The organism is Pseudomonas sp. NFX15, assembly GCF_049132105.1.
Lineage (GTDB): Bacteria > Pseudomonadota > Gammaproteobacteria > Pseudomonadales > Pseudomonadaceae > Aquipseudomonas.
Window position 1 is genome coordinate 229337 of sequence record NZ_JAFMPV010000004.1, and the last position, 56470, is coordinate 285806.

Genomic DNA, 56470 nt, shown 5'->3' on the forward strand with positions numbered 1-56470 from the left:
GCCAGCGCCACGCGTTGCTTCTGTCCACCGGACAGCGCAGCCGGCCATTCGTTGGCACGATCCGCCAGGCCCACGGCGTCCAGTGCCTCCAGCGCTTGCGGCCGCCAGTTGCCCTTGAGGCCGAGACCGACGTTGTCGATGATCTTTTTCCACGGCAGCAACCGCGCTTCCTGGAACATCAGCCGGGTGTCTTCGCGCGCTTCGCTGAGCGAGGCGGCGCCGGCCAGCAATTCACCGCCCGTTGGTTGATCGAGGCCAGCGAGCAAGCGCAGCAAGGTACTTTTGCCGCAGCCGCTGCGACCGACCACGGCGACAAACTGGCCCGCCGGAATGTGCAGGTCGATCTCGCGCAGCACCTGCCGCGCGCCAAAGGTTTTTTGCAGCTTGCGCACCGCCAGCGGAATGCCGCGCAGCAAGCGTGGAGGTTGTTCTGCGATCATGCCGCACCTCCTTTCACAACCTGATACGCCGGGTGCCAGCGCAGCCAGACTCGCTCAAGCCCACGGGCCGCGAGGTCGGCCAGTTTGCCGAGTACCGCGTAGAGCAGAATCGCCAGCACCACCACGTCGGTCTGCAAAAACTCCCTGGCATTCATCGCCAGGTAGCCGATGCCGGAACTGGCGGAGATGGTTTCCGCGACGATCAGCGTCAACCACATGAAGCCCAGGGCGAAGCGCACGCCGACCAGGATCGAAGGCAGGGCCCCCGGCAGAATCACTTGCCAGAACAGGCTGAAACCGGACAAGCCATAACTGCGTGACATCTCCACCAAAGCCGGGTCGACGTTACGAATGCCGTGATAGGTGTTGAGGTAGATCGGGAACAACGTACCCAGTGCCACCAGGAAAATCTTCGCCGACTCGTCGATGCCGAACCACAGGATCACCAGCGGAATCAACGCCAGGTGCGGCACGTTGCGAACCATCTGCACCGAGCTGTCGAGCAGGCGCTCGCCCCACTTCGACAGGCCGGTGATGAAGCCCAACGCCAGGCCGATGCCGCCCCCGATGGTGAAACCCAGCGCAGCACGCCAGCCGCTGATGGCCAGGTGCGTCCAGATTTCGCCGCTGCGCACCAGGTTCACGCCGGCCTCGATCACGGCGACCGGTGCCGGCAGGATCCGTGTCGACAACCAGCCTGCCGACACCGACAACTGCCACACCGCCAGCAGCAATACCGGCAACGCCCAGGGCGCGAGGTTGTGGATGACTTTCTTCATGACCGCGCCTCAGCTCTGGGATGCGGCTTTGGGAAGAATGTCGTTGGCGACCATCTCGCCGAACGGGCTGACGTAGCCAGCGCTTTTCGGCAGTTCAGGACGCTCGACATCGAGGTGCGGGAAGAGCAACTCGGCCACCCGATACGACTCCTCCAGGTGTGGATAACCGGAGAAAATAAAGGTGTCGATGCCCAGGTCCGCGTACTCCTTCACGCGGGCCGCCACGGTCGGGCCATCGCCCACCAGCGCCGTGCCGGCACCGCCGCGCACCAGGCCGACACCAGCCCACAGGTTAGGGCTGACTTCCAGGTTGTCACGGTTGCCGCCGTGCAGGGCGGCCATGCGTTGCTGGCCGACCGAATCGAAGCGCGCCAGCGACGCCTGCGCACGGGCGATGGTCTCGTCGTCTAGATGCGAAATCAGCCGATCCGCGGCTTTCCACGCCTCATCATTGGTTTCGCGCACGATCACATGCAGGCGAATGCCGAAGCGCACGGTACGGCCGAGCTTGGCGGCTTTGGCACGTACCTGGGCGATTTTCTCGGCGACAGCGGCCGGTGGCTCGCCCCAGGTCAGGACCATCTCCACTTGCTCTGCCGCCAGGTCTTGCGCCGCGTCCGAAGAACCACCGAAGTACAGCGGTGGACGCGGTTGCTGGATCGGTGGGTAGAGCAACTTCGCGCCTTTCACGCTGATGTGCTGGCCGTCGTAATCGACGGTTTCGCCTTCCAGCACGCGGCGCCAGATGCGGGTGAATTCCACCGAAGCCTGATAGCGTTCTTCGTGGCTGAGGAACAGACCATCGCCGGCCAATTCTTCCGGATCACCGCCCGTCACCAGGTTGAACAGCGCACGACCGCCGGACAGTCGATCCAGGGTCGCCGCCTGACGCGCCGCCACCGTCGGGGAAATGATCCCGGGGCGCAGTGCGACAAGGAACTTCAGCCGCTGGGTCACCGGAATCAGCGACGCCGCCACCAACCACGAGTCTTCGCACGAACGCCCGGTGGGGATCAGCACCCCGCCAAAGCCCAGGCGATCCGCCGCTTGCGCGACTTGTTGCAGGTAACCGTGGTCAACGGCGCGTGCGCATTCGGCGGTGCCAAGGTAATGGCCGTCACCGTGGGTAGGCAGGAACCAGAAAATATTGAGGCTCATGGAGTGGTCTCCTTGGGGAATCGAGTTATTGGGCTTTGGCAACGGCTGCCGGCGGTGTCCAGATCACGTCTTTGATGCTCAGCGGCTTGGGAATCAATTTGAGTTGGTAGAAGCTGTCGGCGATTTTCTGCTGCGCCGCGACCACTTCCGGGGTGAGGAACAGCGCGCCGTAGCCCTGGCGTTTCACCGAGGTCAGGGTGATGTCTGCCGGCAAGCCGAGCAGTGGCGAAACCTGTGCCGTCACGTCTTGCGGGTTGGCCTTGGACCACTCGCCCACCGCGCGCACCTCTTCCACCAGAGTCTTGATCACCTCAGGATTTTTCTGCGCGTAAGGCTTGGTCGCCAGGTAGAACTGATGGTTGTCGACGATGCCTTGACCATCGCGCAGGGTGCGCGCTTGCAGCTGTTGTTCGGCGGCGGCCTGGTACGGGTCCCAGATCACCCAGGCGTCGACGCTGCCACGCTCGAACGCGGCGCGGGCATCGGCCGGTGGCAGGAACACGGTCTGGATGTCGGTGTATTTGAGGCCAGCGTCTTGCAGTGCACGCACCAGCAGGTAGTGCACGTTGGAGCCTTTGTTCAGGACGACTTTCTTGCCCTTGAGGTCGGCCACCGATTTGATCGCCGAGTCCTTCGGCACCAGGATCGCTTCGCTGTGGGGGGCTGGCGGTTCGTAGGCGACGTAGAGCAGATCGGCACCGGCCGCCTGGGCAAACACCGGCGGGGTTTCGCCCGTCACGCCAAAATCGATGGAGCCGACGTTCAGGCCTTCGAGCAGTTGCGGTCCGCCGGGGAATTCAGTCCATTGCACGTCCACGCCTTGGGCGGCGAGGCGTTTTTCCAGGGTGCCTTTGGCTTTGAGCAGCACCAGGGTGCCGTATTTTTGATAGCCGATTCGTAAGGTTTCAGCTTGAGCTTGAGTAATGGCGCCGAAGGTGACAGCCGCAGCAAACAGAGCGACCAGACCGCGACGCAAAATGACAGGGCGCATGGCGCTCTCCTTTTTGCAGTTGGGTTGTGGCTGCACCTGCTTGCCCGTTGGCGGGCGAGTAAGGCCAGTACTTCAATGTGTCGGTGAGGCTTAAATGCTCCAGCGAGCACTCAACAAACGTTCATTTAAAAGACTTGGGTCGAGCGGCCTGGGCCGTCGCGCCATGGCACCGGAAAACTGCTCCAGTGCTTCATACAATCGTTGTTCCAGCTCCGGCGCCAATTTTGCCAGGGCACTGCCTTCGCCGTAGGCGATCTGGCTGTCGACGGCGAAAATCCCTTGCAGCATTTCCTGGGCCTTCAATGCCGCCAGCACTGGCTTGAGCGCGTAATCCACCACCAGCATGTGGGCGATGCTCCCGCCCGTGGCCATCGGCAACACCACTTTGTGGCTCAGGGCGCGTTCAGGCAGCAGATCCAGCAACACCTTCAACGCTCCGGAGAACGACGCCTTGTAGACCGGTGTGGCGATCAGCAGGCCATCGGCGTTTTCAACCTGTTGCAGCAGGTCGATCACCTTGGGGCTGTCGAAGCGTGCATGCAGCAGGTCTTCGGCCGGGAAGTCCCGTACCTGATAACTCACCACTTCCACGCCCTGCGCTTGTAACCATTGCCGGGACCGATCCAGCAGCACCCCGGAACGCGAGCGCTGACTGGGACTGCCACCGATTGAGACGACCAACATTCAGACGATTCCTTTGCACGGTGTTGGCGATTCGCGGCAAGCGATCTCGCTTCGATGGAGTGACCTTAACAGCTGATTTATATATCTATAAATCATATTTATTCATTTGGTTATTCATTTTGGAGATATATAAAACTTTGTCTCAGGGGCAAAAAAACAGGCCGTCGAAACGGCCTGAAATCCCCTTGCTTTGTGGGTTCTGGGGTGTCTGATCTGGCGCCTTCGCCGGCAAGCCGGCTCCTACAAGGGATCGCGTCTACCTGTAGGAGCCGGCTTGCCGGCGAAGGCGGCATCAGCCACACCCTTTACCGATTCGGTTGCGGCGTCAGGCGCAGGTAAGGTTTAACGGCCCGATAGCCCTTGGGAAAACGCTGGTTGATTTCGTCCTCATCCTTGAGCGAAGGCACGATCACCACCTCATCCCCGTCCTGCCAGTTGGCCGGCGTGGCCACTTTGTAGTGGTCGGTGAGTTGCAATGAGTCAATGACCCGCAGGATTTCATTGAAGTTGCGACCGGTGCTCGCCGGGTAGGTAATGGTCAGCCGCACCTTTTTGTTCGGGTCGATCACGAACAGCGAGCGTACGGTGAGGGTGTCGTTGGCGTTGGGATGGATCAGGTCGTAGAGATCCGAGACCTTGCGGTCGGCGTCGTCCAGGATCGGAAAGTTAACCACGGTGTTCTGGGTTTCGTTGATGTCCTCGATCCACTTGTGGTGCGACTCGACAGGGTCCACGGACAGAGCGATGGCCTTCACGCCGCGTGCGGCGAATTCATCCTTGAGGCGGGCGGTGAAGCCCAGTTCCGTGGTGCATACCGGGGTGAAATCGGCCGGGTGGGAAAACAGCACGCCCCAGCTGTCGCCCAGCCACTGATGGAAACGAATGGTGCCGGCGCTGGAGTTCTGTTCGAAATCGGGGGCGATATCGCCAAGTCTGAGACCCATTGTGCTGCTCCTTGTGAGTGCTTGATGGGTTCAACTGTGCCTGTGTTTCTTATCTATTAAAAAGAATAAATATCGATTTATTTAGATCATAAAGAAATATTAAAGATCTCTTCACTGGACGCGCACGCGCCAGCCGCCGAACATCGGCCACAAGGTTCGAGAAGGCCTTGAGTTGCTGCAAAAGAGGGAAGTTCAAGACGGGATTACGGGGGTGAACCCGTCTTGAAAATGTAAAAGCCCCGCCGGGCGCAATACCGGCGGGGCTTTTTTTGCCTCGAATTTACGCGAGCGCTATTACAACAGCGGGATCGAGTAGCTGAGGATGACGCGGTTTTCGTCCTGCGAACGGGTGTTCGGCAGGTCGGTGCGCCAGGTAGCGTTTTTCCACGCCAGGCCGAGGTTCTTCAGCGGGCCTTCCTGCACGACATAGGCAACGCTCAGATCGCGCTCCCACTCGGAAGCGCCATTGGCCGCTTCGCCACCCTTGGCGTTGACGGTATCGATGTTGTCGCCATGCAGGTACACCAGGCCTGCCGTCAGGCCTGGTACGCCGACCTTGGCGAAGTCATACGCGTAGCGTGCTTGCCAGGTACGCTCGCCTGCACGGCCGAACTTCTGGATTTGCATGTCGGTGATGGTGTAGTTCGAGGAACCGTCGCCCTGGTTCAACCAAGGGAAGTCGCTGTCGCCATTGCTGACCTGGTAACCGCCACCGAAGGTGTGACCGGCAACGGAGTACAGGAACAGGCCGCTGTACAGATTGTTGTCGACCTTGCCCTTGCCGCTGATGGCACCGGTGTAGTTACCGTTGCTGTAGTACAGCGGGTTGCTGCCGTTGGCACCGTCGTCGGAGCTGTTGAAGTAACGCAAATCAGACTTCAACACACCAGGGCCGATCGCCCAGTTGTGCACCAGGCCCAGGAAGTGTTGCTTGTAGAAATCTTCCAGGTTGCCGTAGTAGTACTGGGCCGTCAGGTCCTTGGTGAGTTTGTAGTCTCCACCGGCGTAGTAGAACTTGTTGCTGTTGGCGATACGCGGGTTGGCGCCGCCGATGGCCAGGTTCTCGTTGTTGCTGGAGTTACGGCCCTTGACCGCTTCGATCTGACCACCGATCAGGGTCAGGTCCTTGATGTCGCTGGAGCTGATCTGGCCGCCCTGCCAGGTTTGCGGCAACAGGCGACCGTCGTTGGTCACGATCACCGGCAGTTTTGGCTGCAGGGTGCCCAGCTTCAGTTCGGTCTGGGAAATCTTTGCCTTGGCGGTCAGGCCCAGGCTGGAGAAGTCATCAACCGCTTCGCCGTTGGACTTGCTCGGGAATACGGTGCCGCCGTAGGACGTCGCGGTGGCGCCGTTGGTGCCGCCGCCCGAATCCAGCTTGACGCCCAGCAGGCCGATCGCGTCGATACCAAAACCGACGGTGCCCTGGGTGTAGCCGGAGATGAAGCGCAGGTCGAAGCCTTGGCCCCATTCTTCGTTTTTGTTGGCGCCCGGACCGTCACGGTTATCGGTGTTGATGTAGAAGTTGCGCAGCCCCAATGTTGCCTTGCTGTCTTCAATGAAGCCCGCGGCATTGGCCTGCTGGGCGATGACCCCGACGGCCACAGCGATGGCCAAGGTGGATTTGTTCATGTTTTGCTCCTCTCGTTTCTAATTCTTGTGGTCCCGAATCGATTGCCCGGGATCCTAAATGCATGAATTCGCGGCAAACCGCTTGGGCCGGCCGTTTGGCGGCCGGCAGGATACCTGCTCATAAAGCCAAAAAGAATTTATAAATTGTTTTTAATGCCACTTGGGAATATGACTTTCCGCGACAGATCCGAGGTATCGGCCGTGTGGCCAAATCCTTTACGTGAGTGATTGTCGAGGGGGACACTGACAAATCCGAGCTCAGGGCTGAGTGTCGGACGGACGCACTTTAAACGGTGTAGATGAAAACCAAAAAGAATAAAAAATGCTCAGTAAAGATCCATTAGGAATATAAAAAAACAAACGAAAAAAACCCCGCCAGCCGGCAGGGCTTTTTCTTGTGGCGGCTATTACATGAAGCTGTAGGTGTAGTTGAAGATCAGACGAGTCTGGTCTTGATCCAGCGTGCTGGTGTTGCCACGGTAGGTACCGTGACGCAGCGTGGTACCAAAGCCTTTGAGCAGGCCGGTCTGGATCACGTAGTCGATACGGGCGTCAGTCTCGTGCTCGCTCTGGTCCTTACCCACACCGCTGATCGGCTTGATGTCTTGACCATTCAGGTAGGCCAGCGAAGCTTTCAAGCCCGGGACGCCCAAAGAGGCGAAGTCGTAGGAGTACTGACCGAAGGTGGTATTTTCACCAGCACGGATGAAGCTGCCAACCGTGGCATCGGTAAACGAGTAGAAGCTGGTGCCACCGGCCCCTTCCTGACGACCCTGATCATCGACCAGGCTGCCCTGGTTCAGGAACACGAAACCGCCATCATCGTTGACACGCTGATGCCCGATCAGGAATGCGTTGCCACCCAGGGTGTAGGTGAACATGGCGCTCCAGGTTTTGTTATCAACAACCCCGGCTTCCTTGGCGTAGCCACCGTTGTTGTTGAAGCGGTAGCCGGCGTCGCCGTTCTTGCCGTCGGAGCTGCTATCGAAGTAACGAATGTCAGTCTTGAACGACTGGTTGGCCGCGATCGGGTAGACGTGTACCAGGCCAAGGAAGTTCTGTTTGTAGAAGTCTTCCAGGTTCGCATAGTAGTACTGCAGAGTGAGGTCTTTGGTGACCTTCCAGTCGGCACCGCCGTACATGAACTTGTTGCTGTCCTTGCTGGCGCCAGCCACCGACAGGCCCGTGGAGTTCGAAGAGGCGCGACCCGATGCGTGCTCCAGCTGACCCACGTTGAAGGTCACGTTGTCGATTTCTTTGGAGGTGATGGTGCCACCTTCAAAGGTCTGCGGCAGCAGGCGGCTGTCGTTCGCGACCAGGATTGGAAGGTTAGGTGCCAGGGCGCCACCGAGGTGGGCTTCGGTCTTCGAGAAGCGCGCCTTGACGTTGCCATCCAGACGGCTCCAATCGTCGGCCGCCTCATTGCCATCGCTAGGGAAGAATGAGTTGGCGTTACCGACCGGGTGATGGCCCTTGCCGCCATCCAGGTGGATACCTACCAGTGCCTGGGCGTCGATACCAAAACCTACGGTGCCCTGAGTGAAACCGGACAGGTAGTCGAACTTCAGACCTTCAGCGGTTTCGCGCTGGCGGTTGTTCGCAGTGCTCGCACCTTCGCGCATGTCGGCGTCGTAATACATGGTGCGAGAGCTGATGGAAGCCTTGCTGTCTTCCAGGAAACCGGCGGCGCCTGCCTGCTGCGCCAAAACCCCTACGGCCACGGCCAAAGCCAAGGTGGACTTGTTCATTGTGACGCTCCTCTTGATTCTAATTCTTGTATTCCTGGTCTCGAGTCGTCGCCCGAAATCCTAAGATGCGCGATTAGCGCCAGACCGTGACCCACAAGTCAATCGTAACCATGTGTGTCTACGACCATAGTCTAATCCCCAGTTTTTTGGTCCCTGCAGGTTCACGCGTTCGTCATAAACCTGAAAAGAATTACCCGATTCTTTTCTAATACCGTTTAGGCATTTAGCTCTCAAATCCAAAAAAACCCGTAATACAAGGACTTGGATACCAAGCTAATTCCTAAAAGGTATTTATTCCGTATCTTTTAGATCGGTTTTCTTCTGACACAATTCGGAAACAAATCCTTTACCGAACGGCGACCGCTAACCGACCAAACGCGCACTATCCGGACCAATTGTTACAGTTTATGTATCGCGTGCCTTTTTTTGGCACAAAACGGATTGACACCGAAATGCCTCGCGGCTGGCCAGCGGCATGGTCGGTTTTGGAGGGTAGGGAAATATTGCGAAGTTCGTGCAGCAGTGGCGCGAACTCTGTGGCGAGGTAGCTTGTTCCCGCTGGAGGCCGAAGGACCCCATTGGGGCCGCTACGCGACCCAGTGGGAGCAAGCGCCCCCGCCACAAAACGCTGGAACGTCAGAGGGGTTTTTCGAAGATCTTCGAGTTGCGCTGATAGTTGTACAGCGACGCCCGCGCTGCCGGCAGCCGGTCGACGCTGCTGGGTTCAAAACCCCGTTCGCGGAACCAGTGCGCGGTGCGCGTGGTGAGCACGAACAAGGTTTTCAGGCCCTGGGCTCGGGCGCGGTTTTCGATGCGTTCGAGCAGTTCATCGCCGCGACCGCCGTGGCGGTACTCCGGGTTCACCGCTAAACATGCCAGCTCACCCGCGTCCGAATCGGCGATCTGATACAGCGCCGCGCAGGCGATGATCATGCCTTCGCGCTCAACCACGCTGAACTGCTCGATTTCGCGCTCCAGCACCTCGCGGGAACGACGCACCAGGATGCCCTGCTCTTCCAGCGGACTGATCAAGTCCAGCAATCCGCCGACGTCTTCAATGGCCGCTTCGCGCACCACTTCGAACTGCTCCTGGGCCACCAGCGTACCGCCACCGTCGCGGGTGAACAGCTCGGTCAACAGCGCGCCGTCTTCGGCGTAACTGACGATATGACTGCGGGCCACGCCGCCACGGCACGCTTCGGCCGCCGCATCCAGCAATTCTGCCTGATAGTTGCTGCCCAACCGCTGCAAGTGCGCCGGCACCTGTTGCGGGCGCAACTCGCGCACCAAACGCCCCTGTTCATCGATCAGGCCCAGGTCAGCGCCGAACAGCAGCAGCTTGTCCGCACCGAGGTCGATGGCGGCGCGGGTGGCGACGTCTTCGCAGGCCAGGTTGAAAATTTCGCCGGTCGGCGAATAACCCAGCGGCGACAGCAACACGATGGAGCGCTCGTCCAGCAGACGGTTGATCCCCTTGCGGTCGACCCGGCGAACTTCGCCGGTGTGGTGATAGTCGACGCCTTCGAGCACGCCGATCGGCCGTGCCGTCACCAGGTTGCCGCTGGCCACCCGCAGGCGCGAGCCCTGCATCGGCGAGGAGGCCATGTCCATCGACAGGCGAGCTTCGATGGCGATGCGCAACTGGCCGACCGCGTCGATCACGCACTCCAGGGTCGCAGCATCGGTGATGCGCATGCCGTGGTGGTAATGCGGGGTCAGGCCACGGGCGGCGAGGCGCGCTTCGATTTGCGGGCGGGAACCGTGGACCAGCACCAGCCGCACGCCCAGGCTGTGCAACAGCACCAGGTCGTGGACGATATTGCCGAAGTTGGAATGCTCAACGCCGTCGCCGGGCAGCATGACGACAAAGGTGCAATCGCGGTGGGCGTTGATGTAAGGCGAAGCGTGACGAAGCCAATTGACGTATTCGGGCATGAACCTGGGCCTGTAATAAATAGCAGCCGAAAAAAAGGGCGAAACTGAAAAACGCACAGCGGGCTGATGGTTATCGTCGGAACAGGCTTGGCGACACGCGCGCTCTCCTCATGAATACGGGTTGGAACATCGGCAAGTTATACATGAAACCGGTAGGAGCCGGCTTGCTGGCGATGCAAGCGCTGCGGTCCACCAGATGAACCGCGTCATCGTTCATCGCCAGCAAGCCGGCTCCTACAGGTGTTGCGTTTAGGCCGGTGTCAGGCAGTAATGTTCGATCAGTTGTCTTAACAGATGCACCGTAGGCTGCAAACGTGACATGTCGAGGTATTCCCCCGGTTGGTGGGCGCAGGCGATATCACCCGGGCCGAGCACCAGCGTTTCGCAGCCAAGGCGCTGAAGATAAGGTGCTTCGGTGCCGAATGCCACTGCTTCGGCGCTGTGGCCAGTGAGCTTTTCGGCGATCCGCACCAACTGCGCATCTTCGGCCTGCTCGAACGGCGGCACGGCGGGGAACAGCGGTGCGTAATCGATCTTCACTTGATGACGCTCGGCAATCGGCTTGAGCTTCTGCAAGATCTCGGCGCGCAGGACTTGCGGGTCCATGCCCGGCAACGGCCGCAAATCGAATTCCAGCGAACACTGGCCGCAGATCCGGTTGGGGTTGTCGCCACCATGGATGCAGCCAAAATTCATCGTCGGCGTCGGCACGCCAAACTGCGGGTTGCGAAATTCGCGTTGCCACAACAGGCGCAGGCCACGCAGTTCGCCAATGGCATCGTGCATCGCCTCCAGGGCGCTGTGGCCCAGGCGCGGATCAGAGGAGTGGCCGCTCTGTCCGAGGATGTCGATGCGCTCCATCATGATGCCCTTGTGCATGCGGATCGGCTTGAGTCCGGTCGGCTCGCCGATCACCGCGGCCCTGCCCAATGGCCGCCCTGCCTCGGCCAGTGCGCGGGCGCCGGACATCGAACTCTCTTCATCGCACGTCGCAAGAATCAGCAATGGCTGCTTGAACGGTTGATCGAGCAGCGGCTTGACCGCCTCGATGGCCAGGGCGAAAAAGCCCTTCATGTCGCAACTGCCCAGGCCAACCCAGCGACCGTCGACTTCCGTCAGCTTCAGCGGATCGGTTTGCCACAACGCGCCATCGAACGGCACGGTGTCGCTGTGCCCGGCCAATACCAGGCCCCCGGGACCGGAACCGAAGCTGGCGAGCAGGTTGAATTTGCCGGGGCTGACCTGCTGGATGTCGCAGGCAAAACCCAGCTCACCGAGCCAGGTCGCCAACAGATCGATTACCGGGCGATTGGTTTGATCGAGACTGGGCTGGGTACAACTGACGGACGGTGCAGCGATCAGCGCAGCGAATTGTTCTTTCATCGACGGCAATGGCATCGCTGACTCCCGGCTCCCGAATTGAAGTCCATCATAGAGCCATCCGGTGACAGGAATAAACCGTCGCGGGGCGCAGGTTTGGCCAGTGCTGTACACTGCACGACCTTGGCAGCCACACATTCCCCCGGCTGCGCTCCCGATCCTGGATTTTCCGGCCATGCAGAAAGAAACCGAAATCAAACTCCGTGTCAGCCGCGAAACCCTCGCCGCCCTGCGCGAGCACCCGTTACTGAAAAAACGCAACAAAAGTGGCTGGGAACGCCGTGAGTTGATGAACCAATACTTCGACACCCCCGAGCGCGACCTGGCCCAGGCCAAAGTTGCCCTGCGCCTGCGCAAGGACGGCGACGAAGTGATCCAGACCCTCAAGACTCGTGGCCAGAGCATCGCCGGTTTGTCGGTACGTAACGAGTACGACTGGAACCTGCCAAAAGCCAAGCTCGACCTGAAGAAACTCGACGGCGAATGCTGGCCCGAGGCACTGGCCGAGCTGGACAAGAAAACCCTGAAGCCGATCTTCACCACCGATTTCGTCCGCGAGCGCGCCGAAATCGCCTGGGGCCGCGGCAAGACCAAAGTGGTCATCGAAGCTGCGCTGGACCTGGGCCACGTGGTGGTCGGCAAGCAGAAAGAAGAAATCTGCGAACTGGAACTCGAACTGCGCGAAGGCGAGCCGGCCGCCCTGCTGGAACTGGCCGCCGAGCTGGCCGAGAAACTGGCCCTGATGCCGTGTGACATCAGCAAGGCCGAGCGTGGCTATCGCCTGTACGACGCCCACAGCTATTCGCTGAGCCTGCCGGCGCCGCAGATCAGCGCCGAAACACCGCTGGACGACGCGTTCGCCGCGTTGAGCTGGCATTTGCTCGGCAGCAGCCAGCGCCTGGCCGAGCAGTATCGCTTCAACGGTCACTGGCGCCTGTTGCAGGACTGGGTCGAATGCCTCGCGGAAATGCGCGCGCTGATCAGCAGCCTTGGCCAGGCCGCGCCGCGTCAGTCGACCCACGACCTGCGTGTCGCCCTCGATGCCTTGCTGGAAGACTGGCGCCCGCTGGTCCAGGCCGGCCTCGAGGACGAGGACGTGCGCAAAGCCGCGCCGGAGCAGTTCCTGGAAGAACTCGAAGACCCGCGCTGGGGCCAGTTCTCCCTGACCACTTCGCGCTGGTTGCTGGCCCGCACCTGGGCCGCCGAACGCAACACCCGTGGCAATCGCCAGGGCGCTGCGCAATTGGGTAGCTGGTTGCCGCGCCTGCTGGGCGAGGAAGCCACTTCGCTGCAATTGCAGCGTTACCAACAACAGCCGGAAGACCTCGCCGAGCAACTGCCGCGCATCGAACGCATCCAGGTCTGGCTGCACCATGCGCGCAATGTGCTGGAGATCCCGGAAATGGATCGCCTGTACGGCGAGCTGAACAAACTGGCACTACTGGCCAACGAGTCGATCACCGACGAAGTCCTGGATGCGCGCAAGCAGCAGGCGATCGCGGTGTATCAGAACCGTGCCTGGAAAATGCTCCTGCGCCTGTAATACCGCCTTCGCTGGCAAGCCAGCGCCTACAGGAATTCATCGACTTCCTGTAGGCGTTGGCTTGCCAGCGAAGAGGCGGGCTGAAAAACCCCGAAACGCCTTTGTCGGGTAGTGGCCCAGCGGTCAGCGGGGCCACGGCTATCCTTTGCGCACTGTCGTTCAAAAGGAGCCCGCATGTCCGTACAACTCGCCTTTCAGGACCGCTGGCTGGACCTCAACGATGTGCTGCGAGAACTCGTCGCCCAAGGCCTGATCAGCCAGGACGCCGCCGAACACGCGCTCAATGTCCGCCGCCGCAATGCCGCCCATGGCCAACTGCATCCATTGGAGTTCATCGCCAGCCAACAACTGGACGACCTCAGCCGACCGGGCAAGCCCCTGGACCTGGAAAGCCTGACCCTATGGTTGTCCCGCCAGGCCGGCCAGCCCTACCTGCGCATTGACCCGCTGAAAATCAACGTCGCGGCCGTGACGCCACTGATGTCCTACGCCTTCGCCCAACGCCACAAGATCCTCGCGGTCGCGATCGACCGCGACGCGGTGACCGTGGCCAGCGCCCAACCTTATGTCAGCGGCTGGGAGGCGGACCTGACCCACGTGCTGAAATTGCCGATCAAGCGCGTGGTGGCTAACCCCGTGGACATCCAGCGCTTGAGCGTCGAGTTCTTCCGCCTGGCCAAGTCGGTTAGCGGGGCCAGCAGTGGCGACGCTCAGGTCAGTAGCCCCGGCAACTTCGAACAACTGCTCAACCTCGGTGCCAGCGACCAGGAGCCGGACGCCAATGACGCGCACATCGTCAACATCGTTGACTGGCTGTTCCAGTACGCCTTCCAGCAACGCGCCAGCGATATCCACATCGAGCCCCGGCGCGAGCAAGGCACGGTGCGCTTTCGCATCGACGGCGTGTTGCACGACGTCTATCAATTCCCGCCCCAGGTCACCATGGCGATTGTCAGCCGCCTCAAATCCCTGGGGCGGATGAACGTCGCGGAGAAGCGCAAACCCCAGGACGGCCGGGTGAAAACCAAGACCCCGGAGGGCGGTGAAGTCGAGTTGCGGCTGTCGACGCTGCCAACAGCCTTCGGCGAAAAAATGGTCATGCGTATCTTCGATCCGGACGTGCTGCTCAAGGACTTCGACCAGTTGGGTTTCTCCGCCGACGACCTGCGCCGCTGGCAGGACATGACCCGCCAGCCCCACGGCATCATCCTCGTCACCGGGCCGACCGGCTCGGGCAAGACCACCACGCTCTACACCACCCTGAAAAAACTGGCGACGCCGCAGGTCAACCTCTGCACCATCGAAGACCCGATTGAAATGGTCGAGCCCTCGTTCAACCAGATGCAGGTCCAGCACAACATCGACCTGAGCTTCGCCGCCGGTGTGCGAGCGCTGATGCGCCAAGACCCCGACATCATCATGATCGGCGAGATCCGTGATCTCGAAACCGCAGAAATGGCGATCCAGGCCGCGCTCACCGGGCACCTGGTGCTGTCGACCCTGCACACCAACGATGCGCCCAGCGCCATCAGCCGCCTGCTGGAGCTCGGCGTGCCGCACTACCTGATCAAGGCCACGGTACTCGGCGTCATGGCCCAGCGCCTGGTGCGGACCCTGTGCCCCCACTGCAAGGCGCCGTTACCGCTCGGTGAAGACGACTGGCAGACCCTGACCCGCCCCTGGCAGGCACCGCTGCCGGCAAATGCCCAACGCGCAGTCGGTTGCGTGGAATGCCGCGACACCGGTTATCACGGCCGCGCCGGGGTCTACGAAATCATGCAGCTCAGCGATGGCCTGAAAGCGTTGATCAGTCCGGATACCGACCTGCTGGCCGTGCGGCGCCAGGCCTTCAAGGAAGGCATGCGCAGCCTGCGGCTATCCGGTGCGCAGAAAGTCGCCGCCGGGCTGACGACGCTCGAGGAGGTGTTGCGCGTGACGCCGCAGAGCGAGCAGAACTGAAGCCGGCGTCACGGAACTCGATGAGGGCTTGGCAATCCAACCCCGCAATCAACCCAGTGGAGTTACCCTGTCATGCGTTTCAAACTTGCTATCGCAACCGCTGCGCTGCTGTCCCTGCCTGTCGGTTCGGCGATGGCCGATACTTTTTGGCGCAATGTCCTGTCGTCTGGCGCAACCACCGGTTCTTCGTACCTGACCTCTCGGGATCACAAGCTGATGGTCGCGGCCCAGGACGACGCCAGCAGCTTCGTCGCCAGCGACGGCAGCATCCGCGGCCCGTACCTGGAAGCGGCGATGCAAAAAGTCCGCGCCGAGAACCCGGGCCTGCAGGCCACGGACATGCAACTGGCCAACGCGATCCTGGCGAAAAACGCCGTGGCGCCGGAATAAGTGTTACGCACATGAAAATGCCGCTCACCTGAGCGGCATTTTTTTGCCTGCAAACACAAACCCCACATCCACTGAGATCCCTGTAGGAGCTGGCTTGCCAGCGAAGGCGTCGGCACAAGCAACATCAACGCTGGATGTTCCGGCCTCTTCGCGGGCAAGCCCGCTCCTACATTTTCAGCTGTGTTTACGGATTTTGGTTACCACTCGAACACTGTAGGAGCTGGCTTGCCAGCGAAGGCGTCAGCACAGAATGTCGGTGACGAGTGGCATGATGAAGACCGCTATTCCCACAAGGGGGCTTCAGCGGTAGTCGTCCACCGGCACACACGCGCAGAACAGATTGCGGTCGCCGTACACGTTGTCCACCCGGTTCACCACCGGCCAGTATTTGTGCGCCCGGGTGTGCGCGTCCGGCGTGACGGCTTGCTCGATGCTGTAGGGCCGATCCCACACGCCGGTGATATCTGCCAGGGTATGCGGCGCACCTTTCAAGGGGTTCTCTTCGGCCGGCCAGTTGCCGTTCTGCACCTCGTTGATTTCCGCGCGGATGCTCAACATCGCACCGATAAACCGGTCCAGTTCCACCTTCGATTCACTTTCGGTCGGTTCGACCATCAATGTCCCCGGCACCGGAAACGACATGGTCGGCGCGTGGAAGCCGTAGTCCATCAGCCGCTTGGCGACGTCTTCTTCGGTGATGCCGGTCAAGGCCTTGAGCGGTCGCAGGTCGAGGATGCATTCGTGGGCCACCCGTTCGTTGCGCCCGGTATAAAGCACCGGGAAGGCACCGGACAAATGCCGGGCCAGGTAATTCGCGGCAAGGATCGCCACTTCGCTGGCGTCCGCCAGTTGCGGTCCCATCATGGCGATGTACATCCAGCTGATCGGCAGAATGCTCGCGCTGCCCCACGGCGCCGCGCTGACAGCGCCGTTCTGTGGTTGCGGCCCGTCAATCGGCACCACCGGATGGTTGGCCACGAACGGTGCCAGATGCGCCCGCACCCCGATCGGCCCCATGCCCGGCCCACCGCCACCATGGGGAATGCAGAAGGTCTTGTGCAGGTTCATGTGCGAGACGTCGGCACCGATATCGGCCGGCCGCGCCAGCCCGACCTGGGCGTTGAGGTTGGCACCGTCCATGTACACCTGACCGCCATGCTGGTGGATCACTTCGCAGATTTCGCTGATGCCTTCTTCGTACACGCCATGGGTCGACGGATAGGTCGCCATCAGGCAGGCAAGCTTATCGCCGGCCTGAGCGGCTTTTTCCTTGAGGTCGTCGAGGTCGACGTTACCCGCCTCGTCACACTCGACGATCACCACGCGCATCCCGGCCATTTGCGCCGACGCCGGGTTAGTGCCGTGGGCCGACGATGGTATCAGGCAGATATCGCGGTCGCCCTGGTGCCGGGCTCTCGTGGTATTTACCGATCGCCAGCAGCCCGGCGTATTCACCCTGGGCGCCGGAGTTGGGCTGCATGCAGATCGCATCGAACCCGGTGATCGCGCACAACCAGCGCTCCAGTTCTTCGATCATCAGCGCATAACCGACGGCCTGTTCCTTGGGCACGAACGGGTGCAGATTGGCGAACTGCGGCCAGGTGATCGGGATCATCTCGCTGGTGGCATTGAGTTTCATGGTGCAGGAGCCGAGCGGGATCATCGATTGGTTGAGCGCCAGGTCCTTGTTTTCCAGTTGCTTGAGGTAACGCAGCATCTCGGTTTCGCTGTGATGGGCGCTGAACACCGGATGACGCAGATAAGGCGAGGTGCGTGCCAGCCCTTCGGGAATCCCGCCGGGCAAGGTTTCAGCGTCCAGGCCCTCGATGTTCAGCCCGTGATCGGCCCCCAAAAACACATCGAACAGCTTCGCCACGGTGCTTTCGTCGCAGGTTTCGTCGAAGCTCAGGCCCAGCCGTCCGCGCCCCAGAATGCGCAGGTTGATCTGCGCGGCCCGGGCACTGTCGATGATCGCGGTCTGGGCGCCGCCGACCTCCAGGGTCAGCGTGTCGAAGAAGTGCCGGTTGACCCGTTTGATGCCGTGGCGTTCAAGCCCGGCTGCGAGGATGCAGACCAGCCGATGGACTCTCTGGGCGATTCGCTTTAGCCCTTCCGGGCCGTGATAGACCGCGTAGAAACTGGCGATATTGGCCAGCAGCACCTGAGCCGTGCAGATGTTGGAGTTGGCCTTCTCCCGGCGAATGTGTTGCTCGCGGGTTTGCAGGGCCATGCGCAGTGCGGTGTTGCCCCGCGCATCTTTCGAAACACCGATGATCCGCCCGGGAATCGCCCGTTTGTACTCATCGCGGCTGGCAAAAAATGCTGCATGCGGCCCGCCGTAGCCCATTGGCACACCAAAACGCTGGGACGAGCCGAACACCACATCGGCGCCCAGTTCACCCGGCGGGGTCAGCAACAACAGGCTCAGCAGATCCGTAGCGACGCAGGCCAGGGCCTGTTGTGCGTGCAGATGATCGATCAGCGGCCGCAGGTCGTGGATCTCGCCGTGGGTGTCGGGGTATTGCAGCAACGCGCCGAACACCTGGTGCTGCTTCAAGTTGTCCACAGCGTCGATGATCAGTTCGAAGCCAAAACCTTCGGCGCGGGTCTGCACCACGGAAATGGTTTGCGGGTGGCAGTTCTGGTCGACAAAGAACAGGTTGCTCTTGGACTTGGCCACCCGTTTGGCCAGGGCCATGGCTTCCGCCGCCGCCGTGGCTTCATCGAGCAACGAGGCATTGGCCAGCTCCAGGCCGGTGAGGTCGATGGTCAACTGCTGGAAATTGAGCAGCGCTTCGAGTCGCCCTTGGGCGATCTCCGGTTGATAGGGCGTGTACGCGGTGTACCAGCCAGGATTTTCCAGCACATTACGCACAATGACCGCCGGTGTGAGGGTGCCGTGGTAGCCCATGCCGATCAGGCTGGTCCAGACCTGGTTCTGCTCGGCATAACCGCGCAGCTTGGCCAGCGCGCCTTCTTCATCAAGGGCCGGCGGCAGGTCCAGTGGCCGGTTGAGGCGGATGCCCGGCGGTACGGTCTGTTCGATCAATTCGACCCGGCTGCCTATGCCTAGGCTGTCGAGCATGGCCTGTTGCTCGGCGGCATCGGGTCCGAGGTGGCGGCGCAGGAAGGCATTGGGGTCGCGTAACTGGCTCAGGGACGGCAACTGGGACATGACGGGCTCTCTCTTGAGTGGCGCTCAGCGTCGATGCAACACGGTCAAACCAGCATAGCAGTCGATATCCGCGTGGAGGATGTGGCGCCAGAGGCCAAACCGGCTCATCATGCTCGGCGCCTGACTAATCTCCGCTGATCGGTGACCCTATCCATGAGCCAACTGCCATTCCTGCCGTTTTCCAAACCTACGATTGATGAAGCCACGATTGCCGCCGTCGGCGACGTATTGCGCTCGGGCTGGATTACCAGCGGGCCCAAGGTGCAGGCCTTCGAAGCGCAACTGTCGGAATATTTCGGCGGGCGCCCGGTGCGCACCTTCAATTCCGGCACCTGCACCATGGAAATCGCCTTGCGAATTGCCGGCATCGGGCCGGGCGATGAAGTGATCACCACACCGATTTCCTGGGTGGCCACTGCCAACGTCATCCTCGAAGTCGGCGCCACGCCGGTGTTTGCCGACATCGACCCGGTGACCCGCAATATCGATCTGGATCAACTGGAAGCGGCGATCACACCGCGCACCAAAGCGATCATCCCGGTGTACCTCGCCGGCTTGCCGGTGGACATGACGCGCCTGTACGCCCTGGCGAAGAAGCACAACCTGCGGATTGTCGAGGATGCGGCCCAAGCGTTGGGCTCCAGCTGGAACGACCAGCGCATCGGTTCGACGGGGGATTTTGTGTCCTTCAGCTTCCAGGCGAACAAAAACGTCACCTCTTCCGAGGGTGGTTGCCTGGTATTGAACACTGCCGAAGAAGTGCGATTGGCAGAGAAGTACCGCCTGCAAGGCGTGACCCGCAGCGGTTTCGATGGCCTGGACGTGGACGTGCTGGGCGGCAAATTCAACATGACCGACGTGGCGGCCGCCATTGGCTTGGGCCAATTCGCCCGAATCGATGCGATCACCGCGCACCGCCGCGAACTGGCCCGGCACTACTTCGCTTGCTTTGGCGAGGATTTCGAAGCGCAGTACGGCGCGCAATTGCCACCAGCAGATTTCACCCAGAGCAATTGGCACTTGTTCCAACTGGTATTGCCGGAGCGTGCCGATGGCAAACCGGCGCGGGCGACATTCATGGAGCAGATGCAGGCCCAGGGCGTCGGGATCGGCTATCACTACCCGCCGATTCACCTGTTGAGCCTGTACCGCGAACGCGGTTTCAAGGAAGGCATGTTCCCGGTTGCCGAGCGCGTCGGCCGACTGATTGTCTCGCTGCCGATGTTCACGGCGATGAGCAAGGCGGATGTCGAGCGTTCGGTAGCGGCGGTGAAGGCTGTGCTCAAGCGTTGAACCTGCCTGCCGGCGATGGCGTCTTCAAAATCGCCTTCGCCGGCAAGCCGGCTCCTACAGGAGCTAGCGGTTTCGCGGACGCCTTCGCCGGCAAGCCGGCTCCTACAAGGGCGAGGTTTACTCGCCGATGACAGTTTTGTAGCCGGCGGCGTCCAGCAGTTTTTCCAGATCGGCGGTGTTGCTTGGCTTGAGCTTGAAGATCCACGCGCCGTACGGATCGGAGTTGAGCAACTCAGGTGTACCGCTCAGTTCTTCGTTGACCGCGATCACTTCACCGGCAATCGGGGAGTAGATGTCGGAAGCGGCTTTGACCGATTCAACGACACCAGCCTGATCTTCAGCGGCAAACACGTTGCCAACTTCAGTCAGCTCAACAAACACCACATCACCCAGCGCTTCCTGCGCGTGATCGCTAATGCCCACGGTGACGGTGCCATCGGCTTCCAGACGTGCCCATTCGTGACTTTCGGCAAAACGCAGGTCGGCAGGGATATCGCTCATGTTCTGTGTCCTCAGGAAATGGGTCGGCGGACGTTGCCCGCCGGAAAAAGATTAGATCAAGGTTTTGCCGTGACGTACGAAGGTCGGTTTGACCACCCGGACCGGGTACCACTTGCCACGGATTTCCACTTCGGCGCGGTCGGCAGTTGCCATCGGCACGCGCGCCAGGGCAATCGACTTGCTTAGCGTAGGAGAGAAACTACCACTGGTGATCTCCCCTTCGCCAACATCGGCGATGCGGACCACTTGGTGAGCGCGCAAAACACCGCGTTCCTCAAGCACCAGACCGACCAGTTTGTGCTGCACACCGCCAGCCTGCTCGGCTTCCAGGGCCTTGCGCCCGATGAACTGCCGGGTGGCAGGTTCCCAGGCGATGGTCCAGGCCATGTTGGAGGCCAACGGTGAAATGTCTTGCTGGATGTCTTGGCCGTAGAGGTTCATGCCGGCCTCGACCCGCAGGGTATCGCGCGCCCCCAGGCCGATGGGGGAAATCCCGGCACCGACCAGGTCGTTGAAGAAACCGGGGGCCTGATCCGCTGGCAGAATGATTTCCAGCCCATCCTCGCCGGTGTAACCGGTGCGAGCGATGAACCAGTCACCGTCAGGCTGGCCTTCGAAAGGCTTGAGCAGCTGGATCAGGTTGCCGCGCGACTGGTTGACCAGTTCGGCGATCTTTTGACGGGCATGCGGGCCCTGGATGGCCAGCATCGCCAGTTCCGAGCGCTCGCGCAGCTGCACGTCGAAACCGTCGAGATGGGCCTGCATCCAGGCCATGTCCTGGTCGCGGGTGGATGCGTTGACCACCAGGCGATAACCCTCGTCGAGGCGGTAGACGATCATGTCGTCGACGATCCCACCCTGCTCGTTGAGCATGGTGCTGTACAACGCACGGCCGGGGCTGTGCAGGCGCTCGACATCGTTGGCCAGCAAATGCTGGAGCCAGGCTTTGGCCTGGGCGCCGCTAACATCAATTACGGTCATGTGAGACACATCGAAGACACCGCAATCGCGGCGCACCTGGTGGTGTTCCTCGACCTGCGATCCATAATGCAGAGGCATGTCCCAACCGCCAAAATCGACCATCTTCGCGCCGAGGGCGAGATGAAGGTCATACAGAGGCGTACGCTGTCCCATGGGTTTCTCCTTCCGGGCGTGGCGAAGGTGCGGGCAAGTGCTGCACGGACTGAATGCCTTGAAAAAAGGGCTCTTAGCCGATTTCAGCTACCTGGTCTGTCAGACGGACCGCACCGAATGCCGCGCATTGTAGCCGCAAGGTGTAGGACTGGCACCTAGCTGTTTCGATGCGCCGAACGCCGGATCAATCCGATGACCGGCAGCAGCCCCACCAGCACCAGCGTCAACGCCGGCAACGACGCCCTCGCCCACTCCCCTTCGCTGGTCATTTCGAAGATCCGCACCGCTAGCGTGTCCCAGCCAAACGGGCGCATCAGCAGGGTCGCGGGCATTTCCTTGAGCACATCGACGAACACCAGCAGTGCCGCGCTCAACGAACCGGGCAGCAACAGTGGCAGATACACTTTGAAAAACAGTCGTGGCCCACTGACGCCAAGGCTACGTGCCGCTTCGGGCAAAGATGGCCGTATACGCGCCAGGCTGCTTTCCAGCGGCCCGTAGGCCACCGCAATGAAACGCACCAGATACGCCAGCAGCAACGCCGACAGGCTGCCCAGCAGCAGCGGCTTGCCCGCGCCACCGAGCCAGCTTGAGAGCGGGATCACCCATTCGCGATCCAGGTAGCTGAACGCCAGCATGATCGACACCGCCAGCACCGAACCCGGCAAGGCGTAACCCAGATTGGCCAGGCTCACCCCCGAACGTATGGCCCGGGTCGGCGCCAGTCGTCGGGCAAACGCCAGCAACAAGGCGACGCTGACCGTGATCAACGCGGCCATCACGCCCAGGTACAGGGTATGGACGATCAGCCCGGCGTAGCGTTCGTCGAGATCGAAGCGCCCACGCTGCCAAAACCACACCGCCAATTGCAGCATCGGGATGACAAACGCGCAGGCCAATACCAGGCAGCACCAGGTCGTGGCCGCCAGCGCCTTGAACCCGTGCAGGTGATACAACGCCTTGACCCGCGGTCGTTCGTTGCTCGCCCGGTTGGCGCCGCGGGCACGCCGCTCGCCGTACAGCACGAGCATCACCACCAGCAGCAACAGGCTGGCCAGTTGTGCGGCGGACGACAGGCTGAAAAAGCCGTACCAGGTCTTGTAGATCGCCGTGGTAAAGGTGTCGAAGTTGAACACCGACACCGCGCCGAAATCCGCCAGGGTTTCCATCAGGGCCAAGGCCACGCCCGCACCGATGGCTGGCCGCGCCATCGGCAATGCCACTCGCCAGAACGCTTGCCAGGGCGATTGCCCCAACACTCTCGCTGCCTCCATCAGGCCTTTGCCCTGAGCCAGGAATGCGGTGCGGGCCAACAGGTAGACATAGGGATAGAAAACCAGCACCAGCACCACGATCACCCCGCCGGTGGAACGCACCCGCGGCAGCCGCAGCCCGCTGCCGAACCACTCGCGCAGCAGGGTTTGCACAGGGCCGGCGAAATCCAGCAGGCCGACAAACACGAACGCCAGCACATACGCTGGGATCGCGAAGGGCAGCATCAACGCCCAATCGAGCCAGCGCCGGCCGGGAAATTCGCAGAGGCTGGTCAACCAGGCAAGGCTGACACCCAACACGATGACCCCGACGCCAACGCCCAGCACCAGCGTCAGCGTGTTGCCCAACAGGCGCGGCATCTGCGTGTCCCACAGGTGCGACCAGATCTGGACGTCGAGGGTTTGCCAGGACAGCAGCAGGACACTCAGGGGCAACAGCACCAGCGCAGCAATAGCAAAGACGACGGGATACCAGCGACGTTGGGCGGGGTGGGTCAAGGAAAACTCTCTAGCGGATGATGAAGATGTAACGGCTGAAAACAATCCTGCAGGCGCTGGCTTGCCAGCGAAGACGGCCGAAAGATCGCTGCTCGACTCAAGGCCGCCTTCGCCGGCAAGCCGGCTCCTACAGGCTCGCTGTGCACCCAAGCAAAACGCCCCGCATTAGCGGGGCGCAGTGTACGGCCGGCTTAGTTCCAGCCAGCCTTGTCCATCAGGCGAATCGCCTCGGCCTGTCGCTTGCCGGCGATTTCCACTGGCAAGGTATCGGCGATGAACTTGCCCCAGGCGGCCACTTCGGCGGAAGGTTGAACGGCAGGGTTGGCCGGGAATTCCTGGTTCACGTCAGCGAAGATTTTCTGCGCCTCAGGGGTGGTCATCCATTCCACCAGTGCCTTGGCCGCTTCCGGGTGTGGCGCATGCTGGGTCAGGCCGATGCCCGACAAGTTGATGTGCACGCCACGATCGACCTGGTTCGGCCAGAACAGCTTCACCGGCAGGTCCGGCTTCTGCTTGTGCAGGCGGCCGTAGTAGTAAGTGTTGACGATGCCGACGTCGCACTGGCCAGCATTGATGGCTTCGAGTACGGCGGTGTCGTCGGAGAACACGTCGGTCGACAGGTTCTTGACCCAGCCCTTGAGGATTTCCTCGGTCTTGCTGGCGCCGTGCACTTCGATCATGGTCGCGGTCAGGGACTGGTTGTAGACCTTCTTCGCCGTACGCAGGCACAGGCGACCTTCCCATTGCTTGTCGGCCAGGGCTTCGTAGGTGGTCAGCTCACCCGGCTTCACCCGGGCCGTGGAATAGGCGATGGTCCGCGCCCGCAGGCTCAGCCCGGTCCAGGCGTGGGAGGCAGCGCGGTATTGCAGCGGAATGTTGCTGTCGATGGTTTTCGAGGTGAACGGCTGGAGGATGCCCATCTGCTCGGCTTGCCAGAGGTTGCCGGCATCGACCGTCAGCAGCAGGTCGGCCGGGGTGTTCGCGCCTTCTGCCTTGAGACGCTGCATCAGCGGGGCTTCCTTGTCAGTGATGAACTTCACTTTCACGCCGGTCTTGGCGGTGTAGGCATCGAAGACAGGCTTGATCAGCTCGTCGATGCGCGAGGAGTAGACCACCACCTCGTCAGCGGCCTGGGCGGCGGTGCTGCCGATCAGGGTCAGGGCCAGTGCGGTCAGTAGACGCTTGGGTGCCAACATGGAAGCGGTCGCTCGATTGAAAAATGAAGCCAAATGATAAGGACTCACATTTAGCTTCTCAATCGAACCCGCCAGTGGAGGAGTTACCGGATGTTGCACAGAGTCAGGTAACCATTGTGGCGAGGGGGCTTCAGGGTTTGGCGAGCGCCGGCAAATCCCCGGTCAGCCCCAGCGCTTCACGCACGAACAACGCCTTGGCCTCGGGCATCTTCTCGACCATTTTCAACCCGGTATTACGCAACCAGCGCACCGGCAGCGGATCGGCCTGGAACAGGCGCTCGAAGCCTTCCATCGCCGCCATCAACGCCAGGTTGTGGGGCATGCGCCGACGCTCGTAGCGGCTGAGGACTTTCACCTCCGCCAGGCGTTCGCCACGGGTTGCCGCTTGCAGCAGGACTTCGGCCAGCACGGCGGCATCGAGGAACCCGAGGTTCACGCCCTGCCCGGCCAGCGGGTGAATGGTGTGCGCGGCATCGCCAATCAGCGCCAGGCCTTCAGCTACATAGCGCTTGGCGTGGCGTTGGCGCAACGGCACGCACAATCGAGGATCGGCACCGAGCACCTCGCCGAGTCGCCCTTCAAAGGCCCGCTCCAGCTCCTTGCAAAAACCCTGCTCATCCAGCGCCATCAGCCGCTCGGCTTCACCGGGTGTGGTCGACCAGACGATCGAGCACCAATCCTGCTGGCCGTCGCGTTCCAGTGGCAGGAATGCCAACGGGCCGTGGTCGGTAAAACGTTGCCAGGCGGTCATCCGGTGCGGCTTGGCGCAACGCACGCTGGTGACGATGGCGTGGTGCAGATAATCCCATTCACGGGTCGCCACACCGGCCAGACGGCGCACCGCCGAGTTGGCCCCGTCCGCCGCGATCACCAGCGGTGCGCGCAAGGTACGGCCATCGGCCAAAGTCAGCAGCCAGTCATCGCCGGAGCGGCGCATCTGTTCCAGGCGCGCATTGGCCAGCAACCCCAGATCGCAATCGTGCAGGCGCTCGAGCAAAGCATCCTGCACCACCCGATTCTCGACGATATGCCCCAGCACCTCGGCATGCACGCTGGCCGCCGAGAAATGGATTTGCCCGGTGCCGCTGCCATCCCACACCTGCATGTCGGTGTAGGGGCTGCTGCGCCGCTTGGCAATGCCGTCCCACACGCCGAGGCGTTCGAGAATCCGCTGGCTGGCGGCCGACAAGGCGCTCACCCGCGGTTCGAACGCAGCTTGGGTATCAAAAGGTTTGACGCTCAGGGGGCTGCCGTCGAGCAGCAGGACTTCAAGCCCGCTGTCCTGCAACGCCAACGCCAGGGCGCTGCCGACCATTCCGGCCCCGACAATCAGCAGATCTGCGCGCATTTCCATGCTTTAAGCCTGTCTCTCTTGCGGCTTGAGCCGCACGTAAAGGGTTTTCCCGACCCGCGCCACCAAGTGGCCAGCGCCGTCGTGAATATCGACCTGCAACTGCGGCAGGTATTTTTCGCCGCTGGCTGTCTGGCGACGGATCTCATCGAGCAAGGTGTCGTCGATGGTGAATCGGGCGAATACCGGGCCTTTGCCCGGCGAGATGAAGTCGATGTCGGCGGCCTTGTCCCAGACGATGTACTGGCGCCCGAGGTTTTCCATCAGCATCAGCATGAAGAACGGATCGACCATCGAGTACAAGCTGCCACCAAACTGGGTGCCCACATAATTGCGGTTGTACCAGCGCAGCCCCATCGACACCCGGATGTCGCGAAAATCATCGCTGATGTGCTGCACCCGCACACCGGCGCCGAAGTACGGTGGGTAGAACCCCATGAACAAGCGCATCAACCGAGCCTTGCCGTAACGACGGATCAACCCGTTACGCATCCGGTCGCGTCCCCAGCCCCATGGCCTGGCGGGCGAACCAACGCTTGGCCGGCGGCAGCAGGTCGAGGCCAAGCAAACCGATATTGCGCCCCAGGGACACCAGTGGTTGCTTGCTGCCGAACAGACGCGTGACCTGATCGGAGAAGCCCACGGTAAGGTCTTGGTCGAGACGCTGGCGCTCGCGATAAGCCTGCAAGGTGGCGAAATCGCCCAGCGGTTTTTCGCTGGCGAGCAACGCGTCGGCCAGGGCTTGCGCATCTCGCAGGGACAGGTTGAAGCCCTGGCCGGCAATCGGATGCAGGCTGTGCGCCGCGTTGCCAAGCACCGCCAGGTGCGAACGCACTTGCTCTTCAGCCTCGACCAGGGTCAGCGGGTACAGGTGACGCGCACCGACCTGTTTCAACGTGCCGAGGCGATAACCGAAGACGCCCTGCAACTCGCTGAGGAAACTGCGTTCATCCAGCGCAACCAGGCGTTGCGCGTCCATGCCCAGGCGGGTCCAGACCAGCGCGCAGCGGTTTTCCGGCAGCGGCAGCAACGCCATCGGGCCTTCGTCGGTGAAGCGCTCGAAGGCCATGCCGTTGTGCGCTTCGCTCGGCGTGATGTTGGCGATCAACGCACTCTGGTTGTAGGGCCGCTTGCGGATGCCGATCCCCAGCTGCTCACGCAAACCGGAGCGACCGCCATCGGCGAGCACCGCGAGGTCGCATTCCAGGGTGGTTTCATCGTCGAGGGTCAGGCGATAGCCATCGCTCAAGGGCTCCATGCGCGTGACTTGCGCCGGGCAGCGCCAACTGATTACGTCCTTGTCCAGACCTTGCCACAGGCATTGGCCGAGCCAGGCGTTTTCAACGACATAACCCAGCGCAGGCACGCCCTCTTCCATCGCCGACAGGCGCGCAGTAGAGAAACGCCCACGGTCGGACACATGGATCTGCTTGATCGGCTCGGCGCGGCGGGAGACTGCCTGCCAGACGCCCAGCCGTTGATAGATTTGTCGCGAGCCAAAGGACAGCGCCGAAGATCGCGCGTCATAACTCGGCTGATAAGTGTCGCCGGGGGCGAACGGCTCGATCAGTACGATCTTCCAGCCCCGGGCCTTGGCCCCGGCCTGAAGCGCCAGCGCCAGGCTGGCACCGACCAGCCCGCCACCGATGATTGCCAGGTTGACTTGACTCATGCCGCTTGTGTCCGCGCTTGCGCCATCAAGGCCTCGATATCGGCGACGGTTTTCGGCACGCCGCCAGTCAGGATTTCACAGCCGGTTTTGGTCACCACCACGTCGTCCTCGATGCGCACGCCGATGCCGCGCCATTTCTTCGCCACGTTCTGGTTGTCCGGGGCGATGTAGATACCCGGTTCCACGGTCAACGCCATGCCGACTTCCAGCACGCGCCATTCACCGCCGACCTTGTATTCGCCGACGTCATGCACGTCCATGCCCAGCCAGTGACCGGCGCGGTGCATGTAGAACGCCTTGTAGGCTTCGCTGGCAATCAACTCGTCAACGTCACCCTGGAGCAAGCCCAGCTTGACCAACCCGGCCGTGATGACCCGAACTGTCGCCTCGTGCGCCTGGTTCCAGTGTTTGTTCGGGGCAATTTCGGCGAACGCCGCTTCCTGGGAAGCCAGCACCAACTCGTAGATCGCTTTCTGCTCAGCCGAATACTTGCCGCTGACCGGAAAGGTGCGGGTGATGTCGCTGGCGTAGCAATCGATCTCGCAACCAGCGTCGATCAACACCAGGTCACCGTCCTTGAGGGCCGCGTCATTCTCCTGGTAATGCAGGATGCAACTGTTGCGCCCCGACGCGACGATCGAGCCATAAGCCGGCATCTTCGCCCCGCCCTTGCGGAACTCGTAATCGAGCTCGGCTTCCAGGCTGAATTCGTGCAACCCGGCGCGACAGGCCTGCATCGCCCGCACGTGCGCCTGGGCGGAAATCCGCGCCGCCTCGCGCATCACTTTCACCTCTGCCGCCGATTTATACAGGCGCATGTCGTGTAGCAGGTGATCCAGGGCAACGAATTCGTTCGGCGGCTGGGCGCCGAGGTTGGCCTTGGAGCGGATCACGTTGATCCACTCCATGAGGTGACGATCGAATTCCGCGTTGCTGCCCATCGCTGAATACACCCGGTCACGGCCTTCGATAAGGCCCGGCAGGATGTCGTCGATATCGGTGATGGGAAAGGCGTCGTCGGCGCCGAAGTCGCGAATCGCGCCTTCCTGCCCGGCCCGCAGGCCATCCCACAATTCGCGCTCGGCGTTACGCTCGCGACAAAACAGGATGTACTCGCCATGCACGCGCCCTGGCATCAGTACCAGCACGGCCTGAGGTTCAGGGAAACCACTGAGGTACTGGAAGTCGCTGTCCTGGCGGTAGACGTGCTCGACGTCACGGTTGCGAATGGCCACCGCGGCGGCGGGCAGGATGGCGATGCTGTTGGGTTCCATCTGCGCCATCAGGGCCTTGCGGCGACGGCTGTATTCCGACTTCGGGATGTGGATCATGGGCAGATGGCGTTCCCTGGCAAACGATTAGTGCAGCGACGGTTTGGCGGCGGCCGCTGCGTCTTTTTTAGTTTCGGAGAACAGCAGCAGCGGTGCAACGCGCAGGTACTCCATCACTTCCATATAGTCGGTTTCGCCGTCTTCGGACTCTTCCAGGGCGTCTTGTACCTGGGAAATGGCGGCCAGGTCCTGCAATACTTCCTTGGCCTCTTCGCTCAGTTCCAGGCCGGCCGCGTTCACGCCAAAGCCGTGCAGGAAGCCCTGGCACCATTGACCCAGCGCAGCGGCGCGCTCGGAAAGCGGAGCATCGTCAGTCGGCAGCAACAGAACCACGGTGACGTCATCGCCGGTCAATTCGCCCTTGACCATTGCTTGCAGGCCGATCAGCGCATTGCGCACGTTATCGGCAGGTTCGGTTTCCAGCAGTTCGGCGGCGTCTGCCAGCCAGGTGTCGGCATCAAAACCGACACCGCTGCAACTGCGACCCAGCAGCACTCCGTGAAGCTCGGCAGGGGAGCAGGGATGGCCGTTGGTTTGCAGCAGGGTGGCGAAGCCTTGATACGGGGAATTCTGATTGGTCATGGGCAGCTAGGCGCCAGACGGCGCTATGTCTAGAATGAAGGCCTTGTATCCTACATCGACTACCCCTGTAGGAGCGAGCCTGCTTGCGATGGCCGCCAACGATAACGCCGGTACGCTGACACCCCGCGGTGTCCTCTGGCCCATCGCGAGCAGGCTCACTCCGACAGTGATCTGCCCGCTACCATCCATCAGACATTTTCAGTGGACACAATGGAAGACACCGACCTGCAAGCGCTGATGGCCAGACTCGAACTGCTGATTAGCCGAGTCGAGCAACTAAAGAGTCAAAATGGACTCTTACTAGCGCAGGAAAAGACCTGGCGCGAGGAACGCGCGCACCTCATTGAAAAAAACGAAATCGCCCGGCGTAAGGTCGAATCGATGATTTCGCGCCTCAAGGCCCTGGAGCAAGACTCATGAGTTCAAGCAATAGCGTCACCGTGCAGATCCTCGACAAAGAGTATTCGATCATCTGCCCCCAGGAAGAACGCAGCAACCTGGTGAGCGCCGCCCGTTACCTGGACGGCAAGATGCGCGAGATCCGCAGCAGCGGCAAAGTCATCGGCGCCGACCGCATTGCCGTGATGGCAGCACTGAACATTACTCACGACCTGCTGCACAAGGAAGAACGCCCGGATGTCCAGGCCAGCGGCTCGACCCGCGAACAGGTTCGCGACCTGCTCGATCGCGTCGATCTGGTGCTCGCCACCGATCCGGACGTCACCAAAGGCTGATTCACGCCACCGCTTGCGGTATACTCCCCCCACTCCCTGGGGTGTTTGCCAGTTGGCGATGTCCCTGAGCCGATTTGCTATACCCTGGAGGTTGCACGTTGGGCTGGTGTGCATGTCCGCTAGACGGAAAGCCTTAAAGCCTACTGCATCCTCCACCTTGAACTTTCGGGTTCAAGGGCTAAGTCGACAGCGACACATTCGGGGAGCCTGATTCCAGTTCGATGCCGGTTTAAATACCGGCATCGGCGTTTTTGTAGATCCGCTTTTTATAGATCTGCTTTTACAGGTACGCTGTAGGTACCTGCCCTGCAAAAGCCCGAACCCATGACCGAACCTGCGCTGCTGCCCCGCCCGCAACTTCGACGCATGCTGCGCAAGGCCCGCCGCGCACTGACACCCAGTCAGCAGCGCCAGGCCGCTCGCGGGCTGTACCGGCAATTGGCCCAGCAACCGCTGTTCCGCCGTGCCAAACACATCTCGCTGTACCTGCCGACCGACGGTGAAATCGACCCGCGCCTGTTGCTGCGCGCCGCGCAACGCCGTGGCAAGGCCACCTATCTGCCGGTGCTGAGCGCCTGGCCGCGAACCAAAATGGTATTCCAGCGCATCCGCCCCGGGGAAACCCTCAAACCCAACCGCTTCCGCATTCTCGAACCACGGGCCAACCTCGCCCGGCAGCGCAAGATCTGGGCGCTGGACCTGGTGTTGTTGCCGCTGGTGGGTTTTGATGACGTCGGCGGGCGCCTTGGGATGGGCGGCGGTTTCTATGACCGAAGCCTGGCCTACCTGGCGCGACGAAATGACTGGCGCAAGCCGACGCTGCTGGGGCTGGCCCATGAATGTCAGAAGGTGGAGCGATTGGCTCAGGCGAGCTGGGATGTGCCGTTGCAAGGCACGGTGACGGACAAGGCCTGGTACTACGCAGGCTAGCGCCACTGTGATCAGCGGCGCAGAGGCAACAGGATCAGCGCTTGAAGGCAGTCGATTGTTGTTGCAGTTGAGCGAGTTCGACCGGCGCATCGGTCTTGTTCGCCCACAGGCTTTGGGCATAGCCAGTGGTCACGACGCCAAGGCCGAACAAAATGACCAAAATCCATAGTAAATCCGGTTTGCGTTTCATCGATTGCCCCCCAAAGGCATATCAACACGATGACAGCAGCGGTTTCCGTTTGTAGGCCGTGCAGCAGCGTCAAGCTCTAAAGGCCGGCATTTTGCGGCAACGTGAACCGCTGCGCAAACGCTGACGTCAACCGACTGTCGGTTTGTCATAAAATTGCCGACAAGCTGCTCGATCACCACGCAAGGAGCCACAGACATGGCCTATTGGCTGATGAAATCCGAACCCGACGAACTGTCGATCAAAGGCCTGGAAAAGCTCGGCAAAGCGCGCTGGGACGGGGTTCGCAACTATCAGGCACGCAACTTCCTGCGGGCCATGGCGGTGGGGGATGAGTTCTTTTTCTACCATTCCAGCTGCCCTGAACCGGGTATCGCCGGAATCGGCAAGATTATCGAAGCCGCCTATCCGGATCCGACGGCGCTGGAGCCGCAAAGCCATTACTTCGACCCGAAGGCTACCCCGGAAAAAAACACCTGGAGTGCGATCGATGTCGCCCATGTCGAGACGTTTGCCCGGGTGCTGAAGCTCGATTACCTGAAACAGCAGACGGCGCTGGCCGAATTGCCGCTGGTGCAGAAAGGTTCGCGGCTGTCAGTGATGCCGGTGACGGGTGAGCAGTGGGCGGCTGTTATCGCACTCAAGCCGTAAGATTGGCGGTGATTACAAAAATGCCTTCGCTGGCAAGCCAGCTCCGACAGTGGATCTGCATACATTGAAGATCTCCTGTAGGAGCTGGCTTGCCGGCGAAGAGGCCGGCACCGGCAACGAAAGACTTACTGAATAATGAGGTTGTTGAACAACAGATCCTCGACCACCGGCTTGCCGGTTTCATCGTTCATGATCTGCTGGGTTTGCTTCAAGGCTTCCTGGCGCAGCTTTTCCTTGGCCTCGACGTTGTTCATCGTCTCGGTGGTTTGCTGGGCAAACAGCGCCACCAACTGGTTGCGGATCAACGGTTCATTGGCCTTCACCGCTTTGGCGGCCTCATCACCAGTCACCCGCAGCGCCACGTCGGCCTTGTAGACCTTGAGTTTCGGCGAGCCATCCAGCCCGTAGTTGCCCACGAACGGCGGGCTCAGGGTGATGTAGCTGACCTTCGGCGCAGTTTCACCCTCTTTGGCTTCTTCGGCCACCGCTGCCACAGGCAGAGACAGGGCCAGCAACAACATGATCCACGCTTTCACAATTCGCTCCTTATCCGGTTTGCGGCCTAGCATAACGACCCGCCAAGCAAGCACAAGCTTATGGCTGACTATCAGGGTCGGGCATGCTCGTTGACCCTTCGACCCACACACCTACACTTATCGGCCATCACTCCCAAAGGAATAGCCCTGATGAAAGCCGTGCTGTGCAAAGCCTTCGGCCCTGCCGAATCGCTGGTGCTGGAAGAGGTCGCCAGCCCAGTCGCAAAGAAGAATGAAATCCTGCTGGACGTGTACGCCGCCGGGGTCAATTTCCCCGACACACTGATCATCGAGGGCAAGTACCAGTTCAAGCCGCCCTTCCCGTTTTCGCCCGGAGGCGAAGCATCTGGCGTGGTGCGCGAAGTTGGTGAAAAAGTCAGCCACCTGAAGGTCGGTGACCGGGTCATGGCCCTGACCGGTTGGGGCAGCTTTGCCGAGCAAGTCGCGGTGCCGGGCTACAACGTGCTGCCGATCCCGCCGTCGATGGACTTCAACACCGCCGCCGCCTTCAGCATGACCTACGGCACCTCGATGCACGCCCTCAAGCAACGCGCCAACCTGCAACCGGGTGAAACCCTGCTGGTCCTTGGCGCCTCGGGCGGTGTCGGCCTGGCCGCGGTGGAAATCGGCAAGGCCATGGGCGCCCGGGTGATTGCGGCGGCCAGCAGCGCGGAAAAACTCGCCGTGGCCAAGGCCGCCGGCGCCGATGAGCTGATCAACTACAGCGAAACCAACCTGAAAGACGAGATCAAGCGCCTGACCGACGGCCAGGGCGCCGATGTGATCTACGACCCGGTGGGTGGCGACCTGTTCGACCAGGCCATCCGCGCCATCGCCTGGAACGGCCGCCTGCTGGTGGTCGGTTTTGCCAGCGGTCGCATCCCCGAATTGCCGGTGAACCTCGCGCTGCTCAAGGGTGCCGCCGTACTCGGCGTGTTCTGGGGTTCCTTCGCCCAGCGCCAACCGCAGGACAACGCCGCGAACTTCCAGCAACTGTTCGGCTGGTTCGCCGAAGGCAAATTGAAGCCGCTGGTGTCGCAGGTGTATCCACTGAGCAACGCCGCGCAGGCGATCAATGATCTTGGCCAGCGCAAAGCGGTCGGGAAAGTGGTGGTGCAGGTTCGCTGAGCCGGCATTGCGGTCTGGGCTTCGTTGTGAAGTGGCCCGGACCGTTTCCATGATCAAACGCTAAAGCAACTGTTGAATTGCCTGCGCGACAGGTGCCAGGCCAGACTTCGATTTGCAGCGCTTGAGCCGTGCCTCCAGATTACGGTCGGGCATGGCGTGGCTGCGCAGGGCATGGGCCGTTTGCTCGACGTAATCGCGGGTGGTGCCGTAGCGCCCGCAGGCGTTTTCAAATACATGGCTCAGTACATGATCTGGCAGGTTGCCGGCATAACTGGGCAAGTGGCGCTCCAGCACAAAACCCAAGGCCTGGACCTGGCTGCCATCTTCAAGTCGGCAATTGAGCCAGTGCGGGCGATAGGACGGGAATGGCATCTCGCGCTGCCAAAGTGCATACAGTGAGGCTTCGAGTTGCTCTTCGGGCAGGCGATAGGCGAAGCCGCTGCAGGAACCACCGCGATCCAGGCCAAACACCAGTCCGGGCATTTCCGGGGTGCCGCGATGCTCGTGGGACCACAGGTACAAGCCGCGATGATAGCCATGCACCCGACCGCGAACCCGCTCCACTGCCGTGCACTCAGGCCGCCAGATCAGCGACCCGTAGGCAAACAACCACACCGGCCCGCCCTTGTGGCGCGCCATGGTCGATTGCATCGAGCTGAGCAATTGTTCGTGCGTGAGCTGCGGCCCCAGATCGAGCCGCGGGGGGTAAGCCAGATTCAGAAAAGCAGATTCGATGGCGCTCATGGCGAATAGCGTTCAGCTCCCCGCGAGTGAAGAATTACTTAATAGAACGCACAGCTGTAACAATAAGGCACATAAGTTTTAAGGCAATTTAAGTGCCACGGCATCGTGCTTAATTAATTACCTGATTGAGATATAACCTACCGAAATTTATAAAAGTTTATAAATACCGATAGGCTATATAGAGAGTTATAACCCTGTGCAGGAGCAATCAGGATCGGGGGGCGTAGGCAAACACGTCGGCGCGCATCTGGTGGGCGTCCATCCCCGCCTCGACCAGCGCATCCAGCGTGCCGTAGACCATGGCCGGCGAGCCGCTGGCGTACACGTGCAAGGCCTTGAGGTCGGGGAAGTCTTCACAGACGGCCTCGTGCAACATGCCGCAACGCCCCTCCCAGCCGCATTGGTCGCTGACGACCTTGTGCAGGAACAGGTTGGGCAATTTCAGCCATTCGTCCCAGTGTTCGACCTGATAGAAATCTTCCGGACGACGCACGCCCCAATACAGATGCACCGGATGCTTGAAACCCGTGGCCCGGCAATGCTCGATCAAGCTGTGGATCTGGCCCATGCCGGTGCCAGCGGCGATCAGCACCAGGGGACCTTCCGGCAGTTCGGCCAGGTGAGTATCGCCGAACGGCAACTCGACCCGCACCATGCGGTTGCGCTGAAGCTGTTCGATGAGGCTCAGTGCACTGGTTTCGCGCGCCAGGACGTGAATTTCCAGGTCACGCCCCCCATGTGGCGCCGAGGCCAGGGAAAACGCAGACTTTTCGCCGTTCTCGCGCTCGATCATCAAATACTGGCCGGCGTGATAACGCGGCGGCTTGCCGGCCGGCGCCCGCAGACGCACACGCCAGGTGTCGCCGCCCACGTCCCTGCACTCAATGACCTGACACGACACGCTGCGCACCGGCAGTTCTCCCAGCGCGAGCACGCCATCCCACAGCACGATGCAGTCTTCCAGCGGCTCCGCTATGCAAGTGTAGAACTCGCCATGGTCGCGCACATTGCCGGCCTGTTCGACGCGCCCTTCCACCAGCAGTGCCGCGCACACGTGGCAATTGCCATTGCGGCAGCTTTGCGGGCATTCGTAGCCCAAACGCCGTGCGCCATCGAGAATCCGCTCGCCGGGCAATATCTCAAGCACTGCTCCGGAGGGCTGCAAGGTTACACGCATCAATCTATTCCTAACTGATTCCAGATGGCATCGATCCGCTGAGTCACGGCATCGTCCTTGACGATCACCCGGCCCCACTCGCGGGTGGTTTCGCCCGGCCATTTATGCGTGGCATCCAGGCCCATTTTCGAGCCCAGGCCAGACACCGGCGAGGCGAAGTCGAGGTAGTCGATCGGCGTGTTGTCGATCATCACCGTGTCGCGCTTGGGGTCCATGCGCGTGGTGATGGCCCAGATCACGTCGTTCCAGTCGCGGGCGTTGATATCGTCGTCGGTGACGATAACGAACTTGGTGTACATGAACTGTCGCAAAAACGACCAGACACCCAGCATGACCCGCTTGGCATGACCCGGATACGACTTCTTCATGGTCACGATGGCCATACGGTACGAGCATCCTTCAGGCGGCAGGTAGAAGTCGGTGATCTCCGGGAACTGCTTCTGCAGGATCGGCACGAACACTTCGTTGAGCGCCACGCCGAGGATCGCCGGCTCATCCGGTGGACGGCCGGTGTAGGTGCTGTGGTAGATCGGCTTGATCCGGTGGGTGATGCGCTCGACGGTGAACACCGGGAAGCTGTCGACTTCGTTGTAGTAGCCGGTGTGGTCGCCGTAGGGGCCTTCATCGGCCATTTCGCCCGGGTGGATCACGCCTTCGAGGATGATCTCGGCAGTGGCTGGCACTTGCAGGTCGTTGCCACGGCACTTGACCAGTTCGGTGCGATTACCGCGCAACAGGCCGGCGAAAGCGTATTCCGACAGGCTGTCTGGCACCGGGGTCACGGCGCCGAGGATGGTCGCCGGGTCAGCGCCGAGCGCGACCGAGACCGGGAATGGCTGGCCGGGGTGCTTTTCGCACCACTCACGGAAATCCAGCGCGCCGCCACGGTGGCTCAGCCAGCGCATGATGACCTTGTTGCGACCAATCACTTGCTGGCGATAGATGCCGAGGTTCTGGCGATCCTTGTTCGGGCCCTTGGTGACGGTCAGGCCCCAGGTGATCAGCGGACCGACGTCGCCCGGCCAGCAAGTCTGCACCGGCAGCATCGCCAGGTCGACGTCGTCACCTTCGATGACCACTTCCTGGCACACCGCGTCCTTGACGACTTTGGGCGCCATCGAAATGATCTTGCGGAAGATTGGCAGCTTCGACCAGGCATCCTTCAGGCCCTTCGGCGGCTCAGGTTCCTTGAGGAACGCCAGCAGCTTGCCGATCTCGCGCAGCTCGCTGACCGATTCGGCGCCCATGCCCATGGCCACCCGCTCGGGCGTGCCGAAGAGGTTGCCGAGCACCGGGATGTCGTAGCCGGTCGGCTTCTCGAACAACAGCGCCGGGCCTTTGGCCCGCAGCGTGCGATCACACACCTCGGTCATCTCCAGCACCGGAGACACGGGGATCTGGATGCGTTTCAACTCTCCGCGCTGCTCAAGCTGCTGCACGAAATCCCGAAGATCCTTGAATTTCATTGATGATGGCACCCGAAAAATAGGCGTACATCCTACCTGCTCTGCCGCCCGCTGGCAGCCTGTCGCTGCTTATCTGGATGCATTCACCTGGCGTTTTTCCGGGTTTCCCCTGGCTTTCAGGCCGACAAACAGCGGTTCGAGGACCGGCGCCACCCAGCGTGCACCGACCTGCGAGAGGTGATTGTCATCGGTGTACAACGAATAACCGCCGCGTTCGGCACGGCACAGGCCGCTCGCATCACACAGCCTCGGTGCCGGGTCCAGTACACGGACTGCCGGGTCTTGGGCCAGCTGAGCGAACAACTGACTGATGAATGCCTGCCGCTCGTGATGCTTGGCGATTGCCAGGCCGACGTCGTCGACCGGACGACCCAGCATTGCCAGCCGCGTCAGGCGGTACGGTGGGCTGAAAGCCTGCAAGGGCGCTTCCTTGACCAACCAGACTCGGTGCCCTTGCGCCCGCAATTGCGCGACGCGTGAACGCAGCCCCTGCGCCAAACGTTGTTCGGCGATGGCGCGGTCGTAATGCCCCTCTGGCGTGCGCAAGGCATGAGCCAGATCACCCTTGGCGTCGCCGTAGAGATAAAGGCTCCAACGTGCGACCAGCACGACATCACTGACAGACTGCGGTTTCAGGGCCTCTTCGACTCGCCGGTTGAACCGGGCACAACGCGCATCGTGCTCCAGGCCCTCGACGGGCAAGCAACCGGGAGAACTGGCCAGGACCACACTGACACCATGGGCCTTGGCGCCGTCATCGAACGCCGGAATCAGCGCCGTGGCGTGGCTGTCACCCCACACCAGCGCCCGGGATGGGCGGTCTTGAATGCCGTAGTGGCAGAACAATTTGTCGTCCGGGGTCTTGTCGTTGGCCAGGCAGGCCATCAGTTCCGGTCGCCATTCGCGCCCCTTGGCGTATTGCAGGGCCTGATCGGACAGGCGCCAGCGCAATCCATCGGTCCAGCGCAGCGTTTGCCCGGCCAGGCCGAGCACCAGAATGCCGCAAGCACCCGCGAGCAGAATCTGCCGGCGACCGGCGAATAGGCGACGCTCACGGAACGGCGTCTCGACAAACCGCCATGACAGGTAACCCAGCACCAGGCTGAGCAGGATAAGGCCAGCGCCATCGAGCGCACTCGACTCGGAGACACTGGCGTAGCTGGACATCACAAACACCGGCCAATGCCACAGGTACCAGGAATAGGAAATCAGGCCGAGGCCCACCATCGCCCGACTGCTCAACAACTGCCCCACCAAAGTGGGACGATGACCGTTGGCCAGAATCAGCAGCACCACGCCCAGTACCGGCAACAACGCCGCGACGCCCGGGAATGGCGTGGACTTGTCGTAACCGAACACCGCCAGCAGGATCAGCGACATGCCCAACAGGCTCAGCCACTGCGCCGCCATCGGCTTGAGACGCCACGCAGATTTGGGCGCTACCGCCAGCATCGCACCGGCCAGCAGTTCCCAGGCCCGCATCGGCAGCAGGAAGAACGCTTTTTCCGGATGATGGGCGACGGCCCACACGCTCAGGCCAAACGACCCCAGCAACACCGCGAACAGCGCCAGCCGCCAATGCTTGAGACGGCTCGACAGCAGTGTCAGCAACAACGGGAAGAGAATGTAGAACTGTTCCTCCACTGCCAGCGACCAGGTGTGCAGCAGCGGCTTGAGGTCCGAGGCGACATCGAAATAGCCAGCCTGGCGCATGAACAGCAGGTTCGACACGAACGTCACCTGATAGCGCACCGAGCGGCCGAGCTCTTCGTAATCCTTCGGCGCCAGCAGGAACCAACCGACGGCCAGCACCGCGATGATCATCACAAACAGCGCCGGCAGAATCCGCCGCGCCCGCCGGGCCCAGAACTCGACGAAACTGAAGCGCCCGGCCTGGCGCTGGTTCCAGATGATCGAAGTGATCAGGTAACCGGAAATCACGAAAAACACGTCCACGCCGACATAACCGCCGGTAAATCCCGGAACGCCAAAATGAAACAGCACGACGGCGATCACCGCCACGGCGCGCAAGCCGTCGATATCCCGTCTGTAAACCAGTGTGCTCATAGAACGCCAAGCCATTCAGATCATTGTTTTAGTGCAACCAGCGCATGGGCCTCGTTGAACGCTGGCCACGCCAGTTGTTGATTGCTCACCAACTGACCTTAGCCGCTGCAAAACCTCCCATGTAAAAGCCAAAAAATGCACAAAAAAAATGGCGCCCCACTGGGGCGCCATTCTCTTGGATTCAACCGTTGATGTTACTTGCGTTTCATCGACAGGAAGAATTCGTCGTTGGTCTTGGTCGTTTTCAGCTTGTCGACCAGGAACTCGATGGCTGCTACTTCATCCATCGGGTGCAGCAGCTTGCGCAGGATCCACATGCGTTGCAACTCGTCGTCTGCCGTCAGCAACTCTTCGCGGCGGGTACCGGAACGGTTGATGTTGATGGCCGGGAAGACGCGCTTTTCAGCGATGCGGCGATCCAGTGGCAGCTCCATGTTGCCGGTGCCCTTGAATTCCTCGTAGATCACTTCGTCCATCTTCGAACCGGTTTCAACCAGTGCGGTGGCGATAATGGTCAGCGAGCCGCCTTCTTCGATGTTTCGCGCAGCGCCGAAGAAACGTTTCGGTTTCTCCAAGGCGTGAGCATCGACACCACCGGTGAGTACTTTGCCGGAGCTCGGGATCACGGTGTTGTAGGCGCGGGCCAGACGGGTGATGGAGTCGAGCAGGATCACCACGTCCTTCTTGTGCTCGACCAGGCGCTTGGCCTTCTCGATCACCATTTCGGCAACCTGCACGTGACGGGTTGGCGGCTCGTCGAACGTCGAGGCAACCACTTCGCCGCGCACGGTGCGCTGCATTTCGGTTACTTCTTCCGGACGTTCGTCGATCAGCAGCACGATCAGGTGAACTTCAGGGTTATTACGCGCGATGTTCGCGGCAATGTTCTGCAGCATGATCGTCTTGCCCGCTTTCGGCGGTGCAACGATCAGACCGCGCTGGCCTTTACCGATCGGGGCGCAGAGGTCGATGACACGTCCGGTGAGGTCTTCGGTGGAACCGTTACCGGCTTCCATCTTCATGCGCACGGTCGGGAACAGCGGGGTCAGGTTCTCGAAGAGAATCTTGTTTTTCGCGTTTTCCGGACGGTCGTAGTTGATGGTATCGACCTTGAGAAGCGCGAAATAACGCTCGCCTTCCTTTGGAGGGCGGATCTTGCCAACGATGGTGTCACCGGTACGCAAGTTGAAACGACGGATCTGGCTCGGCGAGACGTAGATATCGTCCGGGCCGGCGAGATAGGAAGCGTCAGCGGAGCGCAGGAAGCCGAAGCCGTCCTGGAGAATCTCCAGCACGCCATCACCGGAGATTTCCTCACCGCTTTTCGCGTGCTTCTTGAGCAGGGAGAAAATCACGTCCTGCTTGCGCGAACGGGCCATATTTTCTATGCCCATCTGTTCGGCCAATTCGAGCAGTTCGGTAATCGGCTTTTGCTTGAGTTCAGTCAGATTCATATAGGAATGACGTAATCATTTATGGAGGGGGGAAATTAAGCTTTTGGCTTAATGAGGCCGCGCCGCAGAGAAGGCGACAGGATCGCGTACTTATTCGAAAAGGAGTGCGTCGGCGACGGCTAGCAGGGGGCAGTGGAGAAACCACTGCGGGGCCGAATGTAACACCTGAGTTTGGGAGCGTCTAGCCCTGAATACGCAAAAAGCCCCGCTATTTGCGGGGCTTTTTTGGGACACTTGTCAGCGACGCTTAGATGTTGGCGTCGAGGAAAGCAGCCAGTTGCGACTTCGACAGTGCGCCGACCTTGGTCGCTTCAACGTTGCCGTTCTTGAACAGCATCAGGGTCGGGATACCACGAACGCCGTGCTTGGCCGGAGTTTCCTGGTTTTCGTCGATGTTCAGCTTGGCAACGGTCAGCTTGCCTTTGTAGGTTTCTGCAATTTCGTCCAGAACCGGAGCGATCATTTTGCAAGGGCCGCACCATTCAGCCCAGTAGTCGACCAGTACAGCGCCTTCGGCCTTGAGTACGTCGGCTTCGAAGCTGGCGTCGCTAACGTGTTTGATCAGATCGCTGCTCATGGAATTCTCCAGGTTGTAAGCAAAAAAACGTGGCCCATCATAGCTGCCCTTCCCGTGTTCAGGAAGCCGCAGATGATTGAGTCTCGCTATGGTGTTCGATGAGTTTGGGTATAGCTCAAGCCAACTTATTTTGTGTCCGTGAGGCCGCCTTCGCGGGCAAGCCCGCTCCCACAGGGTCCTGCGGTGGAATACAATTGCGCGTTGACTACAATAACTGTGGGAGCGGGCTTGCCCGCGAAGAGGCCAGTCGCCGCACCACTTGAACCCCCAAGCCAAAAGATCGCAGCCTCCTGCAGCTCCTGCGCGTTGGCGCCAGCCTTTGATCGTGGCACGATGTCGAGGTAATCGACCGAGATCCCCTGACCATGCCGCATTCCCAAGCCAAGAACCTGTCCCTGATCGCCGCAATCGACCTGGGCTCCAACAGTTTCCATATGGTCGTGGCCAAGGCCCAGAACGGCGAGATCCGTATTCTCGAGCGTCTCGGGGAGAAGGTTCAGCTGGCCGCCGGCATCGACGAAGAGCGCCACCTCAACGAAGAATCGATGCAACGCGGGCTCGACTGCCTCAAGCGTTTCGCCCAACTGATCAACGGCATGCCCACCGGCGCCGTGCGCATCGTCGGCACCAACGCCCTGCGCGAAGCCCGCAACCGCGCCGAATTCATCCGTCGCGCCGAAGAAATCCTCGGTCACCCGGTAGAAGTCATTTCCGGCCGTGAAGAAGCACGCCTGATCTATCTGGGTGTCTCCCATACCCTCGCCGACACCCCGGGCAAGCGACTGGTGGCCGACATCGGCGGCGGCAGTACCGAGTTCATCATCGGCCAGCGTTTCGAGCCACTGCTGCGCGAAAGCCTGCAGATGGGCTGCGTCAGCTACACCCAGCGTTATTTCAAGGACGGCAAGATCACCCCGGCCCGTTACGCCCAGGCGTACACCGCGGCGCGGCTGGAGATCATGAGCATCGAGCACGCCCTGCACCGCCTGACCTGGGATGAAGCCATCGGCTCCTCGGGCACTATCCGCGCCATCGGCCTGGCGCTGAAGGCAGGTGGCCACGGCACCGGTGAGGTCAATGCCGACGGCCTGGCCTGGCTCAAGCGCAAGCTGATCAAGCTCGGCGACGTCGAGAAAATCGACTTCGAAGGCATCAAGCCGGATCGCCGGGCGATTTTCCCGGCCGGCCTGGCGATTCTCGAAGCGATCTTCGACTCCCTCGAACTGCAACGCATGGACCACTGCGAGGGCGCCCTGCGCGAAGGCGTGCTCTATGACCTGCTGGGCCGCCATCATCACGAAGACGTGCGCGAACGCACCCTCACCTCGCTGATGGAGCGCTACCACGTCGATCAGGAGCAAGTCGTACGGGTTGAGCGCAAGGCGCTGCATGCGTTCGACCAGGTGGCCAAGGACTGGGAACTGGAAGACGGCGTCTGGCGCGAGCTGCTTGGCTGGGCGGCCAAGGTCCATGAAGTGGGCCTGGACATTGCGCATTACCAGTACCACAAGCATGGCGCCTACCTGATCGAGCACTCGGACCTCGCCGGGTTCTCCCGCGAAGATCAGTTGATGCTGGCGCTGCTGGTGCGCGGCCATCGACGCAACATCCCCAAGGACAAGTTCGCCGACTTCGGCGAAGACGGCACCAAGCTGATCCGCCTGTGCGTGTTGCTGCGCTTTGCGATCCTGTTCCACCACATCCGTGGCACCCAGCAGATGCCGCAGGTGGAATTGAACGCCAACGGCAATTGCCTGGAAGTGGTGTTCCCGGAGAACTGGCTGGATGAAAATCAACTGACCCAGGCCGACTTCGAAATCGAAGCGCAATGGCTGACCCGCGTCGATATCGTCCTTAGCGTTCGATAAACAACTCATCGCTGAACCACGCCCCTTGTAGGAGCCGGCTTGCCGGCGAAGGCGCTTTCAAGCCTTGCGCCGAATTCAAGACCACCTTCGCTGGCAAGCCAGCTCCTACAGAGTTCGCTGGAACAAAAAAGGGCGATCCGTATGGATCGCCCTTTTTTGTTCCAGCGGGTTGCGCGTTACCGCACAGCCAGGATCGGGCTGCCCAATCGCTCCAGCAATGTCGCCTGGGCGCTGCGTGGGTTCTGGTTGCCGGTCGGCGTGTTGCGGATGTAACGACCGTCCGACTGCAGGCTCCAGCTGTGGGTGTTGTCGGTGAGGTACAGTTCCAGCTCTTTCTTGACCCGCATGATCAGCTTCTTGCCTTCCACCGGGAAGCAAGTCTCGACGCGCTTGTCGAGGTTGCGCTCCATCCAGTCGGCGCTGGAGAGGAACATCTGCTCGTCGCCGCCATTGAGGAAGTAGAACACCCGGGTGTGTTCCAGGAAGCGGCCGATGATCGAGCGCACGTGGATGTTGTGGGAAACCCCGGCGATGCCTGGCCGCAGGCAGCACATGCCGCGCACCACCAGGTCGATGCGCACGCCCGACTGGCTGGCCTTGTACAGCGCGCGGATGATCTTCGGATCGGTCAGCGAGTTGAACTTGGCAATGATGTGCGCCGGCTTGCCGTCGAGGGCGAACTGGGTTTCGCGGGCAATCATGTCGAGCATGCCCTTTTTCAGGGTGAACGGCGCATGCAGCAGCTTCTTCATGCGCAGCGTCTTACCCATGCCGATCAACTGGCTGAACAGCTTGCCAACGTCTTCGCACAAGGCGTCGTCGGAGGTCAGCAAGCTGTAGTCGGTGTACAGGCGGGCGTTGCCGGCGTGGTAGTTACCGGTGCCGAGGTGCGCGTAACGCACGATTTCGCCGGCCTCTCGACGTAAAATCAGCATCATCTTGGCGTGGGTCTTGAAGCCGACCACACCGTAGATCACCACCGCGCCGGCCGCTTGCAGGCGGCTGGCCAGTTGCAGGTTGGACTCTTCGTCGAACCGCGCACGCAGTTCGATCACCGCCGTGACCTCTTTACCGTTACGCGCCGCATCCACCAGCGCGTCGACGATTTCCGAGTTGGCGCCGGAACGGTACAACGTCTGGCGCACGGCCAGCACGTGTGGGTCCTTGGCCGCCTGGCGCAGCAGGTCGACCACCGGAGTGAACGACTCGAACGGGTGCAGCAGCAGGATGTCCTGCTTGCTGATCACGCTGAAGATGTTCTCGCTGTTCTGCAGCAGTTTCGGGATCTGCGGGGTGAACGGCAGGTACTGCAGCTCGCGCTGGCTGTCCAGGCCGGTGATGCTGAACAGGCGTGTCAGGTTCACCGGACCGTTGACCTGATACAGCTCGGTCTCGCTCAGGTTGAATTGCTTGAGCAGGTAGTCCGACAGGTGTTTAGGGCAGGTATCGGCCACTTCCAGACGCACCGCATCGCCGTAGCGACGGGAGAACAGCTCACCGCGCAGGGCACGGGCCAAGTCTTCGACGTCTTCGGAATCCAGCGCCAGGTCGGCGTTACGGGTCAGGCGGAACTGGTAGCAGCCCTTGACCTTCATGCCCTGGAACAGGTCATCGGCGTGGGCGTGGATCATCGACGACAGGAACACATAGTTGTCGCCCGGGCCGCCGACTTCTTCCGGCACCTTGATGATGCGCGGCAGCAGACGCGGGGCCGGGATGATCGCAAGGCCAGAGTCGCGTCCGAAGGCGTCGATGCCTTCGAGCTCGACGATGAAGTTAAGGCTCTTGTTCACCAGCAACGGGAACGGGTGCGTCGGGTCGAGACCGATCGGGGTGATGATCGGTGCGATCTCGTCGCGGAAATAACGGCGGACCCAGGTCTTGAGCTTGGTCGTCCAGTTGCGGCGACGGATGAAACGGACCTGATGTTTTTCCAGCTCCGGCAACAGGATTTCATTGAGAATCGCGTACTGGCGGTCGACGTGACCGTGCACCAGTTCGCTGATACGCGCCAGGGCCTGGTGCGGTTGCAAGCCATCGGCGCCGGCCTGTTCACGGGCGAAGGTGATCTGCTTCTTCAGGCCGGCGACACGAATCTCGAAGAACTCGTCCAGGTTGCTGGAGAAGATCAGCAGAAACTTCAGCCGCTCCAGCAAGGGGTAGGACTCGTCCAGCGCCTGCTCCAGCACGCGGATATTGAACTGCAATTGCGAAAGCTCGCGGTGGATGTACAGGCTGCTGTCATCCAGGCCAGGAATGGCGATCGCCGGCGCGGAGGCAGCGGGCTCGACGACCGCCGCGGGCTGAGCGGGCTCCAGCTCCGGCGGGGTCTCGTCGACTTGCTCCATCACAGGTTGAGCGTCTTTTACGGCAACTTCAGTGAGCACTTCGGTATTCATCGAATGTTCCTGGGAGGGCTATTTTTGCTCTCGTAACAATTGGGCGGCACGAACGGCAAAGTACGTCAGGATGCCATCGGCGCCTGCCCGTTTGAAAGCGGTCAGCGACTCGAGGATAACCCCTTCGCTCAACCAGCCATTCTGGATTGCCGCCATGTGCATGGCGTATTCGCCGCTGACTTGATAAACAAACGTCGGCACTTTGAATTCTTCTTTGACCCGGCACAGGATGTCGAGGTACGGCATGCCTGGCTTGACCATGACCATGTCTGCGCCTTCTGACAAGTCCGCCGCCACTTCGTGCAGGGCTTCGTTGCTGTTGGCCGGGTCCATCTGATAGGAGGCCTTGTTGGCCTTGCCCAGGTTCAGCGCCGAACCGACCGCATCGCGGAATGGGCCGTAATAGGCGCTCGCGTACTTGGCCGAGTAGGCCATGATCCGCACGTTGACGTGACCGGCCACTTCGAGGGCCTCACGGATCGCCTGGATGCGACCGTCCATCATGTCCGAGGGCGCGACAACCTGAGCGCCAGCCTCGGCATGGGACAAGGCCTGGCGGACCAGCGCGTCGACGGTGATGTCGTTCTGCACGTAGCCTTCTTCGTCGAGGATGCCGTCCTGGCCGTGGGTGGTGAACGGGTCCAGGGCGACATCGGTGATCACACCCAGCTCAGGAAATTGTGTGCGCAACGCGCGGGTGGCGCGTTGGGCGATGCCTTCGGGGTTCCAGGCTTCGGCAGCGTCCAGCGACTTGAGGTCGGCGGGCGTCACCGGGAACAACGCCAACGCGGGAATCCCCAGCTCGACCCACTTGGCCGCCTCCTCCAGCAACAGATCGATGGTCAGGCGTTCGACGCCCGGCATCGAGGCCACCGCTTCGCGACGGTTTTCACCGTCCAGCACGAACACCGGCAGGATCAGGTCATCGACGGTCAGGACGTTTTCACGGACCAGGCGACGCGAGAAGTCGTCACGACGGTTGCGGCGCAGGCGGGTTGCGGGGAACAGACGGTTGGCGGGGGTAAAGCTCACGGCAGACTCCTGAGCCCGCGCTTTCGGGCGAGCGTGACAGTTATAAGCGGCCATTATGACGAACGTATGACAGTTGTGCGCACCGGTGTGACAGGTAGCCGCATTCCATTGTCGTTGTAGGAAATGTTCACGTCGAGACACATTTGGACACTTTCCTGAATGTGCCCGAAGGGTTAGGCTGCGCGTTCATTTCGCCAGCACCCAGACAATGCTCCAACAATTTCTGCATGACTTTGGCTACTTTGCCCTTTTCCTGGGCACGTTCTTCGAAGGCGAAACCATCCTGGTACTCGCGGGCTTTCTCGCGTTCCGTGGATACATGGACATCAACCTGGTGGTGGTCGTGGCTTTCTGCGGCAGCTATGCCGGCGACCAGCTGTGGTATTTCCTGGGACGCAAGCACGGTCGCAAGCTGCTGGCGCGCAAACCTCGCTGGCAAATGATGGGCGATCGGGCGCTGGAACACATCCGCAAGCACCCGGACATCTGGGTCCTCAGTTTCCGCTTCGTCTACGGTTTGCGCACGGTCATGCCGGTGGCCATTGGTCTTTCGGGTTATCCACCAGGACGCTACCTGCTGCTCAACGGCATTGGCGCGGCGGTCTGGGCGGCGGCGCTGGCGGCGGCCGCGTACCATTTCGGCGCGGTGCTCGAAGGCATGCTCGGCAGCGTGAAGAAGTACGAGCTGTGGGTACTCGGAGCCTTGCTGGTGCTGGGCGTGGTGCTTTGGCTGCGGCGGCGATTCAAGAACGCCCGCCTGGCCAGGCAGGTTTACGCCGACGAGCAGGCCTTGAAGGCTGCACGCAGCAAATCCGAAGGTCCTACGACACCAACCGAGTGATACGGTTGCGGCAACAGTAGAGACCGATACCGCTCAACAGGCTGTAGCTGAGCAGGCCGACCCAGCCCACCGCGCTGGCCGGCCAAAGGCCCACGACAGGCGCCAGCCACACCAGCGGCACATTCGACGCCAGCCGCAACAGCTCCACCTTCAACGCCCACGGGCGATTCTCCAGAGCCACGCCCAACCCAAACAAGCCCAGCGCCACCGCGACCCAGCCCAGCAGTAATGCGGCGGTTGGCAAGTGCGCCTGGAGGTTCATCAAGTAGCTGCCCAGCGCGATATAAACGCAGAACTGCAACAGGACGTAGAGTTGCTGGCGCCCGTCGAGCGGCACGTCGAACTTACTGAACCGGGTCAGGTCCGGCTTGCTCAGCGGGTAGTTCGCCGCCACGTCCGCTGGCCGCCATCCGGTGCGCATGAACCAGATCCGCAGCTTGTCCCAGGTGCGCTCGGCACGCCGCGCATCGGCCCACAATTGCGCATAGAACTGCACGTTCGCCCACAGCGGATTCCAGCTCGCCAGCGGCGTGGTCACGCCGAAAATCACCGGCTCGTTATCATCCTCTTCCTGGAACGAACCGAACAGCCGGTCCCAAATAATGAACACCCCGCCGTAGTTGCGATCCATGTAGAGAGCGTTCTGTGCATGGTGGGCCCGATGATTGGACGGTGTGACAAAGAACCATTCGAACCAGCCCAGCTTGGGAATGTGCCGGGTGTGTACCCAGAATTGGTACAGCAGGTTCAGCGCCGCGACGCTGACAAACACCAGCAGCGGCACGCCGAACACCGCCATCGGCAGATAGAAGATCCAGCTCAGCAAGAACCCGGTACTGGTCTGGCGCAACGCCGTGGACAAGTTGTAGTCCTCGCTCTGGTGATGCACCGAATGGGCGGCCCAGAGGATGTTGCGCTCATGGCCCAGGCGATGCAGCCAGTAGTAGCACAAATCGTAGAAGACAAAGGCAAGCACCCAGGTCCAGAGACTGTCGGCCGACAGCTCGAACAGCGCCAGGTGCTTGAGCGCCAACGCGTAGGTCACAAGACCCCCACCTTTGGTCAACAGGCCCGTGGTGGTCGACAGCACGCCGGTGCTGATGCTGTTGATCGCATCCGCCACCCGATAATTGCGCACCCCACGCCAACGGTCGGCCAGCAGCTCGATGGCGATCAGGACAAAGAAAAACGGCACTGCATACAGAATGAAGTCCATGACGCGCCCTGATCGGAATCTTGAGGACAGATGCTAGGCGTTGCCATGGATTAACCCTATGGCAACGCGTGCCAAATTAGTGGACATTTAACGCCATGAATCTGGAGAAAAGCCCATGAGCAAAAAAGTTGCAGTGATCCTTTCCGGTTGTGGCGTGTACGACGGCGCCGAGCTCCACGAGAGCGTCATTACCCTGCTGCGCCTAGACCAGCGCGGCGCCCAGGTGCAGTGCTTCGCACCGAACATTGCACAGCTGCATGTGATCAATCACCTGACCGGCGAGGAAATGCCCGAATCGCGCAACGTGCTGGTGGAGTCGGCGCGTATTGCCCGCGGCAACATCCAGGACATCCGTGAGGCGAACGTCGATGAGTTCGACGCGCTGATCGTACCCGGTGGTTTTGGCTCGGCGAAGAACCTGTCCAACTTCGCCCTCGAAGGCGCCGGTTGCAGCGTTCAGCCGGATGTCCTGGCGCTGACCGAAGCCTTTGCCGAGGCCGGCAAGCCGGTGGGCTTGATGTGCATCTCGCCGGCCCTCGCGGCCAAGATCTACGGCCCCGGTGTCACCTGCACCATCGGCAACGACAGCGACACCGCGGCCGCGATGAACAAGATGGGCGCGACCCACACCGATTGCGCCGTCACCGACATCGTCGAGGACAAGGCCCGAAAACTGGTGAGCACCCCGGCTTACATGCTGGCGCAAAGCATCAGTGAAGTGGCTTCCGGCATCAACAAACTGGTCGACCGGGTGCTGGAACTGACCCACGAAAACGATGCGTAACGCAAGGTAGCGATTTACACGATTCTTTGTAGGCGCTGGCTTGCCAGCGAAAGGGCCGTCCCCTTCAAGGACGATGTTGAAGGATCGATTGCTTTCGCTGGCAAGCCAGCTCCTACAAAGGCCGTCAGGGTTTGCGGGTGAGTCGGGTCAGAATCCGGTCCAGCGCATTGGCGAACGCTTGCTTCTCGCGGTCGCCGAACGGGGCCGGACCACCGCCCATTTGCCCCTGTTCGCGCAAATCGGTGAACAGGTTTCGCACGGCCAACCGCTCGCCCATGTTCTGCGCATCAAATTCCTTGCCTCGCGGATCGAGCGCGGCCACGCCCTTCTTCACCAGGCGGTCAGCCAACGGCACGTCGCTGCAGATCACCAGTTCGCCGGGCACCGCGTGTTCCACCAGGTAATCATCGGCGGCATCCGGACCGCTCGGCACCACGATCAACTTGACCAGCGCCAACCCCGGCTTGGTCTGCGGCTGCCCGGCTACCAGCACCACTTCGAACTGGCGCTTGAGGGCGAACTTCACTACCAGGTCCTTGGCTGCCCGGGGGCAGGCGTCGGCATCAATCCATACACGCATCATGTTTTCCTCTCTAAAAAGCATCGCGAGCAGGCTCACTCCCACAGGTTAACGCTAAACCTGTGGGAGTGAGCCTGCTCGCGAAAGTGAGCGCAGCGAATGCTTTTTAAGAAACCGCCACCCGCCGCTTCTCAATCACACGACTGCGGCCATACAACACGCCAATCGCAATGATTGCCAAAGCCTGGGCACCCAGCGAATACGCATCCGCATGAATCCCCAGCCACTCAAAATCAAAGAACGCCAGCGTCGCGAAACCGAAACGCCCACCGCCGCCCACCAGTCGGGGCCTCCCGCGAATTTTCGCGCTCTCCAACTCACTGATAAGCCAAAGAAAAAGGCGACCTCATGGGTCGCCTTTGTGGATTTCTGCGGGTTTAGACTACCGCTCTTCTCAGCGTTGCCATGAACGCCGCCGCGCCGATGAACAACCCGGCAAAGGTACGGTTCATGCGTTTTTGCTGCTTCGGTGTGCGCAGCAGACGCAACACCTTGGACGCCAGACCGGTGTAGCCGGCCATGACGATCAGGTCGACGCAGATCATGGTCACGCCGATCACCAGGTACTGAATCAACAGTGGCGCATGCGGGTCAATGAACTGCGGCAGCACCGCCAGCATGAACACCAGTGCCTTGGGGTTGCTGATGTTCACCAGGAAACCGCGGAACACCAGCGCCATCGGCTTGCCGATCTGGCGCACGGCCGCGTCGTCGCTCATGTCGCTGGGCAGCGCTCGCCATTGCTTGATCGCAAGGTAGACCAGGTACGCCACGCCAAACCATTTGATTGCGTAGAACGCCGAGGCCGACGCCGTGAGAATGGCACCGACGCCGGCACCGACGATGGCGATCTGCAGGGCCAGGCCCAGTTGCAGGCCCAGGGCGTTCCAGTAACCGCGCCAGAAACCGTATTGCAAACCACTGGACATCGACGCAATGGCGCCGGCACCGGGGGACAGGCTGATCACCCAGCAGGCGGCAAAAAACGCCAGCCATGTTTGAAGCTCCATTGCACACCTCGACTCGGACTCGTGACAGACGTCTAAGCTAATGCGGCTTTGGGTGAATGACTACCGATTTTTTGTAGGACATGGCGACAGCCGACCCGTGTTGGTCTCTTCGCGAGCCTGCTCGCGATAGCGGTGTAACGGCCAACAGAGGGCTTACTTTTCAAACCCGCTGGAAAACACATCCGTCCCACGCCAGCGTCGCACCGAGCGCTGGAAGAACAGACTGTTGGGCACTTGCACCATGGCGCTGCCGGTGCCAAGTTCCTCGGCTTCGATCAGCGTGGTGTACAGCAGATTGATCGCCACCACCCGACCTTTGACGCCGGGTTTGTCGGTGGTGTCCACCAACTCGACCACATCGCCCAGGCGAAACGGGCCGACGGTAAAGATCAGGATCGCGCACAGCAGGTTCGACAGCACGCTCCACATGGCGAAAAACGCCACCGCCGCGACCGCGACGAAACCGGATAACGCGGTCCATAGCACCGTGGCCGAAACCCCGAGGCGCTCCAGCACGAAAATCAGCGCGCTGCCCATGATCAGCCAACGCAGACCGCCCCGCAGCGGCATCATCAGTTGCGGCGGGAACGGATAACGCTCGCCGAGGCGGGTCAGGCCTTTGGCAACGAAGCGCTGGGTGAAATAGCCAGCCAGCAGGATCAGCAGGATTTGCACGCCGAGCAAGACCGGTTCGACCCACTGTGCCGGCAACGGCAGGTTGAGCGCGTCCATCAGGACAACGCCTCCAACTCCGCCTGCATGCTTTCCAGCAATTCCAGGGCTTGCATCCACGCCTCTTCCAGCTCTGCCTCACGCACCTTCAGCTTGGCCTGTTCGGCCAGCAGATCACGCAATTCGTTTTTGCGTAACGGCTCGTAGATGTCGCTGTCGCCGAGGCTGACATCGATCTTCGCCAGTTTTTCGTGGAGCTTGCCCAACTCGGCTTCGAGCTTGTCCGCTTCGCGCTTGTGCGGTGCCAGTTGCTGACGCAACGCAGCCGCAGCCTGGCGCTGGGCTTTCTTGTCAGTCTTGTCCGGGTTGACCGGCGTATTGCTGACCGGCGCGTTGCGCTGGCGATACTCCACCAGCCAACGGGTGTAATCCTCGAGGTCGCCGTCGAACTCCTCGACCTTGCCATCCGCCACCAGATAGAAATTGTCGGTGGTGCTTTTGAGCAAATGGCGATCGTGGGAGACCACCAATACCGCGCCACTGAATTCCTGCAGGGCCATGGTCAGCGCCAGGCGCATTTCCAGGTCCAGGTGGTTGGTCGGTTCGTCGAGCAGCAACAGGTTCGGCCGATCCCAGGCGATCAAGGCCAACGCCAGGCGTGCCTTTTCACCACCGGAGAAATTCAACACCGGCTCATCGATCCGCGCACCACGGAAGTCGAAACCACCGAGGAAATCACGCAACGTCTGTTCGCGTTCGGTCGGCGCCAGGCGCTGCAAGTGCAGCAGCGGACTGGCCTTGGCATCCAGCGAGTCGAGCTGATGCTGGGCGAAGTAACCGACCACGGTGTTCTCGCCACGGGTCAAGCGACCGGCCAATGGCGAAAGCTCGCCGGCGAGGTTCTTGATCAGGGTCGACTTACCGGCGCCGTTAGGGCCGAGCAAACCGATGCGCGCACCCGGGGTCAGTTGCAGCTTGACCTTCTCCAGCACGGCTTTGTCGCCGTAGCCCAGACGGGCGTCGGACAGGTCGATCAACGGGCTGGAAATCTTTTGCGATTCACGAAAGACAAAGTCGAACGGCGAATCGACGTGGGCCGCGGTCAGCTCTTCCATCCGCTCCAAGGCCTTGATCCGGCTCTGCGCCTGACGGGCCTTGGTGGCCTGGGCCTTGAAGCGGGCGATGTAGCTTTCCATGTGCGCACGTTGCACCTGCTGCTTCTCGTACGCCTGCTGTTGCTGGGCCAGGCGTTCGGCGCGGGCGCGTTCGAAGGCGCTGTAGCCGCCGCGGTACAGGGTGATCTTGCGCTGATCGACGTGGGCCACGTGATCGACCACGGCATCGAGGAAGTCCCGGTCGTGGGAAATCAGCATCAGGGTGCCGGGATAACTCTTGAGCCATTCTTCGAGCCAGATGATGGCGTCGAGGTCCAAGTGGTTGGTCGGTTCGTCGAGCAGCAACAGGTCCGATGGGCACATCAGGGCTTGCGCCAGGTTCAGGCGCATCCGCCAGCCACCGGAGAAATCGCCGACCTGGCGATCCATCTGCTCGTTGGTAAAGCCAAGGCCGGCCAGCAACTTGCGCGCCCGGGCGTCGGCGGTGTAACCGTCGGCGCTATCGAGTTCCGAGTGCAGGCGGGCCTGTGCGGCACCGTCATGGGCCGCTTCGGCTGCCGCCAGGTCGCGTTGCACCTGGCGCAGGCGCAGGTCGCCATCGAGCACGTAGTCGACCGCCAGGCGTTCGAGGGTGTCGACCTCCTGGCGCATATGGGCGATACGCCAGTCGGCCGGCAGGAAGCAATCACCCGAGTCCGGGTGCAGTTCACCCCGAAGCAAGGCGAACAGGCTCGATTTGCCGGCGCCGTTGGCACCGATGAGGCCGGCTTTCTGGCCGGCGTGCAGGGTCAGCTCGGCGTCTTCTAGCAGACGTTGCGGGCCACGCTGTAAAGTCAGGTTCTGAAGTCGAATCATAATGGCGGCGGAGTCTACCAGCTTCGCTCGCAACTGGCGCGAGTAGCACTATGTCCTCTGACCTGTGGAGATTTTCCCTGAACATTTACGCCCGTCCGGGCGTTGAGCACGCCTGCCTGCAATTGCAGTCGGGGGGGGTCAATGTGTGCCTGTTGCTGTGCGGTGCGTGGCTGGGCCAGCGGCGCGTTGCCTGTGATGAGCAACGTTTGCAACAGTTGCGCAGCATGGCTGTCAGCTGGGAAGCCGACGTCGTGCGACCGCTACGGACCTTGCGTACACAATGGAAAGCCGCCGCCTCGCAGGACGCCGGTTTGCATACCTTGCGCGAACAGATGAAGGCACTGGAGCTGGAAGCCGAGCGACAGTTGTTATTGCGTCTGGAGAAAGCGGCGCAGAGTTGGCCGCAAGAAGACGTGGCCGATCTATCAGCCTGGCTGGAAGGTGCGACGGCGGGAGCCGCCCACCTGGACCGCGACGCGCTGCATCAACTGCGCGTCGCGGTAACCGGCACTTAGGAAGCGCTGGTTGGGGTGGTTACAGCGCTCGACGCTGCGCCAGGCGTAGGTGCTGGCGCAGGTGTCGAGGTGGTGGCTGCCGGAGCAGGAGTGGCTGGTGCAGCCGCAGCAGCAGGCTTGGCAACCGGCGTCGCTGGTTTGGCGGCAACAGGTTTGCGCCCGGCAGGCTTGGCGGCTGGTTTTGCCGCAGGCTTGGCAGCAGGTTTTGCCGCAGCGGCTGGTTTTGCGGCAGTGGCAGGCTTGGCAGCGGTCGCAGGCTTCGCAGCAGCCGCTCGCGCCGCAGGTTTTGCTGCCGGCTTGGCCGCGGCTCGTGCAGCCGGTTTTGCCGCAACAGGTTTAGCCGCTGGCTTGGCTGCAGGTTTTGCAGCAGCGGTGCGTGCGGCTGGTTTAGCGGCCGCTTTTGCAGCTGGCTTCGCGACGGGTTTAGCGGCAGAAGTTTTAGCGGCAGGTTTCGCAGCGGCAGTTTTTGCGGCAACCGATTTGGCAGCCGGTTTCGCAGCCGCGGTTTTGGCAGCAACGGGTCGCGCAGCAGCCGGTTTTCTCGCAGCAGGTTTTGCCGCCGCCTTGGCCGCGGCTGTTTTAGCGGCGGGTTTGGCAGCCGCTGTTTTTGCAGCAGCAGGCCTGGCAGGTGCTTTTGCAACAGCCGGTTTGGCAGCGGTTTTCTTCGCGGGTGTCGCAGCAGGTTTGGCCGCACGCAGGGACAACGCCTTGCCGACAGCCTCTTGTACACGACCGACGCCCTGGGCCAGTTTCAGGCTTTCCTGAGCATCGCGCTTGAGTTGCAGAATGTAGGTGCGGGTTTCCGATTGACGATCCTTGAGTGCGTCAAGCAGCTCTTCCAGATCGCCGACTGCACCCTTGGCCTTGGCTTGTGCCTTGGCTTTACCGGCCGACGCAGCGTCCTGCAATTTGGTGCGGGACTTGTGCAGTTTTTCTTGCGCTTTTCCGCGCTGCTTTTCCAGTTTGGCGAGCAATTTTTCAGCATCAGCCAAGGCTTCGGAACAAGCAGTTTCCAGATGCTCGAGCAGGCTGCCCGAGAGTTGTTGGAGCAAGTGCAACGGAGTGTTAACTGGCTTCTTGGTGGCCGACATGGTTTACCTCCTGGCTGAAGTGAGTGCGGCTCATACTAGACCTCTGCTGCAACCGCCGCTAGGGCATGTTGACACTATCGAAAGCGCTGCGTTGCAAAGGATTGAAAAAGTTCTGCAACGGCACGAAAGCAGTTCACCGTTGTGCGCATTCTCACTGGCATAATCGCCCGCAATTCAGGTCGGAGAGAGCCCATGTCGCGCTACCTTTTTTTGTCGCTGTGCGTGTTTTTTTCTGCGGCCCAGGCTGCCGAAACAACACCGGGAAATGAAGCTCACGATCTCGCCTACAGCCTCGGTGCAAGCCTGGGTGAACGCTTGCGCCAGGAGGTTCCCGACCTGCAAGTGCAAGCCTTGGTCGAAGGCCTGCAACAGGCTTATCAGGGCAAGCCGCTGGCGCTGAAAGATGAACAGATCCAGCAGATTCTGGCCGAACACGAAGCCCAGGTCGCGGTGCAATCGGCCGCGCCGCCGAGCGAAGCAGCGCTGGAAAAAGAGCAGCGCTTTCTTGCCGCGCAGAAAGCCAGGCCCGGCGTGCGCGAACTGGCCGATGGCGTGCTGATGACTGAGCTGACACCAGGCACCGGCGCCAAGGCGGGACCCAACGGCAAGGTACAAGTGTTGTACATCGGACGCTTGCCCGATGGCACCGTGTTCGATCAGAACAACCAGCCGCAATGGTTCAGCCTCGACAGCGTGATCGCGGGCTGGCGCAGTGCATTGCAAAACATGCCGGTCGGGGCGAAATGGCGGCTGGTGATTCCATCGGCCCAAGCCTACGGTGCCGACGGTGCCGGTGACGTGATCGCGCCGTTCACACCCCTGGTGTTTGAAGTCGAATTACGCGGTGCGACCAGCTGATACGAAAATGCAAAACGGCGTGCCTGGGCACGCCGTTTCGGAATCTTGTGCGAAGCGATTCAGGCCTGGACCGAATCGGCTTCCTTGTGAGCCGTGTGCAGCACTTCAATCAGGCAGTCTTCGAGTTCGAAGCGTTCATGCAGCAGGCCACCCAGTTCCTTGAACTTCTCGGCGACGCATTTGCCTTCATCGCACAGGTCATTGAACGCGAGCAGCTTCTCGGTGATGACGTCGATGCGTGGGTAAATCGTCTCGGCGAGTTCCAGGCCACGCTGGTCGTTGAAGGCCTTGGCCTCCCCGGTCAGTTGCTCGTAGATTTCGAAGTGCCCGGCAGAGACGTAATCGACCAGCACGCCGCAGAACTCCTGCAAAGGCTTGCGGTTCTCACCCAACGCC

At 61.2% G+C, this 56470-nt stretch carries 50 protein-coding genes, 1 other RNA gene and 2 pseudogenes (2 of these 53 cut by a window edge); 15 read left to right on the forward strand and 38 right to left on the reverse strand.

Translation table 11 applies throughout. From position 1 onward, the window contains the following. From ssuB to argE, 10 genes are all read right to left on the reverse strand, one after another. Positions 1–440: the 5' portion of an aliphatic sulfonates ABC transporter ATP-binding protein gene (gene ssuB / locus J1D76_RS06410; protein WP_421137551.1), read on the reverse strand. It extends 367 nt beyond the left edge of the window; only the first 440 of its 807 coding nucleotides appear in the window; its start codon is at positions 438–440; the stop codon falls past the left edge of the window. Continuing rightward, complete coding sequence (ssuC, locus tag J1D76_RS06415) at positions 437–1219, reverse strand: aliphatic sulfonate ABC transporter permease SsuC (RefSeq protein WP_421137552.1); 783 nt, start codon at positions 1217–1219, stop codon at positions 437–439. The genes ssuB and ssuC overlap by 4 nt, the downstream gene beginning before the upstream one ends. 9 nt (positions 1220–1228) lie before the next feature. Then, entirely contained in the window at positions 1229–2377 is a 1149-nt protein-coding gene (ssuD, locus tag J1D76_RS06420) for an FMNH2-dependent alkanesulfonate monooxygenase (RefSeq protein WP_421137553.1), read from the reverse strand. 25 nt (positions 2378–2402) lie between these two features. Beyond that, positions 2403–3368, reverse strand: coding sequence for a sulfonate ABC transporter substrate-binding protein (locus J1D76_RS06425; protein WP_421137554.1), 966 nt, complete (start codon positions 3366–3368; stop codon positions 2403–2405). 90 nt (positions 3369–3458) lie between these two features. After that, on the reverse strand, positions 3459–4052 hold the full coding sequence (gene ssuE / locus J1D76_RS06430) for an NADPH-dependent FMN reductase (protein WP_421137555.1): 594 nt from the start codon (positions 4050–4052) through the stop codon (positions 3459–3461). Between the two features lie 305 nt (positions 4053–4357). After that, complete coding sequence (locus tag J1D76_RS06435) at positions 4358–4996, reverse strand: peroxiredoxin (RefSeq protein ID WP_421137556.1); 639 nt, start codon at positions 4994–4996, stop codon at positions 4358–4360. Positions 4997–5290: 294 nt separating this feature from the next. Continuing rightward, a complete protein-coding gene (locus J1D76_RS06440) occupies positions 5291–6625 on the reverse strand; it encodes an OprD family porin (protein ID WP_421137557.1) in 1335 nt (444 codons plus the stop codon). Between the two features lie 407 nt (positions 6626–7032). Beyond that, positions 7033–8373: an OprD family outer membrane porin gene (locus J1D76_RS06445; RefSeq protein WP_421137558.1), complete on the reverse strand. Its 1341-nt coding sequence runs from the start codon at positions 8371–8373 to the stop codon at positions 7033–7035. Between the two features lie 636 nt (positions 8374–9009). Further along, positions 9010–10308 (reverse strand): amino-acid N-acetyltransferase, encoded by a 1299-nt coding sequence (argA, locus tag J1D76_RS06450; protein ID WP_421137559.1) that lies wholly within the window; start codon positions 10306–10308, stop codon positions 9010–9012. A gap of 249 nt (positions 10309–10557) precedes the next feature. Beyond that, on the reverse strand, positions 10558–11706 hold the full coding sequence (argE, locus tag J1D76_RS06455) for an acetylornithine deacetylase (protein ID WP_421137560.1): 1149 nt from the start codon (positions 11704–11706) through the stop codon (positions 10558–10560). A gap of 157 nt (positions 11707–11863) precedes the next feature. Between argE and J1D76_RS06460 the strand changes: the two genes are divergently transcribed. The 3 genes from J1D76_RS06460 (at position 11864) to J1D76_RS06470 (ending at position 15580) form a co-directional block, all read left to right on the forward strand. Continuing rightward, a complete protein-coding gene (locus tag J1D76_RS06460) occupies positions 11864–13231 on the forward strand; it encodes an inorganic triphosphatase (RefSeq protein WP_421137561.1) in 1368 nt (455 codons plus the stop codon). A 174-nt stretch (positions 13232–13405) separates the two neighbouring features. Next, positions 13406–15190 (forward strand): GspE/PulE family protein, encoded by a 1785-nt coding sequence (locus tag J1D76_RS06465; RefSeq protein ID WP_421137562.1) that lies wholly within the window; start codon positions 13406–13408, stop codon positions 15188–15190. Positions 15191–15262: 72 nt separating this feature from the next. Beyond that, positions 15263–15580 carry a DUF2388 domain-containing protein gene (locus J1D76_RS06470; RefSeq protein WP_421137563.1) on the forward strand — a complete coding sequence of 106 codons (318 nt, stop codon included), beginning with the start codon at positions 15263–15265 and terminating at the stop codon, positions 15578–15580. 300 nt (positions 15581–15880) lie between these two features. On the opposite strand, the pseudogene gcvP reads toward J1D76_RS06470, so the two are convergent. Next, positions 15881–18755, reverse strand: a pseudogene (gene gcvP / locus J1D76_RS06475) (aminomethyl-transferring glycine dehydrogenase). A gap of 153 nt (positions 18756–18908) precedes the next feature. On the opposite strand from gcvP, the gene J1D76_RS06480 reads away from it, so the two are divergent. Then, positions 18909–20048 carry a DegT/DnrJ/EryC1/StrS family aminotransferase gene (locus J1D76_RS06480; protein WP_421137564.1) on the forward strand — a complete coding sequence of 380 codons (1140 nt, stop codon included), beginning with the start codon at positions 18909–18911 and terminating at the stop codon, positions 20046–20048. Positions 20049–20165: 117 nt separating this feature from the next. On the opposite strand, the gene gcvH is transcribed toward J1D76_RS06480, so the two are convergent. The 9 genes from gcvH to J1D76_RS06525 all read right to left on the reverse strand — a co-directional run bounded on the left by gcvH (position 20166) and on the right by J1D76_RS06525 (position 29587). Beyond that, positions 20166–20549: a glycine cleavage system protein GcvH gene (gcvH, locus tag J1D76_RS06485; RefSeq protein ID WP_421137565.1), complete on the reverse strand. Its 384-nt coding sequence runs from the start codon at positions 20547–20549 to the stop codon at positions 20166–20168. 51 nt (positions 20550–20600) lie between these two features. Next, on the reverse strand, positions 20601–21683 hold the full coding sequence (gene gcvT / locus J1D76_RS06490; RefSeq protein WP_421137566.1) for a glycine cleavage system aminomethyltransferase GcvT: 1083 nt from the start codon (positions 21681–21683) through the stop codon (positions 20601–20603). A gap of 155 nt (positions 21684–21838) precedes the next feature. Then, positions 21839–23455: an ABC transporter permease gene (locus tag J1D76_RS06495; RefSeq protein ID WP_421137567.1), complete on the reverse strand. Its 1617-nt coding sequence runs from the start codon at positions 23453–23455 to the stop codon at positions 21839–21841. A gap of 191 nt (positions 23456–23646) precedes the next feature. Then, on the reverse strand, positions 23647–24651 hold the full coding sequence (locus J1D76_RS06500; protein WP_421137568.1) for an extracellular solute-binding protein: 1005 nt from the start codon (positions 24649–24651) through the stop codon (positions 23647–23649). Between the two features lie 130 nt (positions 24652–24781). Further along, positions 24782–25999: a 2-octaprenyl-3-methyl-6-methoxy-1,4-benzoquinol hydroxylase gene (locus tag J1D76_RS06505; protein WP_421137643.1), complete on the reverse strand. Its 1218-nt coding sequence runs from the start codon at positions 25997–25999 to the stop codon at positions 24782–24784. 9 nt (positions 26000–26008) lie between these two features. Further along, a complete protein-coding gene (locus J1D76_RS06510) occupies positions 26009–26494 on the reverse strand; it encodes a DUF4442 domain-containing protein (protein WP_421137569.1) in 486 nt (161 codons plus the stop codon). Then, positions 26487–27674, reverse strand: coding sequence for a 2-octaprenyl-6-methoxyphenyl hydroxylase (ubiH, locus tag J1D76_RS06515; protein WP_421137570.1), 1188 nt, complete (start codon positions 27672–27674; stop codon positions 26487–26489). The genes J1D76_RS06510 and ubiH overlap by 8 nt, the downstream gene beginning before the upstream one ends. After that, positions 27671–29005: a Xaa-Pro aminopeptidase gene (gene pepP, locus J1D76_RS06520; RefSeq protein WP_421137571.1), complete on the reverse strand. Its 1335-nt coding sequence runs from the start codon at positions 29003–29005 to the stop codon at positions 27671–27673. The genes ubiH and pepP overlap by 4 nt, the downstream gene beginning before the upstream one ends. A 27-nt stretch (positions 29006–29032) precedes the next feature. After that, complete coding sequence (locus tag J1D76_RS06525; protein WP_421137572.1) at positions 29033–29587, reverse strand: YecA family protein; 555 nt, start codon at positions 29585–29587, stop codon at positions 29033–29035. A 210-nt stretch (positions 29588–29797) separates the two neighbouring features. On the opposite strand from J1D76_RS06525, the gene J1D76_RS06530 reads away from it, so the two are divergent. The 4 genes from J1D76_RS06530 to J1D76_RS06545 all read left to right on the forward strand — a co-directional run bounded on the left by J1D76_RS06530 (position 29798) and on the right by J1D76_RS06545 (position 31251). Beyond that, the gene (locus J1D76_RS06530; protein ID WP_007942437.1) at positions 29798–30007 is read left to right on the forward strand and encodes a TIGR02449 family protein; all 210 of its coding nucleotides are present in this window, start codon (positions 29798–29800) and stop codon (positions 30005–30007) included. Beyond that, positions 30004–30321, forward strand: a complete 318-nt coding sequence (locus J1D76_RS06535; protein ID WP_007942435.1) for a cell division protein ZapA — start codon at positions 30004–30006, stop codon at positions 30319–30321. Before J1D76_RS06530 ends, J1D76_RS06535 begins: the two co-directional genes overlap by 4 nt. 30 nt (positions 30322–30351) lie before the next feature. After that, a non-coding RNA gene (ssrS, locus tag J1D76_RS06540) (6S RNA) lies at positions 30352–30530 on the forward strand. Between the two features lie 115 nt (positions 30531–30645). Further along, complete coding sequence (locus J1D76_RS06545) at positions 30646–31251, forward strand: 5-formyltetrahydrofolate cyclo-ligase (RefSeq protein WP_421137573.1); 606 nt, start codon at positions 30646–30648, stop codon at positions 31249–31251. A 34-nt stretch (positions 31252–31285) separates the two neighbouring features. Here the strand turns inward: J1D76_RS06545 and J1D76_RS06550 are convergent, their stop codons facing one another. Further along, the gene (locus J1D76_RS06550) at positions 31286–31441 is read right to left on the reverse strand and encodes a hypothetical protein (protein ID WP_007982896.1); all 156 of its coding nucleotides are present in this window, start codon (positions 31439–31441) and stop codon (positions 31286–31288) included. Positions 31442–31636: 195 nt separating this feature from the next. On the opposite strand from J1D76_RS06550, the gene J1D76_RS06555 reads away from it, so the two are divergent. Next, a complete protein-coding gene (locus J1D76_RS06555) occupies positions 31637–32089 on the forward strand; it encodes an EVE domain-containing protein (protein ID WP_421137574.1) in 453 nt (150 codons plus the stop codon). A 125-nt stretch (positions 32090–32214) separates the two neighbouring features. Here J1D76_RS06555 and J1D76_RS06560 read toward each other — a convergent pair whose 3' ends face one another. Next, a complete protein-coding gene (locus J1D76_RS06560) occupies positions 32215–32625 on the reverse strand; it encodes a flagellar basal body-associated protein FliL (RefSeq protein ID WP_421137575.1) in 411 nt (136 codons plus the stop codon). 150 nt (positions 32626–32775) lie between these two features. On the opposite strand from J1D76_RS06560, the gene J1D76_RS06565 reads away from it, so the two are divergent. Continuing rightward, positions 32776–33753: an NADPH:quinone oxidoreductase family protein gene (locus tag J1D76_RS06565; RefSeq protein ID WP_421137576.1), complete on the forward strand. Its 978-nt coding sequence runs from the start codon at positions 32776–32778 to the stop codon at positions 33751–33753. A gap of 60 nt (positions 33754–33813) precedes the next feature. On the opposite strand, the gene J1D76_RS06570 is transcribed toward J1D76_RS06565, so the two are convergent. The 6 genes from J1D76_RS06570 to trxA form a co-directional block, all read right to left on the reverse strand. Then, positions 33814–34497, reverse strand: a complete 684-nt coding sequence (locus J1D76_RS06570; RefSeq protein ID WP_421137577.1) for a gamma-glutamylcyclotransferase — start codon at positions 34495–34497, stop codon at positions 33814–33816. Positions 34498–34705: 208 nt separating this feature from the next. Then, complete coding sequence (locus tag J1D76_RS06575; protein WP_421137578.1) at positions 34706–35674, reverse strand: CDP-6-deoxy-delta-3,4-glucoseen reductase; 969 nt, start codon at positions 35672–35674, stop codon at positions 34706–34708. After that, positions 35674–37140, reverse strand: coding sequence for a 4-hydroxy-3-polyprenylbenzoate decarboxylase (ubiD, locus tag J1D76_RS06580; protein WP_060542502.1), 1467 nt, complete (start codon positions 37138–37140; stop codon positions 35674–35676). Before ubiD ends, J1D76_RS06575 begins: the two co-directional genes overlap by 1 nt. A gap of 69 nt (positions 37141–37209) precedes the next feature. Further along, entirely contained in the window at positions 37210–39207 is a 1998-nt protein-coding gene (locus tag J1D76_RS06585) for an acyltransferase family protein (protein ID WP_421137579.1), read from the reverse strand. Positions 39208–39401: 194 nt separating this feature from the next. Beyond that, entirely contained in the window at positions 39402–40661 is a 1260-nt protein-coding gene (rho, locus tag J1D76_RS06590; RefSeq protein ID WP_046039047.1) for a transcription termination factor Rho, read from the reverse strand. Between the two features lie 247 nt (positions 40662–40908). Continuing rightward, positions 40909–41238: a thioredoxin TrxA gene (gene trxA / locus J1D76_RS06595; RefSeq protein ID WP_003206727.1), complete on the reverse strand. Its 330-nt coding sequence runs from the start codon at positions 41236–41238 to the stop codon at positions 40909–40911. A 365-nt stretch (positions 41239–41603) separates the two neighbouring features. Between trxA and ppx the strand changes: the two genes are divergently transcribed. Continuing rightward, entirely contained in the window at positions 41604–43106 is a 1503-nt protein-coding gene (gene ppx, locus J1D76_RS06600; protein ID WP_421137580.1) for an exopolyphosphatase, read from the forward strand. Between the two features lie 176 nt (positions 43107–43282). Here ppx and ppk1 read toward each other — a convergent pair whose 3' ends face one another. Continuing rightward, positions 43283–45454, reverse strand: coding sequence for a polyphosphate kinase 1 (ppk1, locus tag J1D76_RS06605; protein ID WP_421137644.1), 2172 nt, complete (start codon positions 45452–45454; stop codon positions 43283–43285). Between the two features lie 69 nt (positions 45455–45523). After that, a complete protein-coding gene (gene hemB / locus J1D76_RS06610; RefSeq protein ID WP_421137581.1) occupies positions 45524–46537 on the reverse strand; it encodes a porphobilinogen synthase in 1014 nt (337 codons plus the stop codon). Between the two features lie 208 nt (positions 46538–46745). Here hemB and J1D76_RS06615 point away from each other — a divergent pair, with 208 nt between their 5' ends. Then, positions 46746–47378, forward strand: a complete 633-nt coding sequence (locus tag J1D76_RS06615; protein ID WP_421137582.1) for a DedA family protein — start codon at positions 46746–46748, stop codon at positions 47376–47378. On the opposite strand, the gene J1D76_RS06620 is transcribed toward J1D76_RS06615, so the two are convergent. Continuing rightward, entirely contained in the window at positions 47359–48594 is a 1236-nt protein-coding gene (locus tag J1D76_RS06620; RefSeq protein WP_421137583.1) for a sterol desaturase family protein, read from the reverse strand. The genes J1D76_RS06615 and J1D76_RS06620 overlap by 20 nt on opposite strands. 115 nt (positions 48595–48709) lie before the next feature. Here J1D76_RS06620 and elbB point away from each other — a divergent pair, with 115 nt between their 5' ends. Beyond that, complete coding sequence (gene elbB / locus J1D76_RS06625) at positions 48710–49378, forward strand: isoprenoid biosynthesis glyoxalase ElbB (protein WP_421137584.1); 669 nt, start codon at positions 48710–48712, stop codon at positions 49376–49378. Positions 49379–49502: 124 nt separating this feature from the next. On the opposite strand, the gene J1D76_RS06630 is transcribed toward elbB, so the two are convergent. From J1D76_RS06630 to J1D76_RS06650, 5 genes and pseudogenes are all read right to left on the reverse strand, one after another. Further along, positions 49503–49958 carry a YaiI/YqxD family protein gene (locus tag J1D76_RS06630; RefSeq protein ID WP_421137585.1) on the reverse strand — a complete coding sequence of 152 codons (456 nt, stop codon included), beginning with the start codon at positions 49956–49958 and terminating at the stop codon, positions 49503–49505. Positions 49959–50064: 106 nt separating this feature from the next. Next, a pseudogene (locus tag J1D76_RS06635) lies at positions 50065–50211 on the reverse strand (hypothetical protein); the annotation flags it as partial. Positions 50212–50335: 124 nt separating this feature from the next. Further along, complete coding sequence (locus tag J1D76_RS06640; RefSeq protein ID WP_421137586.1) at positions 50336–50968, reverse strand: LysE family transporter; 633 nt, start codon at positions 50966–50968, stop codon at positions 50336–50338. A 153-nt stretch (positions 50969–51121) separates the two neighbouring features. Continuing rightward, a complete protein-coding gene (locus J1D76_RS06645) occupies positions 51122–51700 on the reverse strand; it encodes a mechanosensitive ion channel domain-containing protein (RefSeq protein ID WP_421137587.1) in 579 nt (192 codons plus the stop codon). Continuing rightward, entirely contained in the window at positions 51700–53610 is a 1911-nt protein-coding gene (locus tag J1D76_RS06650; protein WP_421137588.1) for an ATP-binding cassette domain-containing protein, read from the reverse strand. Before J1D76_RS06650 ends, J1D76_RS06645 begins: the two co-directional genes overlap by 1 nt. Before the next feature lie 50 nt (positions 53611–53660). Between J1D76_RS06650 and J1D76_RS06655 the strand changes: the two genes are divergently transcribed. After that, entirely contained in the window at positions 53661–54125 is a 465-nt protein-coding gene (locus J1D76_RS06655) for a TIGR02444 family protein (protein WP_421137589.1), read from the forward strand. On the opposite strand, the gene J1D76_RS06660 is transcribed toward J1D76_RS06655, so the two are convergent. Continuing rightward, complete coding sequence (locus J1D76_RS06660) at positions 54122–55216, reverse strand: AlgP family protein (protein ID WP_421137590.1); 1095 nt, start codon at positions 55214–55216, stop codon at positions 54122–54124. The genes J1D76_RS06655 and J1D76_RS06660 overlap by 4 nt on opposite strands. Positions 55217–55408: 192 nt before the next feature. Here J1D76_RS06660 and J1D76_RS06665 point away from each other — a divergent pair, with 192 nt between their 5' ends. Continuing rightward, complete coding sequence (locus tag J1D76_RS06665; RefSeq protein ID WP_421137591.1) at positions 55409–56074, forward strand: FKBP-type peptidyl-prolyl cis-trans isomerase; 666 nt, start codon at positions 55409–55411, stop codon at positions 56072–56074. A gap of 59 nt (positions 56075–56133) precedes the next feature. Here J1D76_RS06665 and rsd read toward each other — a convergent pair whose 3' ends face one another. Further along, a protein-coding gene (gene rsd / locus J1D76_RS06670; protein ID WP_421137592.1) for a sigma D regulator crosses the window boundary here: on the reverse strand, positions 56134–56470 show its 3' portion. 122 nt of this gene lie beyond the right edge of the window; 337 of the gene's 459 nt are visible here — the last part of the coding sequence; the start codon falls outside the window, past its right edge; its stop codon occupies positions 56134–56136.

What these genes read in the sequence shown, in the direction of transcription:
- J1D76_RS06665 (WP_421137591.1), top strand. Translation starts at nt 55,409, where the DNA reads ATGTCGCGCTACCTTTTTTTGTCGCTGTGCGTGTTTTTTTCTGCGGCC.
- ppk1 (WP_421137644.1), bottom strand. Translation starts at nt 45,454, where the DNA reads ATGGAGCAAGTCGACGAGACCCCGCCGGAGCTGGAGCCCGCTCAGCCC.
- J1D76_RS06645 (WP_421137587.1), bottom strand. Translation starts at nt 51,700, where the DNA reads ATGGACGCGCTCAACCTGCCGTTGCCGGCACAGTGGGTCGAACCGGTC.
- ssuD (WP_421137553.1), bottom strand. Translation starts at nt 2,377, where the DNA reads ATGAGCCTCAATATTTTCTGGTTCCTGCCTACCCACGGTGACGGCCAT.
- J1D76_RS06575 (WP_421137578.1), bottom strand. Translation starts at nt 35,674, where the DNA reads ATGCGTGTAACCTTGCAGCCCTCCGGAGCAGTGCTTGAGATATTGCCC.
- J1D76_RS06655 (WP_421137589.1), top strand. Translation starts at nt 53,661, where the DNA reads ATGTCCTCTGACCTGTGGAGATTTTCCCTGAACATTTACGCCCGTCCG.
- ppx (WP_421137580.1), top strand. Translation starts at nt 41,604, where the DNA reads ATGCCGCATTCCCAAGCCAAGAACCTGTCCCTGATCGCCGCAATCGAC.
- argE (WP_421137560.1), bottom strand. Translation starts at nt 11,706, where the DNA reads ATGCCATTGCCGTCGATGAAAGAACAATTCGCTGCGCTGATCGCTGCA.
- ubiH (WP_421137570.1), bottom strand. Translation starts at nt 27,674, where the DNA reads ATGAGTCAAGTCAACCTGGCAATCATCGGTGGCGGGCTGGTCGGTGCC.
- J1D76_RS06640 (WP_421137586.1), bottom strand. Translation starts at nt 50,968, where the DNA reads ATGGAGCTTCAAACATGGCTGGCGTTTTTTGCCGCCTGCTGGGTGATC.
- J1D76_RS06660 (WP_421137590.1), bottom strand. Translation starts at nt 55,216, where the DNA reads ATGTCGGCCACCAAGAAGCCAGTTAACACTCCGTTGCACTTGCTCCAA.
- J1D76_RS06470 (WP_421137563.1), top strand. Translation starts at nt 15,263, where the DNA reads ATGCGTTTCAAACTTGCTATCGCAACCGCTGCGCTGCTGTCCCTGCCT.
- J1D76_RS06480 (WP_421137564.1), top strand. Translation starts at nt 18,909, where the DNA reads ATGAGCCAACTGCCATTCCTGCCGTTTTCCAAACCTACGATTGATGAA.
- J1D76_RS06535 (WP_007942435.1), top strand. Translation starts at nt 30,004, where the DNA reads ATGAGTTCAAGCAATAGCGTCACCGTGCAGATCCTCGACAAAGAGTAT.
- pepP (WP_421137571.1), bottom strand. Translation starts at nt 29,005, where the DNA reads ATGATCCACATCCCGAAGTCGGAATACAGCCGTCGCCGCAAGGCCCTG.
- J1D76_RS06585 (WP_421137579.1), bottom strand. Translation starts at nt 39,207, where the DNA reads ATGAGCACACTGGTTTACAGACGGGATATCGACGGCTTGCGCGCCGTG.
- J1D76_RS06505 (WP_421137643.1), bottom strand. Translation starts at nt 25,999, where the DNA reads ATGCGCGCAGATCTGCTGATTGTCGGGGCCGGAATGGTCGGCAGCGCC.
- elbB (WP_421137584.1), top strand. Translation starts at nt 48,710, where the DNA reads ATGAGCAAAAAAGTTGCAGTGATCCTTTCCGGTTGTGGCGTGTACGAC.
- ssuC (WP_421137552.1), bottom strand. Translation starts at nt 1,219, where the DNA reads ATGAAGAAAGTCATCCACAACCTCGCGCCCTGGGCGTTGCCGGTATTG.
- J1D76_RS06530 (WP_007942437.1), top strand. Translation starts at nt 29,798, where the DNA reads ATGGAAGACACCGACCTGCAAGCGCTGATGGCCAGACTCGAACTGCTG.
- J1D76_RS06565 (WP_421137576.1), top strand. Translation starts at nt 32,776, where the DNA reads ATGAAAGCCGTGCTGTGCAAAGCCTTCGGCCCTGCCGAATCGCTGGTG.
- J1D76_RS06510 (WP_421137569.1), bottom strand. Translation starts at nt 26,494, where the DNA reads ATGCGTAACGGGTTGATCCGTCGTTACGGCAAGGCTCGGTTGATGCGC.
- J1D76_RS06425 (WP_421137554.1), bottom strand. Translation starts at nt 3,368, where the DNA reads ATGCGCCCTGTCATTTTGCGTCGCGGTCTGGTCGCTCTGTTTGCTGCG.
- J1D76_RS06650 (WP_421137588.1), bottom strand. Translation starts at nt 53,610, where the DNA reads ATGATTCGACTTCAGAACCTGACTTTACAGCGTGGCCCGCAACGTCTG.
- J1D76_RS06545 (WP_421137573.1), top strand. Translation starts at nt 30,646, where the DNA reads ATGACCGAACCTGCGCTGCTGCCCCGCCCGCAACTTCGACGCATGCTG.
- J1D76_RS06615 (WP_421137582.1), top strand. Translation starts at nt 46,746, where the DNA reads ATGCTCCAACAATTTCTGCATGACTTTGGCTACTTTGCCCTTTTCCTG.
- J1D76_RS06460 (WP_421137561.1), top strand. Translation starts at nt 11,864, where the DNA reads ATGCAGAAAGAAACCGAAATCAAACTCCGTGTCAGCCGCGAAACCCTC.
- rho (WP_046039047.1), bottom strand. Translation starts at nt 40,661, where the DNA reads ATGAATCTGACTGAACTCAAGCAAAAGCCGATTACCGAACTGCTCGAA.
- J1D76_RS06570 (WP_421137577.1), bottom strand. Translation starts at nt 34,497, where the DNA reads ATGAGCGCCATCGAATCTGCTTTTCTGAATCTGGCTTACCCCCCGCGG.
- J1D76_RS06630 (WP_421137585.1), bottom strand. Translation starts at nt 49,958, where the DNA reads ATGCGTGTATGGATTGATGCCGACGCCTGCCCCCGGGCAGCCAAGGAC.
- J1D76_RS06445 (WP_421137558.1), bottom strand. Translation starts at nt 8,373, where the DNA reads ATGAACAAGTCCACCTTGGCTTTGGCCGTGGCCGTAGGGGTTTTGGCG.
- J1D76_RS06465 (WP_421137562.1), top strand. Translation starts at nt 13,406, where the DNA reads ATGTCCGTACAACTCGCCTTTCAGGACCGCTGGCTGGACCTCAACGAT.
- gcvT (WP_421137566.1), bottom strand. Translation starts at nt 21,683, where the DNA reads ATGGGACAGCGTACGCCTCTGTATGACCTTCATCTCGCCCTCGGCGCG.
- J1D76_RS06440 (WP_421137557.1), bottom strand. Translation starts at nt 6,625, where the DNA reads ATGAACAAATCCACCTTGGCCATCGCTGTGGCCGTCGGGGTCATCGCC.
- J1D76_RS06555 (WP_421137574.1), top strand. Translation starts at nt 31,637, where the DNA reads ATGGCCTATTGGCTGATGAAATCCGAACCCGACGAACTGTCGATCAAA.
- trxA (WP_003206727.1), bottom strand. Translation starts at nt 41,238, where the DNA reads ATGAGCAGCGATCTGATCAAACACGTTAGCGACGCCAGCTTCGAAGCC.
- ssuE (WP_421137555.1), bottom strand. Translation starts at nt 4,052, where the DNA reads ATGTTGGTCGTCTCAATCGGTGGCAGTCCCAGTCAGCGCTCGCGTTCC.
- argA (WP_421137559.1), bottom strand. Translation starts at nt 10,308, where the DNA reads ATGCCCGAATACGTCAATTGGCTTCGTCACGCTTCGCCTTACATCAAC.
- J1D76_RS06500 (WP_421137568.1), bottom strand. Translation starts at nt 24,651, where the DNA reads ATGTTGGCACCCAAGCGTCTACTGACCGCACTGGCCCTGACCCTGATC.
- J1D76_RS06550 (WP_007982896.1), bottom strand. Translation starts at nt 31,441, where the DNA reads ATGAAACGCAAACCGGATTTACTATGGATTTTGGTCATTTTGTTCGGC.
- ubiD (WP_060542502.1), bottom strand. Translation starts at nt 37,140, where the DNA reads ATGAAATTCAAGGATCTTCGGGATTTCGTGCAGCAGCTTGAGCAGCGC.
- J1D76_RS06620 (WP_421137583.1), bottom strand. Translation starts at nt 48,594, where the DNA reads ATGGACTTCATTCTGTATGCAGTGCCGTTTTTCTTTGTCCTGATCGCC.
- J1D76_RS06435 (WP_421137556.1), bottom strand. Translation starts at nt 4,996, where the DNA reads ATGGGTCTCAGACTTGGCGATATCGCCCCCGATTTCGAACAGAACTCC.
- J1D76_RS06525 (WP_421137572.1), bottom strand. Translation starts at nt 29,587, where the DNA reads ATGACCAATCAGAATTCCCCGTATCAAGGCTTCGCCACCCTGCTGCAA.
- gcvH (WP_421137565.1), bottom strand. Translation starts at nt 20,549, where the DNA reads ATGAGCGATATCCCTGCCGACCTGCGTTTTGCCGAAAGTCACGAATGG.